This window comes from Streptomyces ficellus, assembly GCF_030406405.1.
Classification (GTDB): Bacteria; Actinomycetota; Actinomycetes; order Streptomycetales; family Streptomycetaceae; genus Streptomyces; species Streptomyces ficellus_B.
Genome location: NZ_JAUEPL010000020.1, coordinates 57,672 through 106,097, shown reverse-complemented (window position 1 = coordinate 106,097; position 48,426 = coordinate 57,672). Strand labels below are relative to the sequence as shown.

At 71.7% G+C, this 48,426-nt stretch carries 43 protein-coding genes, 1 tRNA gene, 5 pseudogenes and 1 riboswitch (1 of these 50 cut by a window edge); of the genes and pseudogenes, 35 read left to right on the top strand and 14 right to left on the bottom strand.

Annotated elements, in window-relative coordinates; translation table 11 throughout:
* A pseudogene (locus QWM81_RS15565) lies at nt 1-132 on the bottom strand (phosphotyrosine protein phosphatase); the annotation flags it as partial.
* Here QWM81_RS15565 and QWM81_RS15560 point away from each other — a divergent pair.
* The 17 genes and pseudogenes from QWM81_RS15560 to QWM81_RS15480 form a co-directional block, all read left to right on the top strand.
* Nucleotides 129-1,589, top strand: a pseudogene (locus QWM81_RS15560) (DUF5941 domain-containing protein); the annotation flags it as partial. The pseudogenes QWM81_RS15565 and QWM81_RS15560 overlap by 4 nt on opposite strands.
* Nucleotides 1,586-2,323: a phosphocholine cytidylyltransferase family protein gene (locus tag QWM81_RS15555; protein ID WP_290112569.1), complete on the top strand. Its 738-nt coding sequence runs from the start codon at nt 1,586-1,588 to the stop codon at nt 2,321-2,323. The pseudogene QWM81_RS15560 and the gene QWM81_RS15555, both read left to right, overlap by 4 nt.
* Entirely contained in the window at nt 2,311-3,372 is a 1,062-nt protein-coding gene (locus QWM81_RS15550) for an iron-containing alcohol dehydrogenase family protein (protein ID WP_290112568.1), read from the top strand. The genes QWM81_RS15555 and QWM81_RS15550 overlap by 13 nt, the downstream gene beginning before the upstream one ends.
* Nucleotides 3,350-4,129, top strand: coding sequence for a CDP-alcohol phosphatidyltransferase family protein (locus QWM81_RS15545; RefSeq protein WP_290112567.1), 780 nt, complete (start codon nt 3,350-3,352; stop codon nt 4,127-4,129). The genes QWM81_RS15550 and QWM81_RS15545 overlap by 23 nt, the downstream gene beginning before the upstream one ends.
* Nucleotides 4,130-4,134: 5 nt before the next feature.
* A complete protein-coding gene (locus tag QWM81_RS15540) occupies nt 4,135-5,007 on the top strand; it encodes a glycosyltransferase family 2 protein (protein WP_290112566.1) in 873 nt (290 codons plus the stop codon).
* A gap of 97 nt (nt 5,008-5,104) precedes the next feature.
* Nucleotides 5,105-6,034 (top strand): ABC transporter permease, encoded by a 930-nt coding sequence (locus QWM81_RS15535; RefSeq protein ID WP_290112565.1) that lies wholly within the window; start codon nt 5,105-5,107, stop codon nt 6,032-6,034.
* Nucleotides 6,027-6,836, top strand: coding sequence for an ABC transporter ATP-binding protein (locus tag QWM81_RS15530; protein ID WP_290112564.1), 810 nt, complete (start codon nt 6,027-6,029; stop codon nt 6,834-6,836). Before QWM81_RS15535 ends, QWM81_RS15530 begins: the two co-directional genes overlap by 8 nt.
* A gap of 430 nt (nt 6,837-7,266) precedes the next feature.
* Nucleotides 7,267-8,154: a squalene synthase HpnC gene (hpnC, locus tag QWM81_RS15525; RefSeq protein ID WP_290112563.1), complete on the top strand. Its 888-nt coding sequence runs from the start codon at nt 7,267-7,269 to the stop codon at nt 8,152-8,154.
* Nucleotides 8,151-9,101, top strand: coding sequence for a presqualene diphosphate synthase HpnD (hpnD, locus tag QWM81_RS15520; RefSeq protein WP_290112562.1), 951 nt, complete (start codon nt 8,151-8,153; stop codon nt 9,099-9,101). Before hpnC ends, hpnD begins: the two co-directional genes overlap by 4 nt.
* Before the next feature lie 73 nt (nt 9,102-9,174).
* Nucleotides 9,175-10,560, top strand: coding sequence for a hydroxysqualene dehydroxylase HpnE (gene hpnE / locus QWM81_RS15515; RefSeq protein ID WP_290112561.1), 1,386 nt, complete (start codon nt 9,175-9,177; stop codon nt 10,558-10,560).
* Complete coding sequence (locus QWM81_RS15510) at nt 10,557-11,657, top strand: polyprenyl synthetase family protein (protein ID WP_290112560.1); 1,101 nt, start codon at nt 10,557-10,559, stop codon at nt 11,655-11,657. The genes hpnE and QWM81_RS15510 overlap by 4 nt, the downstream gene beginning before the upstream one ends.
* A 104-nt stretch (nt 11,658-11,761) precedes the next feature.
* Nucleotides 11,762-13,762 carry a squalene--hopene cyclase gene (gene shc / locus QWM81_RS15505; RefSeq protein WP_290112559.1) on the top strand — a complete coding sequence of 667 codons (2,001 nt, stop codon included), beginning with the start codon at nt 11,762-11,764 and terminating at the stop codon, nt 13,760-13,762.
* Nucleotides 13,762-14,418 (top strand): phosphorylase family protein, encoded by a 657-nt coding sequence (locus tag QWM81_RS15500; protein WP_290112558.1) that lies wholly within the window; start codon nt 13,762-13,764, stop codon nt 14,416-14,418. The genes shc and QWM81_RS15500 overlap by 1 nt, the downstream gene beginning before the upstream one ends.
* A 5-nt stretch (nt 14,419-14,423) precedes the next feature.
* Nucleotides 14,424-15,446, top strand: a complete 1,023-nt coding sequence (hpnH, locus tag QWM81_RS15495; protein ID WP_290112557.1) for an adenosyl-hopene transferase HpnH — start codon at nt 14,424-14,426, stop codon at nt 15,444-15,446.
* 126 nt (nt 15,447-15,572) lie between these two features.
* Complete coding sequence (gene dxs / locus QWM81_RS15490) at nt 15,573-17,453, top strand: 1-deoxy-D-xylulose-5-phosphate synthase (RefSeq protein WP_290112556.1); 1,881 nt, start codon at nt 15,573-15,575, stop codon at nt 17,451-17,453.
* On the top strand, nt 17,450-18,835 hold the full coding sequence (locus tag QWM81_RS15485) for an aspartate aminotransferase family protein (protein ID WP_290112555.1): 1,386 nt from the start codon (nt 17,450-17,452) through the stop codon (nt 18,833-18,835). The genes dxs and QWM81_RS15485 overlap by 4 nt, the downstream gene beginning before the upstream one ends.
* A gap of 3 nt (nt 18,836-18,838) precedes the next feature.
* Nucleotides 18,839-19,009 (top strand): annotated as a pseudogene (locus tag QWM81_RS15480) (XRE family transcriptional regulator); the annotation flags it as partial.
* Nucleotides 19,010-19,031: 22 nt separating this feature from the next.
* On the opposite strand, the gene QWM81_RS15475 reads toward QWM81_RS15480, so the two are convergent.
* Nucleotides 19,032-19,844 carry a tyrosine-protein phosphatase gene (locus tag QWM81_RS15475; RefSeq protein ID WP_290112554.1) on the bottom strand — a complete coding sequence of 271 codons (813 nt, stop codon included), beginning with the start codon at nt 19,842-19,844 and terminating at the stop codon, nt 19,032-19,034.
* Between the two features lie 192 nt (nt 19,845-20,036).
* Between QWM81_RS15475 and QWM81_RS15470 the strand changes: the two are divergent.
* The 9 genes and pseudogenes from QWM81_RS15470 (at nt 20,037) to QWM81_RS15430 (ending at nt 30,179) form a co-directional block, all read left to right on the top strand.
* A pseudogene (locus tag QWM81_RS15470) lies at nt 20,037-22,161 on the top strand (alpha-galactosidase).
* A 291-nt stretch (nt 22,162-22,452) separates the two neighbouring features.
* Nucleotides 22,453-22,614: riboswitch (cyclic di-AMP (ydaO/yuaA leader) on the top strand.
* Nucleotides 22,615-22,618: 4 nt separating this feature from the next.
* Nucleotides 22,619-23,536, top strand: coding sequence for a M23 family metallopeptidase (locus tag QWM81_RS15465; RefSeq protein ID WP_290112553.1), 918 nt, complete (start codon nt 22,619-22,621; stop codon nt 23,534-23,536).
* A 159-nt stretch (nt 23,537-23,695) separates the two neighbouring features.
* A complete protein-coding gene (locus QWM81_RS15460; protein ID WP_290112552.1) occupies nt 23,696-24,490 on the top strand; it encodes an SGNH/GDSL hydrolase family protein in 795 nt (264 codons plus the stop codon).
* A gap of 333 nt (nt 24,491-24,823) precedes the next feature.
* Entirely contained in the window at nt 24,824-26,053 is a 1,230-nt protein-coding gene (locus QWM81_RS15455) for an MBL fold metallo-hydrolase (protein WP_290112551.1), read from the top strand.
* 291 nt (nt 26,054-26,344) lie between these two features.
* Nucleotides 26,345-28,183 carry a sensor histidine kinase gene (locus QWM81_RS15450; RefSeq protein WP_290112550.1) on the top strand — a complete coding sequence of 613 codons (1,839 nt, stop codon included), beginning with the start codon at nt 26,345-26,347 and terminating at the stop codon, nt 28,181-28,183.
* A 7-nt stretch (nt 28,184-28,190) separates the two neighbouring features.
* Nucleotides 28,191-28,628 carry a roadblock/LC7 domain-containing protein gene (locus QWM81_RS15445; protein WP_290112549.1) on the top strand — a complete coding sequence of 146 codons (438 nt, stop codon included), beginning with the start codon at nt 28,191-28,193 and terminating at the stop codon, nt 28,626-28,628.
* 3 nt (nt 28,629-28,631) lie between these two features.
* Entirely contained in the window at nt 28,632-29,003 is a 372-nt protein-coding gene (locus QWM81_RS15440; protein WP_290112548.1) for a DUF742 domain-containing protein, read from the top strand.
* Nucleotides 28,981-29,607: a GTP-binding protein gene (locus QWM81_RS15435; protein ID WP_290112547.1), complete on the top strand. Its 627-nt coding sequence runs from the start codon at nt 28,981-28,983 to the stop codon at nt 29,605-29,607. Before QWM81_RS15440 ends, QWM81_RS15435 begins: the two co-directional genes overlap by 23 nt.
* The gene (locus QWM81_RS15430) at nt 29,604-30,179 is read left to right on the top strand and encodes a GAF domain-containing protein (RefSeq protein ID WP_290112546.1); all 576 of its coding nucleotides are present in this window, start codon (nt 29,604-29,606) and stop codon (nt 30,177-30,179) included. Before QWM81_RS15435 ends, QWM81_RS15430 begins: the two co-directional genes overlap by 4 nt.
* 115 nt (nt 30,180-30,294) lie before the next feature.
* On the opposite strand, the gene QWM81_RS15425 is transcribed toward QWM81_RS15430, so the two are convergent.
* Nucleotides 30,295-31,494 carry an acyl-CoA dehydrogenase family protein gene (locus tag QWM81_RS15425; protein WP_290112545.1) on the bottom strand — a complete coding sequence of 400 codons (1,200 nt, stop codon included), beginning with the start codon at nt 31,492-31,494 and terminating at the stop codon, nt 30,295-30,297.
* An 874-nt stretch (nt 31,495-32,368) separates the two neighbouring features.
* On the opposite strand from QWM81_RS15425, the gene QWM81_RS15420 reads away from it, so the two are divergent.
* A tRNA-Pro gene (locus QWM81_RS15420) sits at nt 32,369-32,442 on the top strand.
* 308 nt (nt 32,443-32,750) lie between these two features.
* On the opposite strand, the gene QWM81_RS15415 is transcribed toward QWM81_RS15420, so the two are convergent.
* The 7 genes from QWM81_RS15415 to QWM81_RS15385 form a co-directional block, all read right to left on the bottom strand.
* Nucleotides 32,751-33,056: a hypothetical protein gene (locus QWM81_RS15415; RefSeq protein ID WP_290112544.1), complete on the bottom strand. Its 306-nt coding sequence runs from the start codon at nt 33,054-33,056 to the stop codon at nt 32,751-32,753.
* A gap of 67 nt (nt 33,057-33,123) precedes the next feature.
* The gene (locus QWM81_RS15410) at nt 33,124-34,431 is read right to left on the bottom strand and encodes an MFS transporter (protein WP_290112543.1); all 1,308 of its coding nucleotides are present in this window, start codon (nt 34,429-34,431) and stop codon (nt 33,124-33,126) included.
* On the bottom strand, nt 34,428-35,249 hold the full coding sequence (locus tag QWM81_RS15405) for a Rossmann-like domain-containing protein (RefSeq protein ID WP_290112542.1): 822 nt from the start codon (nt 35,247-35,249) through the stop codon (nt 34,428-34,430). The genes QWM81_RS15410 and QWM81_RS15405 overlap by 4 nt, the downstream gene beginning before the upstream one ends.
* A gap of 42 nt (nt 35,250-35,291) precedes the next feature.
* Complete coding sequence (locus tag QWM81_RS15400) at nt 35,292-36,071, bottom strand: phytanoyl-CoA dioxygenase family protein (protein WP_290112541.1); 780 nt, start codon at nt 36,069-36,071, stop codon at nt 35,292-35,294.
* A gap of 78 nt (nt 36,072-36,149) precedes the next feature.
* Nucleotides 36,150-37,184 (bottom strand): pyridoxal-phosphate dependent enzyme, encoded by a 1,035-nt coding sequence (locus tag QWM81_RS15395; RefSeq protein WP_290112540.1) that lies wholly within the window; start codon nt 37,182-37,184, stop codon nt 36,150-36,152.
* Nucleotides 37,185-37,199: 15 nt separating this feature from the next.
* Entirely contained in the window at nt 37,200-38,213 is a 1,014-nt protein-coding gene (locus QWM81_RS15390) for a class I SAM-dependent methyltransferase (protein ID WP_290112539.1), read from the bottom strand.
* Nucleotides 38,214-38,399: a hypothetical protein gene (locus tag QWM81_RS15385; protein WP_290112538.1), complete on the bottom strand. Its 186-nt coding sequence runs from the start codon at nt 38,397-38,399 to the stop codon at nt 38,214-38,216.
* A gap of 495 nt (nt 38,400-38,894) precedes the next feature.
* Here QWM81_RS15385 and QWM81_RS15380 point away from each other — a divergent pair, with 495 nt between their 5' ends.
* The 6 genes and pseudogenes from QWM81_RS15380 to QWM81_RS15355 all read left to right on the top strand — a co-directional run bounded on the left by QWM81_RS15380 (nt 38,895) and on the right by QWM81_RS15355 (nt 43,996).
* Nucleotides 38,895-39,788 (top strand): class I SAM-dependent methyltransferase, encoded by an 894-nt coding sequence (locus QWM81_RS15380; RefSeq protein WP_290112536.1) that lies wholly within the window; start codon nt 38,895-38,897, stop codon nt 39,786-39,788.
* Nucleotides 39,789-39,842: 54 nt separating this feature from the next.
* Nucleotides 39,843-40,062: pseudogene (locus QWM81_RS29270) on the top strand (5'-methylthioadenosine phosphorylase); the annotation flags it as partial.
* Between the two features lie 434 nt (nt 40,063-40,496).
* A complete protein-coding gene (locus QWM81_RS15370; protein WP_353938305.1) occupies nt 40,497-41,516 on the top strand; it encodes a FecCD family ABC transporter permease in 1,020 nt (339 codons plus the stop codon).
* A gap of 1 nt (nt 41,517) precedes the next feature.
* On the top strand, nt 41,518-42,291 hold the full coding sequence (locus QWM81_RS15365; RefSeq protein ID WP_290112532.1) for an ABC transporter ATP-binding protein: 774 nt from the start codon (nt 41,518-41,520) through the stop codon (nt 42,289-42,291).
* 16 nt (nt 42,292-42,307) lie between these two features.
* Nucleotides 42,308-43,318, top strand: coding sequence for an ABC transporter substrate-binding protein (locus tag QWM81_RS15360; protein WP_290112531.1), 1,011 nt, complete (start codon nt 42,308-42,310; stop codon nt 43,316-43,318).
* Between the two features lie 216 nt (nt 43,319-43,534).
* Nucleotides 43,535-43,996, top strand: coding sequence for a nuclear transport factor 2 family protein (locus QWM81_RS15355; protein ID WP_290112530.1), 462 nt, complete (start codon nt 43,535-43,537; stop codon nt 43,994-43,996).
* A 91-nt stretch (nt 43,997-44,087) separates the two neighbouring features.
* Here the strand turns inward: QWM81_RS15355 and QWM81_RS15350 are convergent, their stop codons facing one another.
* Genes QWM81_RS15350 through QWM81_RS15335 form a run of 4 tightly spaced genes read right to left on the bottom strand, consistent with a single transcriptional unit; the run spans nt 44,088 to nt 46,672 of the window.
* Nucleotides 44,088-44,234, bottom strand: coding sequence for a hypothetical protein (locus QWM81_RS15350; protein ID WP_290112529.1), 147 nt, complete (start codon nt 44,232-44,234; stop codon nt 44,088-44,090).
* A 52-nt stretch (nt 44,235-44,286) separates the two neighbouring features.
* Nucleotides 44,287-45,327: an MBL fold metallo-hydrolase gene (locus QWM81_RS15345; protein ID WP_290112528.1), complete on the bottom strand. Its 1,041-nt coding sequence runs from the start codon at nt 45,325-45,327 to the stop codon at nt 44,287-44,289.
* Nucleotides 45,324-45,860 carry a flavin reductase family protein gene (locus tag QWM81_RS15340; RefSeq protein ID WP_290112527.1) on the bottom strand — a complete coding sequence of 179 codons (537 nt, stop codon included), beginning with the start codon at nt 45,858-45,860 and terminating at the stop codon, nt 45,324-45,326. The genes QWM81_RS15345 and QWM81_RS15340 overlap by 4 nt, the downstream gene beginning before the upstream one ends.
* A gap of 26 nt (nt 45,861-45,886) precedes the next feature.
* A complete protein-coding gene (locus QWM81_RS15335; protein WP_290112526.1) occupies nt 45,887-46,672 on the bottom strand; it encodes an SDR family NAD(P)-dependent oxidoreductase in 786 nt (261 codons plus the stop codon).
* 236 nt (nt 46,673-46,908) lie between these two features.
* On the opposite strand from QWM81_RS15335, the gene QWM81_RS15330 reads away from it, so the two are divergent.
* Nucleotides 46,909-47,400, top strand: coding sequence for an SRPBCC family protein (locus tag QWM81_RS15330; protein WP_290112525.1), 492 nt, complete (start codon nt 46,909-46,911; stop codon nt 47,398-47,400).
* Nucleotides 47,397-48,426, top strand: partial view of an acyl-CoA dehydrogenase family protein gene (locus tag QWM81_RS15325; RefSeq protein WP_290112524.1) — the 5' portion only. It continues 89 nt past the right edge of the window; only the first 1,030 of its 1,119 coding nucleotides appear in the window; the start codon lies at nt 47,397-47,399; its stop codon lies beyond the right edge, outside the window. Before QWM81_RS15330 ends, QWM81_RS15325 begins: the two co-directional genes overlap by 4 nt.

Below are 48,426 nucleotides of genomic sequence, written 5' to 3'. Positions count from 1 at the left end.
CTTGATCTCGTCGCGGATGGGGCGCACTGCCTCCACGCCCTGACCGGCCGGGTCATCGAGCTTCCAGTCCAGGTAGCGCTTGCCGGGGAAGACGGGGCAGGTGTCGCCGCAGCCCATGGTGATGCAGGGACCGGCTGGCCGAGGCGCTCGGGGCCGAGGGCGTGGCCGTGCACCGGCCCGAGCTCGGGAGCCTCGTCGCCGCCGTACCGACCGATCCGCAGAGCCGCAAGGAGACGCGGGACGCCGTCGCGGCCGTGGACGAAGAAGCCGTACGCCTGCGCTCCGCCGTGAAGACCCGTGACGGCTTCTTCACCACCTTCTGCGTCAGCCCCTACTCGCGCTACATCGCCCGCTGGTGCGCCCGCAAGGGCCTCACGCCCAACCAGGTCACCACCGCCTCCCTCCTCACCGCGCTGATCGCGGCGGGCTGCGCGGCGACCGGCAGCCGGGGCGGGTACGTCGCGGCCGGGGTGCTGCTGCTCCTGTCCTTCGTGCTCGACTGCACCGACGGGCAGCTCGCCCGCTACTCGCTCCAGTACTCCACGATGGGCGCCTGGCTGGACGCGACGTTCGACCGGGCCAAGGAGTACGCCTACTACGCGGGCCTCGCCCTCGGTGCCGCGCGCGGCGGCGACGACGTGTGGGCGCTCGCCCTGGCCGCGATGGTCCTCCAGAGCTGCCGCCATGTCGTGGACTTCTCGTTCAACGAGGCCAACCACGACGCCACCGCCAACACGAGCCCCACCGCCGCCCTCTCCGACAAGCTCGACAGCCGGGGCTGGACGGTGTGGGCGCGCCGGATGATAGTCCTGCCCATCGGCGAACGCTGGGCCATGATCGCCGTGCTCACGGCCGTCACCACCCCCCGCGTCGTCTTCTGGGCCCTGCTCGTCGGCTGCGCCTTCGCCGCCTGCTACACCACCGCCGGCCGCCTCCTGCGGTCCCTCACCCGCAAGGCCCGCCGCACCGACCGGGCCGCCCAGGCCCTGGCCGACCTCGCCGACTCCGGCCCCCTCGCGCAGGGCTTCGCCGAGGCGTTCAGGAAGGTCGCCCGGACCGTGCCGGCCGTCACCGCCCTGACCGGCGCCGCCGCCGTCGTGGCCACCGCCGCCCTCGCGCCGTTCGGGGGCCCCTGGCCGGTCGTCGCCGCCCTCGGCTACGCCGTGACCTCCGGCGCCGCCGTCGCCCGCCCCCTCAAGGGCACCCTCGACTGGCTCGTCCCGCCCGTCTTCCGGGTCGCCGAGTACGTCACGATCCTCATCCTGGCCGCCCGCTCGGGCGCCCCCGGAGCCCTCCCGGCCGCATTCGGGCTGGTCGCGGCGGTCGCCTACCATCACTACGACACGGTGTACCGCATCCGCGGCGGCACCGGCGCGCCGCCCGCGTGGCTGGTGCGGACGATCGGCGGCCACGAGGGCCGCACGCTCGTGGTGGCGGTCCTCGCCGCGGCCCTGGCGACCGGGAGCCACTTCACCCTCGCGCTCACCGCCCTCGCGGTGGCCGTCGCGCTGGTCGTGCTCGTGGAGTCCATCCGCTTCTGGGTGTCCTCCGGAGCACCCGCAGTACATGACGAAGGAGAACCCGCATGATCGGCCTCGTACTCGCAGCCGGTGCCGGACGGCGTCTGCGCCCCTACACCGACACGCTCCCGAAGGCCCTCGTGCCCGTGGCCGGTGACACCACCGTCCTCGACCTCACCCTCGCCAACTTCGCCGAGGTCGGCCTCACCGAGGCCGCCATCGTCGTCGGCTACCGCAAGGAAGCCGTGTACGAGCGCAAGGCCGCCCTGGAGGCCGCGTACGGCGTGAAGCTCACCCTCATCGACAACGACAAGGCCGAGGAGTGGAACAACGCCTACTCCCTGTGGTGCGCCCGTGAGGTCCTGAGGGAGGGCGTCATCCTCGCCAACGGCGACACCGTCCACCCCGTCTCCGTCGAGCGGACCCTCCTCGACGCCCGCGGCGAGGGACAGCAGATCATCCTCGCCCTGGACACGGTGAAGACCCTCGCCGACGAGGAGATGAAGGTCATCTCCGCCGACGGCCAGGGTGTCCGGCGCATCACCAAGCTGATGGACCCCGCCACCGCCACGGGCGAGTACATCGGTGTCACCCTCATCGAGCCCGGGGCGGCCGAGCCCCTCGCGGACGCGCTGAAGGCCACCTTCGAGCGCGACCCGGACCTCTACTACGAGGACGGCTACCAGGAGCTCGTGAACCGCGGCTTCCCGATCGACGTGGCGCCCATCGGAGACGTCAGGTGGGTCGAGATCGACAACCACGACGACCTCGCGAAGGGCCGTGAGATCGCGTGCCTGTACTGACCCGGCTCATCCCCTCGCCGGTCGTCGTCGACATCAGCCGCGGTGCGATGGACGACCTGGCCGGCCTCCTCGCCGACCAGCGGATCTCCGCCTCCGGCAAGCTCGCCATGGCCATCAGCAACGGCTCCGGCCAGGCACTGCGCGAGAAGCTCGCCCCGGTGCTGCCGGACGCCGACTGGTACGCGGTGGATGACGGCAGCATCGATTCCGCCGTCCGCCTCGCCGACGCCATCAAGGGCAAGCGGTACGACGCCGTGGTCGGCCTCGGCGGCGGAAAGATCATCGACGTGGCGAAGTACGCCGCGGCACGCGTGGGCGTACCCATGGTCTCCGTCGCGACGAACCTGTCGCACGACGGCATCTGCTCGCCGATCTCCACCCTGGACAACGACAACGGACGCGGCTCCTACGGGGTGCCCTCGCCGATCGCCATGGTCATCGACCTCGATGTGATCCGCGAGGCGCCCGCCCGCTTCGTCCGCTCCGGCATCGGCGACGCCATCTCCAACATCTCCGCGATCGCCGACTGGGAGCTGTCCCACCGGCACACCGGCGAGAAGATCGACGGCCTGGCCGCCGCCATGGCCCGTACGGCGGGCGAGTCGGTCCTGCGCCACCCGGGCGGCGTCGGCGACGACGAGTTCCTCATCGTGCTCGCCGAGGCGCTCGTCCTCGGCGGCATCGCCATGTCGATCAGCGGCGACTCGCGCCCCTCCTCGGGCGCCTGCCACGAGATCTCCCACGCCTTCGACCTGCTCCACCCGGCGCGCGCCGCGCTCCACGGCGAGCAGGTCGGACTCGGCGCCGCCTTCGCGATGCACCTGCGCGGCGCCCGCGAGGAGTCCGGGCTCTTCGCCGAGGTGCTGCGCCGCCACGGCCTGCCGGTGCTGCCGGAGGAGATCGGCTTCTCGGCCGACGAGTTCGTGGCGGCCGTGGAGTACGCACCGCAGACCCGCCCCGGACGTTTCACCATCCTCGAGCACCTCGACCTGTCCACCGACCAGATCAGGGACGCGTACGCCGACTATGCCAAGACCATCCGTAGCTGAACTCCGCCCGGTCGTTCACCCGGCGGGAGTGAAGGACCGGCGAAGCGGTGAGCACTGGGGCGGCCGCCTCTACATGCGCGAGATCTCGCTGCGCGTCACCCGGTACCTGGTGACCACCCGGGTCACGCCGAACCAGCTGACCTACCTGATGACCCTCGCCGGTGTGCTGGCCGCCCCCGCGCTGCTGGTGCCGGGCATCTGGGGTGCCGTCCTCGGCGTGGTGGCGGTCCAGCTCTACCTGCTGCTCGACTGCGTCGACGGGGAGGTCGCCCGCTGGAAGCGGCAATTCTCGCTGTCCGGCGTCTACCTGGACCGGGTCGGCGCCTACCTGTGCGACGCGGCGGTCCTGGTCGGCTTCGGACTGCGCGCCGCGGATCTGTGGGGCAGCGGCCGGATCGACTGGCTGTGGGCCTTCCTCGGCACCCTCGCGGCCCTCGGCGCGATCCTGATCAAGGCCGAGACGGACCTGGTCGGCGTGGCCCGGCACCAGGGCGGCCTGCCGCCGGTCAAGGACGCGGCGGCCGAGCCGCGCTCGTCCGGGATGGCGCTCGCCCGCCGGGCCGCCGCCGCGCTGAAGTTCCACCGGCTGGTCCTCGGCATCGAGGCGTCCCTGCTCATCCTGGTGCTGGCAGTCCTGGACGCGGTCCGCGGCGACCTGTTCTTCTCCCGCCTCGGCGTCGCCGTGCTGGCCGGCATCGCGCTGCTCCAGACGCTGCTGCACCTGGTGTCGATCCTCGCCTCCAGCAGGCTGAGGTGACCGCCATGAAGCTCGGCGCCGTCATCATCACCATGGGCAACCGCCCCGACGACCTGCGGGCCCTGATCGACTCGGTCGCCAAGCAGGACGGCGACCCCGTCGAGATCGTGGTCGTCGGCAACGGCGCCCCGGTCACGGGCGTCCCCGAGGGCGTACGCACCATCGACCTCCCCGAGAACCTGGGCATCCCCGGCGGCCGCAACGCCGGCATCGAGGCGTTCGGCCCGAACGGCTCCGACGCGGACGTCCTGCTGTTCCTGGACGACGACGGGCTGCTGGCGCACACGGACACCGCCGAGCTGATCCGCCAGGCGTTCACCGCCGACCCGAAGCTGGGCATCATCAGCTTCCGGATCGCCGACCCGGACACCGGCACCACCCAGCGCCGCCACGTGCCGCGGCTGCGCGCCTCCGACCCGATGCGCTCCTCACGTGTGACGACCTTCCTCGGTGGCGCCAACGCCGTGCGTACGAAGGTCTTCGCCGAGGTCGGCCCGCTGCCCGGCGAGTTCTTCTACGCGCACGAGGAGACGGACCTCGCCTGGCGGGCACTGGACGCCGGCTGGATGATCGACTACCGCGCCGACATGGTGCTGCTCCACCCGACGACCGCGCCGTCCCGGCACGCCGTCTACCACCGGATGATCGCCCGCAACCGCGTCTGGCTGGCCCGCCGCAACCTGCCCGCGCCGCTGGTGCCGGCCTACCTGGGCGTCTGGCTGCTGCTCACCCTGGCCCGGCGCCCCTCGGTGCCCGCGCTGAAGGCCTGGTTCGGCGGTTTCACGGAGGGCTGGACCACGCCGTGCGGGCCGCGCCGGCCCATGAAGTGGCGTACGGTGTGGCGGCTGACCAGACTGGGCCGGCCGCCCGTCATCTGACAAGCTCTTCACCGACGAACACGGGGCACCGGGGACCTGGCCGCCACCTGACCCGCCCCCTATCCGCCGCGCATCTTGAACACGAAAGTTTCAACTTGTGAGTGAGACAACCCATGACGGAGCGATCGCCGTGAGCGCCCCGCCATCTCCCGACGAGGGCCTGTCCCCGGCGGAACTGGCCGCCAAGTACGGCCTGTCGGTGAGCGGTGCCCGGCCCGGCCTGGCCGAGTACGTCCGGCAGCTGTGGGGTCGCCGTCACTTCATCCTGGCCTTTTCCCAGGCGAAGCTCACGGCCCAGTACAGCCAGGCCAAGCTCGGCCAGCTGTGGCAGGTGGCGACGCCGCTGCTCAACGCCGCGGTCTACTTCCTCATCTTCGGCCTGATCCTGAACGCCGGCCGGGGCATGGACAAGGACGTCTACATCCCGTTCCTGGTGACGGGCGTCTTCGTCTTCATGTTCACGCAGACCTCCGTCATGTCCGGCGTGCGGGCGATCTCGGGCAACCTGGGGCTGGTGCGGGCGCTGCACTTCCCGCGCGCCTCGCTGCCGATCTCCTTCGCGCTCCAGCAGCTCCAGCAGCTGATGTTCTCGATGATCGTGCTGTTCGTGATCGCGGCGGCGTTCGGCAGCTATCCCTCGCTGAGCTGGCTGCTGATCCTCCCGGCGCTGGCGCTGCAGTTCCTCTTCAACGTCGGCCTGTCCCTGGTCATGGCCCGGCTCGGCAGCAAGACCCCCGACCTCGCCCAGCTGATGCCCTTCGTCATGCGGACGTGGATGTACGGATCGGGTGTGATGTTCTCGATCCCGATCATGCTCCAGGACAAGCCGGCCTGGATCGCCGAGGTACTGATGTACAACCCGGCGGCGATCTACATGGACCTCATCCGGTTCGCGCTGATCGACGGGTACGGCTCGGAGAACCTGCCCTCGCACGTCTGGCTCGCCGCCCTGCTGTGGGCGGTCCTCGTGGGCGTCGCCGGGTTCGTGTACTTCTGGAAGGCGGAGGAGCGGTACGGCCGTGGCTGACGAGACCAACGACGTGACCGCGACCGCCGCGGACGGCGCGCGGATCCCCACCGTCATCGCCGACGACGTGCACATCGTGTACCGCGTCAACGGTGGCGGCGGAGGCAAGGGCAGCGCCACCGCCGCGCTCAGCCGGATACTCCGCCGCGACAAGGCCGAGTCCCGGGGCGTACGCACGGTGCACGCGGTGCGCGGGGTGTCCTTCACCGCGTACCGGGGCGAGGCCATCGGCCTCATCGGCACCAACGGGTCGGGCAAGTCGACCCTGCTGCGTGCCATCGCCGGGCTGCTGCCCACGGAGAAGGGCAAGGTCTACACCGACGGCCAGCCCTCGCTGCTCGGTGTGAACGCGGCGCTGATGGGCGACCTGACCGGCGAGCGCAACGTCATCCTCGGCGGGCTGGCCATGGGCATGTCCCGCGAGGAGATCCGCGAGCGCTACCAGGACATCGTCGACTTCTCCGGCATCAACGAGAAGGGCGACTTCATCACGCTGCCCATGCGGACGTACTCCTCCGGCATGGGAGCCAGGCTCCGGTTCGCCATCGCGGCAGCCAAGAACCACGACGTGCTGATGATCGACGAGGCGCTGGCCACCGGCGACCGCAAGTTCCAGATCCGCTCCGAGCAGCGCATCCGGGAGCTGCGCAAGGAGGCCGGCACGGTCTTCCTGGTCAGCCACAGCAACAAGTCCATCAGGGACACCTGCGACCGTGTCCTGTGGCTGGAGAAGGGCGAGCTGCTGATGGACGGCCCCACCGCCGAGGTCCTGCGCGCGTACGAGAAGGAGACCGGCAGGTAGTCCGGCGCCGCCGTGACACCGCCGGAGGGCCCCCGCCGGAGCCCACGGCGGGGGCCCTCCGGCGGGGGGCACGCGCGGACGGCTCCGCCCGGCCGGGATGCCATGTTTGCGTCAAGTCCCGGGCCCAGTGGGGTGGTTGACGACAAGACCCTGACCGTTCGCCCGCGCGTAACACCCCGACACCGCCCCGGACGTTGTACAACGTAAGCTGTACCGGTGCTGATTCGCGGCAAGTGGGGCGATACCCCCCGGGGCCTCGCGCCGGGCCGTGGGCGGCCCGCTGGGCAGGGCCTGCGGCGTGTCCGAAATGGGATGTATTGGGTCGGCAGTGTAGAACGGGAGATGTGACGGCAATGACGGTGGATCTCCAGCTCTGCGAGGGTCTCGCCGTCCCCGCGCCGGGCAGTCCGCAGTGACAGGTACCCGGCACGTGCGCCCCGACGCCTTCACGCGCACCACACTCGACAAGGCGGCCCACGAGAACTTCCCCGTGGCGCCGTTCTTCCTGCCCCGTGGCTGGCGCGACGACCTCATGGCCATCTACGGCTACGCCCGCCTCGTCGACGACATCGGCGACGGCGACCTCGCGCCCGGCGGCGCCGACGCCCGCCACCTGGGGGCCGAGGGCGTGACGGACCGGCTCGTCCTGCTCGACGCCTTCGAGGCCGACCTCCGCCGCGTCTTCGACGGCATCCCGGCCCACCCGCTGCTGCGCACCCTCCAGCGCACCGTACGGCGCCACCGCCTGACACCCGAGCCGTTCCTCGCCCTGATCGGGGCCAACCGCCAGGACCAGCTGGTGCGGCGCTACGAGACCTACGACGACCTCGTCGCGTACTGCCGGCTCTCCGCCGACCCCGTGGGCCGGCTCGTCCTCGGCATCACCGGCACCACCAGCCCCGAGCGCGTCCGCCGCTCCGACGCCGTCTGCACCGCCCTGCAGATCGTCGAACACCTCCAGGACGTCGCCGAGGACCTCGCCCGCGACCGGATCTACCTGCCCGCCGAGGACATGAAACGGTTCGGCGTCACCGAGGCCGACCTCGCCCGCCCCACCGCCGGCGCGCCGGTACGGGCACTGATCGCGTACGAGGCCGAACGCGCACGCCGGCTCCTGCACGAGGGCATCCCCCTCGTGGGCAGCGTCCGCGGCAGGCTCCGCCTGCTCCTCGCCGGATTCGTCGGCGGCGGGCACGCCGCGCTCGACGCCATCACGGCCGCCGGACACGACGTACTCCCCGGCCGGCCCAAGCCCACCAAGACCAACCTGATGCGCCACGTGGGAACCGTGTTGCGCAGAGCACGTGGAGAGAGGTGAGCGGGACCGTGGAGACACAGACGCAGATGTCCCCGCCGGTAGCGGCCGCCTACAGCTACTGCGAGGCCGTCACCGGACAGCAGGCCCGTAACTTCGCCTACGGCATCCGGCTCCTGCCGGCCGAGAAGCGGCAGGCCATGTCGGCGCTGTACGCCTTCTCCCGCCGCGTCGACGACATCGGTGACGGTTCCCTCGCCCCCGAGGCCAAGCAGGACCGGCTGGAAGCCACCCGCGGGCTGCTGGAGCGGATCCGGCAGGACGCCGTCGCCGAGGACGACACCGACCCGGTGGCCGTCGCGCTCAGCGACGCGGCGCGGCGCTTCCCGCTGCCCCTGGGCGGTCTCGACGAGCTGATCGACGGCGTCCTGATGGACGTGCGCGGCGAGACGTACGAGACCTGGGACGACCTCAAGGTGTACTGCCGGTGCGTCGCCGGCGCCATCGGCCGGCTCTCGCTCGCCATCTTCGGCACCACATCCGGCGCACCCGGAGCGGAACGCGCCCCCGAGTACGCCGACACGCTGGGGCTCGCGCTGCAACTCACCAACATCCTCAGGGACCTTCGCGAGGACGCCGTCAACGGCCGCACCTACCTGCCCGCCGACGACCTCGCCAAGTTCGGCTGCTCCGACGGCTTCCGCCACCCCACCCCGCCGGAGGGCGCCGACTTCACCGGACTCGTGCAGTACGAAGTCCGTCGCGCGCGGGCCCTGTTCGCCGAGGGCTACCGGCTGCTGCCCATGCTGGACCGGCGCAGCGGCGCCTGCGTCGCCGCCATGGCCGGCATCTACCGCCGCCTCCTCGACCGCATCGAGCGCGACCCCGAAGCCGTCCTGCGCGGGCGCGTGACCCTGCCCGGGCACGAGAAGGCGTACGTCGCCGTGCGCGGCCTGTCCGGACTCGACGCCCGGACCATCTCCCGGCAGACCGTCAGGAGGCGCGCCTGATGCCCCTGCCCCAGAAGGCACCGTCCGCCCCCCGCCCCGGGTCCCCGACCGCGGCGGCCCGAGGGGAGGGCGCATGAGCGACGACCGCCTGAGGCCAGGGCACGCCGTCGTCGTCGGCGGCGGTCTCGCCGGCGTCACCGCGGCGCTGCGCCTCGCGGACTGCGGACTGCGCGTGACGCTCCTCGAAGGCCGGCCCCGCCTCGGCGGCCTCGCGTTCTCCTTCAAGCGCGGCGACCTCACCATCGACAACGGCCAGCACGTCTACCTGCGCTGCTGCACGGCCTACCGCTGGTTCCTGGACCGCATCGACGGCGCCCGCCTCGCCCCGCTGCAGAACCGGCTCGACGTCCCCGTCCTCGACGTCGCCCACCCGCGCGGCCCCCGCCTCGGCCGGCTGCGCCGCACCGCCCTGCCCGTACCGCTCCACCTCGCCGCGAGCCTCGCCACCTACCCGCACCTCTCGCTCGCCGAGCGCGCGGGCGTCGCACGCGCCGCGCTCGCCCTGCAGAAGCTCGACCCCGCCGACCCCGCGCTCGACGGCATCGACTTCGCCACCTGGCTCACCCGCCACGGCCAGTCGCGGCGCGCGGTCGAAGCCCTCTGGGACCTCGTTGGCGTCGCCACCCTCAACGCCACCGCCTCCCACGCCTCCATGGGCCTGGCCGCCATGGTCTTCAAGACCGGCCTGCTCTCCGAGCCGGGCGCCGCCGACATCGGCTGGGCGCACGTGCCCCTCGGCGACCTGCACGACACGCTCGCCCGCAAGGCGCTGGACTCCGCCGGCGTACGCACCGACCTGCGCGCCAAGGTCAGCGCCATCCTCCCCAGCGGACACGGCCGCTGGGCCGTGGACGTCCCCGGCGAGCGCATCGAGGCCGACACCGTCGTCCTCGCCGTACCGCAGCGCGAGGCGCACGACCTGCTGCCGTACGGTGCCCTGGACGACCCGGGCGCGCTCCTGGACATCGGCACCGCGCCGATCCTCAACGTCCACGTCCTGTACGACCGCAAGGTGCTGCGCCGGCCCTTCTTCACCGCGCTCGGCTCCCCGGTCCAGTGGGTCTTCGACCGTACGGACGCCTCCGGCTACACCGACGGCCAGTACCTGGCCCTGTCCCAGTCGGCCGCCCAGGACGAGATCGACGAGCCCGTCGCCGTACTGCGCGAGCGCTACCTGCCCGAACTGGAGCGTCTGCTGCCCGCGGCCCGCGGCGCGAAGGTACGGGACTTCTTCGTCACCCGGGAGCGGACAGCGACGTTCGCCCCCACCCCCGGCGTCGGACGGCTGCGCCCCGCGGCCCGTACCAACGCGCCCGGCCTCCACCTGGCCGGCGCGTGGACCGCCACCGGCTGGCCCGCGACCATGGAAGGCGCGGTACGCAGCGGATTCAGCGCCGCGGGCGCCGCCCTGTCGGCCCTCGGCCGCCCCCATGTACATCCGCTCGAGGAGGCGGCATGAGCCTGAGTACTGGAACAAGAGGAGAGACCGTGCCGACTGTGCCCCCGGTGAACCCGGCCGTCGACACCGCGGACGTCACCGCCCTGCTGGAGCGCGGGCGGACCATGGCCACCCCGGTCCTGCGCGCGGCCGTGGACCGGCTCGCGCCGCCCATGGACACCGTCGCCGCGTACCACTTCGGCTGGATCGACGCCCACGGCCGGCCCGCCGACGGCGACAGCGGCAAGGCTGTCCGCCCGGCGCTCGCCCTGCTGTCCGCCGAGGCGGCCGGCGCGGCGCCCGAGGTGGGCATCCCCGGCGCGGTCGCCGTGGAACTCGTACACAACTTCTCGCTGCTGCACGACGACCTGATGGACGGCGACGAGCAGCGCCGCCACCGCGACACGGTGTGGAAGGTCCACGGCCCCGCCCAGGCGATCCTCGTCGGCGACGCGCTCTTCGCGCTGGCCAACGAACTGCTGCTGGAGCTCGGGACCGTCGAGGCGGGCCGCGCCACGCGCAGGCTGACCACCGCCACCCGCAAGCTCATCGACGGCCAGGCCCAGGACATCTCCTACGAGCACCGCGAGCGGGTCACCGTCGAGGAGTGCCTGGAGATGGAGGGCAACAAGACCGGCGCGCTGCTCGCCTGCGCCTGCTCCATCGGGGCCGTCCTCGGCGGCGCCGACGACCGCACCGCCGACACGCTGGAGGCGTACGGCTACCACCTGGGCCTCGCCTTCCAGGCCGTCGACGACCTGCTCGGCATCTGGGGCGACCCGGAGGCCACCGGCAAGCAGACCTGGAGCGACCTGCGCCAGCGCAAGAAGTCCCTGCCGGTCGTCGCCGCGCTCGCCGCGGGCGGACCGGCCTCCGAGCGCCTGGGGGAGCTGCTCGCGGCCGACGCCAAGAGCACCGACTTCGACAGCTTCTCCGAGGAGGAGTTCGCCACCCGGGCGGCCCTCATCGAGGAGGCGGGGGGCCGTGAGTGGACCTCCCAGGAGGCGCGCAGGCAGCACGCCGTCGCGATCGAGGCCCTGCACGGGGTCGACATGCCGGAACGGGTCCGCGCCCAGCTCACCGCGCTCGCGGACTTCGTCGTCGTACGAAAGAGATGACCGCCATCCTCACCATATGACTCGCTAGTCGCCGGCCGGTGCCTCACGCACCGGCCGACGGCCCACCCGCAGCCGCAGCACGCCAACTGCACGAAGGGGAAGCCATGACAGCGACGACCGACGGAAGCACCGGGGCCCTGGAGCCCCGAGCCCCCTCGGCCACCGAAACCGCCACCGCCACCACGACCTTCGCGGCGAGCGAGGTGGCGGAAGCCGCCGCGCGGGCCGCCGAACGCTCCGTCCAGTACCTCCTCGGCAGGCAGGACGCCGAGGGCTGGTGGAAGGGCGACCTGGAGACCAACGTCACCATGGACGCCGAGGACCTCCTGCTGCGCCAGTTCCTCGGCATCCAGGACGAGAGCACCACCCGTGCCGCCGCGCTGTTCATCCGCGGCGAGCAGCGCGAGGACGGCACCTGGGCCACGTTCTACGGCGGGCCCGGTGACCTGTCCGCCACCATCGAGGCGTACGTCGCGCTGCGCCTGGCCGGCGACGGGCCCGGCGCGCCGCACATGGCCCGGGCCGCCGCCTGGATCAGGGAACGGGGCGGCATCGCCGCCGCCCGCGTCTTCACCCGGATCTGGCTGGCGCTGTTCGGCTGGTGGAAGTGGGACGACCTGCCCGAGCTGCCGCCCGAGATGATCTTCCTGCCGAAGTGGTTCCCGCTCAACATCTACGACTTCGGCTGCTGGGCCCGGCAGACCATCGTGCCGCTCACCGTCGTCTCCGCCAAGCGGCCCGTCCGCCCCGCGCCGTTCACGCTGGACGAGCTGCACACCGACCCGCGCGTGCCCAACCCGGTCAAGCCGTCGGCCCCGGCGTCCAGTTGGGAGGGCCTCTTCCAGCGGCTCGACAGGGCCCTGCACGCCTACCACAAGGTCGCGCCGGGCCCGCTGCGCCGGGCCGCGATGAACAGCGCCGCCCGCTGGATCATCGAGCGGCAGGAGAACGACGGCTGCTGGGGCGGCATCCAGCCACCGGCCGTCTACTCGCTGATCGCGCTCCACCTGCTCGGCTACGACCTGGAGCACCCGGTGATGCGCGCGGGCCTGGAGTCGCTCGACCGGTTCGCCGTCTGGCGCGACGACGGCGCCCGGATGATCGAGGCCTGCCAGTCACCCGTCTGGGACACCTGTCTGGCCACCATCGCGCTGGCCGACGCCGGGCTGCGCCCCGACCACCCGGCACTCGTCAAGGCCGCCGACTGGATGCTGGGCGAGGAGATCGTACGCCCGGGGGACTGGGCCGTACGCAGGCCCGGACTCCCGCCCGGCGGCTGGGCGTTCGAGTTCCACAACGACAACTACCCGGACATCGACGACACCGCCGAGGTCATCCTCGCGCTGCGCCGCGTCACGCACCCGCACCCCGAGCAGGTCGAGGCGGCCATCCGGCGCGGGGCCCGCTGGACCGCCGGCATGCAGTCGGCCGACGGGGGCTGGGGCGCCTTCGACGCCGACAACACCAGCCACCTGCCCAACCTGCTGCCGTTCTGCGACTTCGGCGAGGTCATCGACCCGCCGTCCGCCGACGTCACCGCGCACGTGGTGGAGATGCTGGCGTACGAGGGCAAGGCCCATCACACCCGTACCCGCAAGGGAGTCGAGTGGCTGCTCGCCGAACAAGAGGCCAACGGCGCCTGGTTCGGCCGCTGGGGCGTCAACTACGTGTACGGGACGGGGTCGGTGGTGCCCGCGCTGATTGCGGCCGGGCTGCCCGCCTCGCACCCCGCGATCCGGCGCGCCGTCGCCTGGCTGGAGTCCGTCCAGAACGAGGACGGGGGCTGGGGCGAGGACCTGCGCTCGTACCGCGAACAGGAGTGGATCGGGCACGGCGCCTCCACCGCCTCGCAGACCGCGTGGGCGCTGATGGCGCTGCTGGCGGCGGGGGAGCGGGAGTCGAGGGCGGTGGAGCGCGGGATCGGCTGGCTCGCCGGGACGCAGGCCGAGGACGGCTCCTGGGACGAGCCGTACTTCACCGGCACCGGCTTCCCGTGGGACTTCTCCATCAACTACCACCTGTACCGGCAGGTGTTCCCGCTGACCGCGCTGGGCCGGTACGTCAACGGCGAACCCTCCCTCGGCCGCACCGGCGGGGAGGGCTGATGGCGGCGGAACCGGAGCCGTCCGGTTCCCAGGCGCCGCTGCTCATCGCGTGCGCGCTCGGCATCGAGCAGCTCGCCCTGCGCAGCGGCCGCCGCCACGGCGGTGCGTCCGGCCCGGTGACCGTCCTGCGTACGGGCATGGGTCCGGCGAACGCCCAGCGGGCCGTGGCGCGGGCGCTCGGGGACGGGCCGCTGCGGGGCGCCGCGGTCGTCGCCTCGGGGTTCTGCGCGGGGCTCGCCCCGGGGATGCACCCCGGGGACCTGGTGGTCGCCCATGAGACACGCGGCCCGCAGGGCTCCACGGTGTGCACGGGCGCGCGGACACTGGTGGAGGCGCTGGAGCGGGCGGTGCCCGGGCGCACCGTCCACACCGGCCCGCTGACCGGCTCCGACCATGTCGTACGGGGCCAGGGGCGGACCGAGCTGAGGGCGACGGGCGCGATCGCGGTCGACATGGAGTCCGCCGCCACGCTCCACAGCGCGCTGAGCGCCGGTGTCCGCCCGGTTGCGGCCGTACGAGTGGTCGTGGACGCTCCCGAGCATGAGCTCGTCCGGATTGGCACGGTGCGCGGGGGAATATCAGCTTTCCGCGTTCTTCGTTGTGTATTGCCCGCCTTTTTTGACTGGCACCGTTCTTTGCTGCTCCCCAGGAGGTGAGCCAGATGGCCATGCCGCTTCGCCAGACCATCCGGGTAGGGACGTATCTCTTCGAACAGAAGCTCCGCAAGCGTGAGAAGTTCCCGCTCATCGTCGAGCTGGAACCGCTCTACGCGTGCAACCTGAAATGCGAGGGCTGTGGGAAGATCCAGCACCCGGCCGGGGTCCTGAAGCAGCGCATGCCGGTCGCCCAGGCGGTCGGGGCGGTCCTGGAGTCCGGTGCGCCGATGGTGTCCATCGCGGGCGGCGAACCGCTGATGCATCCGCAGATCCACGAGATCGTCCGGCAGCTGGTGGCCAAGCGGAAGTACGTCTTCCTCTGCACCAACGCCCTGCTGCTGCGCAAGAAGATCGAGGACTTCAGGCCGTCGCCGTACTTCGCCTTCGCCGTGCACATCGACGGGCTGCGCGAGCGCCACGACGAGTCGGTCGCCAAGGAGGGCGTGTTCGACGAGGCGGTGGAGGCCATCAAGGAGGCCAAGCGGCGCGGCTTCCGGGTCACCACCAACTCCACCTTCTTCAATACCGACACCCCGCAGACCGTCATCGAGGTGCTCAACTTCCTCAACGACGACCTGAAGGTCGACGAGATGATGATCTCTCCCGCGTACGCCTACGAGAAGGCGCCCGACCAGGAGCACTTCCTGGGGGTCGAGCAGACCCGCGAACTGTTCCGGAAGGCCTTCGCGGGCGGCAACCGGCGGCGCTGGCGGCTGAACCACTCGCCCCTCTTCCTGGACTTCCTGGAAGGCAAGGCGGACTTCCCGTGCACCGCCTGGGCGATCCCGAACTACTCGCTCTTCGGCTGGCAGCGGCCCTGCTACCTGATGGCCGACGGCTATGTCCCCACCTATCGCCAGCTCATCGAGGAGACCGACTGGAGCAAGTACGGCCGCGGCAAGGACCCGCGCTGCGCCAACTGCATGGCGCACTGCGGCTACGAGCCCACCGCCGTCCTCGCCACCATGGGCTCGCTGAAGGAGTCCCTGCGCGCCGCCCGCGAGACCGTCTCGGGGAGCCACGGGTGAGGTGAGGGCGCGGCAAGCCTCATCCCACAGGCGATGAAGATGGCCGCCACCATGGCGGGCGCCGCGGTCCCCCCGGGGCCGCCCGCCGTGGCCGCCGGCCGAACCGGATCAGAGAGGGGTCCGAGCGTGACGTTGCTGGAGAACATCCGGGGGCCGCGCGACCTCAAGGCACTGGACAGCGCACAGGCCGGTGAACTCGCCGAGGAGATCAGGCAGTTCCTCATCCAGGCGGTCGCCAGGACCGGCGGCCATCTCGGCCCCAACCTGGGCGTCGTGGAGCTCACCGTCGCCCTGCACCGGGTGTTCGACTCGCCCGTCGACCGCATCCTGTGGGACACCGGCCACCAGTCCTACGTACACAAACTGCTCACCGGCCGGCAGGACTTCTCCAAGCTGCGCGGCAAGGGCGGCCTGTCCGGTTACCCCTGCCGCGAGGAGTCCGAGCACGACGTCATCGAGAACTCCCACGCCTCCACCGTGCTGGGCTGGGCGGACGGCCTCGCCAAAGCACGCGACCTGCTCGGCGGGAGTGACCATGTCGTCGCCGTCATCGGCGACGGCGCGCTGACCGGCGGCATGGCGTGGGAAGCGCTCAACAACATCGCCGCCGCCAAGGACCGCCCCCTCATCATCGTCGTCAACGACAACGAGCGCTCCTACGCCCCGACGATCGGCGGCCTCGCCAACCACCTCGCCACCCTCCGTACCACCGACGGCTACGAACGCTTCCTGGCCTGGGGCAAGGAGGTGCTCCAGCACACCCCTGTCATCGGACCGCCGCTGTACGGGTCGCTGCACGGCGCGAAGAAGGGGTTCAAGGACTTCATCGCCCCGCAGGGCATGTTCGAAGACCTGGGTCTGAAGTACGTCGGGCCCATCGACGGGCACGACATCACGGCCGTCGAGTCGGCGCTGCGCCGCGCCAAGCGGTTCCACGGCCCCGTACTGGTGCACTGCCTGACCGAGAAGGGGCGCGGCTACCCGCTGGCGCTGGAGGACGAGGCCGACCGGTTCCACGCGGTGGGCGCGATGGATCCGCTGACCGCCGAGCCGCTCGCCCCCGTGGGCGGACCCTCCTGGACGTCCGTCTTCGGTGACGAGATCGCCGCGATCGGCGCGGAGCGGCCGGACGTCGTGGCGCTGACGGCGGCGATGCTCCAGCCGGTGGGGCTGGCGAAGTTCGCCGAGCGGTTCCCCGACCGGGTGTGGGACGTCGGGATCGCCGAGCAGCACGCCGCCGTCTGCGCGGCCGGGCTCGCCACCGCCGGGCTCCACCCGGTCGTCGCCGTCTACGCCACCTTCCTCAACCGCGCCTTCGACCAGCTGCTGATGGACATCGCCCTGCACAGGTGCGGCGTCACCTTCGTCCTCGACCGGGCGGGCGTGACCGGCACCGACGGCCCCTCGCACAACGGCGTGTGGGACCTGTCCGTGCTCCAGGTCGTGCCCGGCCTGCGGATCGCCGCGCCGCGCGACGCCGGGCAACTGCGTGCCCAGCTGCGCGAGGCGGTCGACGTGGCCGACGCGCCGACCGTGCTGCGCTTCCCCAAGGAGGCGGTGGGGCAGCCCGTCCCCGCTGTCGGGCGCGTCGGTGGCATGGAAGTCCTGCACCGGGCCGACGACCCCGACGTCCTGCTGGTGGCCATCGGCGTCATGGCGCCGGTCTGCCTCCGGACGGCCGAGCTGCTGGCGGAGCGCGGCGTCCGCTGCACCGTCGTCGACCCGCGCTGGGTCAAGCCCGTCGACGAGCAGCTCGCCCCACTGGCCGGCGGTCACCGGCTCGTCGCGGTCGTCGAGGACAACAGCCGCAGCGGGGGCGTCGGCTGGGCGGTGGGGCAGGCGCTGCGGGACGCCGGGACGGACGTACCGCTGAGGACGTTCGGCGTCCCGGAACAGTTCCTGCCCCACGCCAAGCGCGGTGAGGTGCTGGCGGACATCGGGCTCACCCCGGTGGAGATCGCGGGGCGGATCAGCGCGGCGCTGGCACGCAAGGAGAACGAGACATGAGCAAGAAGTTCGATCTGGCGGGGCTGCTCGCCGACCGGGGCGCGGAAGGCTACGACCTGCACGCCCGCCACCTCAACCACCAACTGCCGCGCATGCTGCACACGATCGGCTTCGACAAGGTCTACCAGCGCGCCGAGGGCGCCTACTTCTGGGACGCCGACGACAACGACTACCTCGACATGCTCGCCGGCTTCGGCGTGATGGGGCTCGGCCGGCACCACCCCGTCGTAGGCAAGGCGCTGCACGACGTCCTCGATGCCTCCCTGCCCGACCTCACCCGCTTCGACTGCCCGCCGCTGCCCGGGCTGCTCGCCGAGAAGCTGCTGTCCCACTCGCCCCATCTGGACCGCGTGTTCTTCTCCAACAGCGGTACGGAGGCGGTCGAGACCGCGCTGAAGTTCGCCCGGTACGCGACCGGCAAGCGCCGCGTCCTGTACTGCGCGCACGCCTTCCACGGGCTGACCACCGGGTCCCTGTCGGTCAACGGCGAGAGCTGCTTCCGCGACGGGTTCGAGCCCCTGCTGCCCGACACCGCCATCGAGCTGGGCGACCTGACCGCCCTGGAGCGGGAGCTGAGGCGGGGCGATGTGGCGGGCCTCATCGTGGAGCCCATCCAGGGCAAGGGCGTCCACGAGGCGCCGCCCGGCTTCCTGCCCGCCGCACAGCAGCTGCTCCGCCGGCACAAGGCGCTGCTGATCGCCGACGAGGTGCAGACCGGCCTCGGCAGGACCGGTGACTTCTACGGCTACCAGCACGAGACCGGTGTGGAACCGGACCTGGTCTGCGTCGCCAAGGCGCTGTCCGGCGGCTATGTGCCCGTCGGCGCCACCCTCGGCAAGGACTGGATCTTCCAAAAGGTGTACTCCTCGATGGACCGGGTGCTCGTCCACTCGGCCAGCTTCGGGTCGAACGCCCAGGCCATGGCGGCGGGCCTGGCGGTCCTGTCCGTGCTGGAGGACGAGGAGCTCGTGGCGAACGCCCGGCGGACCGGGGAGCTGCTGAAGTCCCGGCTCGCGGCGCTCGTCGACCGCTACGAGATGCTGTACGAGGTGCGTGGGCGCGGTCTGATGATCGGCATCGAGTTCGGCCGCCCGTCCTCGCTCGGCCTGCGCAGCCGCTGGGCGATGCTCCAGGCCGCCCGCAAGGGACTGTTCGCGCAGATGGTCGTGGTGCCGCTGCTGCAACGGCACCGCATCCTCACCCAGGTGTCCGGCGACCGGCTGGAGGTCATCAAGCTGATCCCGCCGCTGATCATCGGTGAGCGGGAGGTCGACCGGTTCGTGGAGGCGTTCACGGCCGTCATGGACGAGGCGCACAGCGGTGGCGGCCTGATCTGGGACTTCGGCCGGACGCTGGTGAAGCAGGCCGTCGCCAACCGCTGAGGCTTGTGCTTCTCGGGCGCGCAGCCGCGTGCGCGGCGGCGCCCGGGACTCACCCTGGAGGCCGCCGCCCAGCGCGCCGGGCGGCGCCGGCCCTCGCCGCCGATGCCGCTCGGGCTCGCCCGCGTCTACGGCCGGACCGTCTCCGAGCCGCTGGGCGAGGCCCCGACCGTCCGTACGCTCGGCCCGGGGTGAGGGCTCAGCCCTCGTCGAGGAGGCGCTCGCGCAGTCGCTCCCGGGTCTCGGGGCTGAGGTTCAGCCCCTCGCTCAGGTAGCGGTCGGTCGACCCCCAGGTCTCCTCGATCGTCGTGAAGGCCGTCGACAGGTAGTCCAGGCGCGCGTCGAAGAGGGGGCTGAGCAGCTCCATCACCTCGGGCGACATACCGGCGGGGGAGTTGTCGCTGCGGTGCACCTTGTAGCGGCGGCTCGGTGCGTTGGACTTCAGGTAGTCCTCCTCGATCGCCTCGCGCTCGACGCCGAGGGCCAGCAGCGTCACCGCAATGGACAGTCCCGCCCGGTCCTTGCCCGCCGCGCAGTGCATCAGCGCGGGGACGCTGTCCTCGGCGAGGGCGTGGAGCACCCGGCTGTGCTCGGCCGTGCGCTCCTTGATGATCATGCGGTACGAGTCCGACATCCGCGCCGCCGCCTGCCCGTCCGCCAGGATCTCGCGCAGCTGGTCGATGTCGCCGTCACGGACCATCCGCCAGAACTCGGCCCCGTCGGTCGGGTCGGTGAGCGGGATGTTCACATTGCGTACGCCGGGCAGGGCGATGTCCGGGCCTTCGAGCTTCTGGTCGGCGGCGTTGCGGAAGTCGAAGATCGTGTGCAGCCCGAGGGCCGCCAGGAACGCCGCGTCCTCGCCGGTGGCGTGCGCGAGGTGACCGCTGCGGTAGAGGACGCCGTGGCGCACCCGCCGGCCGTCCACCGTCGGAAGCCCGCCCACGTCACGGAAGTTGCGCACTCCCGTCAGTTCGGGCTCGGTCGACGGGACCTGCGGCAGCTGCTGCGTCACGGGGGCTCCTCCGCGTCTGGGCGTCGGCGCCGGCCGCCGACGATGTCGCCGGTCCGACGATACGACATCGGTTCGACGGGCAGTCATCCTCGTGCGGATCGCACATCCGTAGGTGGCCGTCGTTGCCTCTGCCGTGATCAGCGCTGATGATGTGCAGAAGTGTTCGTTGCTGTGCGGAATTGGGGAGTTCGGATGATCGAGACGGTGGGCGGCGGCGAGGGCCGGGCGCGGATCTGGCTGCTCTCCGGGGCGACCAGCAGCTATGCCCTGCGCCTTACGGACGCGGACGAGCTGCTGCATCTGCACTGGGGCCCGCGCATCACGGCCGCCGACGCCCAGGCGCTCGCCGACCGGCCCGCCCCGCCGTACTGGCCGTTCGAGGCACCGATCGACGGGCGGGAGGAGTATCCGGTCGAGGGCGGCCCCCGCTTCGTACGGCCGGCTCTCTCCGTACGCACGGAAGAGGCGCGCGGCACGGAATGGGCCTTCGGCGACTGGGCGGCGGAGGGGGGACGAGCTGCGGCTGCGGTTCCTCGACGGTCCCCTCACGCTGACCCTGCACTACCGGATGCGGGACGACTCCGACGTGATCGAGCGCTGGGTCACCGCGGCTCACCGGGGGCAGGGGCCCGCGCTGGAGCTGCTGCGGGCGGACGCCGCCGCGTGGACGCTGCCCGCGCGTGACGCGTGGCGGCTGTCGCAGCTGCACGGGCGGTGGGCGGCCGAGTCCCGGCTGGTGCGCTCCCCGCTGGCGTACGGCGAGACGGTCATCGGCTCGCGGCGCGGCCACACCGGGCACCAGCACCTCCCGTGGGTCGCGCTCGACGCCGAGGGGGCCACCGAGGAGTACGGGGAGGTGTACGGCTGCGCGCTCGCCTGGTCCGGGTCGTGGCGTATCGCCGTACAGCGACTACCCGACGGGCTGGTGCAGATCACCGGCGGGGCCGGACACGACGACTCGGGTCTGCTGCGCCTCGCGCCAGGGGATTCGTACACCTCGCCGGTATGCGCCGGGCTGTGGAACGCGGGCGGATTCGGTGGGGCGAGCAGGGTGTGGCACGCCTGGCAGCTCGCGCGGGTGGTCCCGGACGCGGAGCAGGTGCGGCCGGTGCTCTACAACTCCTGGGAGGCGACCGAGTTCGACGTCTCGGAGGAGCAGCAGCGGGCGCTCGCCCGGCGGGCGGCCCGCGTGGGTGTCGAGCTGTTCGTCGTGGACGACGCGTGGTTCGGCCGCCGCACCAGTGACCGGGCCGGGCTCGGCGACTGGACGCCCAACCCCGACCGGTTCCCGCACGGGCTGAAGCCGCTGGCCGACGAGGTGCACGGGCTGGGGATGCGGTTCGGGATCTGGGTGGAGCCCGAGATGGTCAACCCCGACAGCGACCTGTACCGGGCGCACCCGGACTGGGTGCAGCACCAAACGGGACGTACCAGGACAGAGTTCCGCAATCAGCTGGTGCTGAACCTCGCCAGGCCGGACGTTCAGCAGTACCTGTGGGAGCGGTTGGACGCGCTGTTGTCGTCGGCGCCCATCGACTATGTGAAGTGGGACTTCAACCGCTGCTTCACTGACGCCGGCTGGCCGGGCGAAGCGTATCCGCAGAGGCTGTGGGTCGACCACGTGCGGGCGCTCTACGCGCTGCTCGACCGGCTGCGGGCCGCGCACCCGGGCGTCGCGTTCGAGTCCTGCTCGGGCGGGGGCGGCCGGATCGACCTGGGCATCCTCTCCCGCACCGACCAGGTGTGGACGTCCGACAACACCGACCCGCTGGACCGGCTCGCCATCCAGCACGGCTTCAGCCAGCTGCACCCGGCCCGGGTCATGGCGGCCTGGGTCACCGACAGCCCCCATGGCTTCAACGGCCGAGTGAGCACGCTGCGTTTCCGCTTCGTCAGCGCCATGGCGGGCGTGCTGGGGGTGGGCGGTGACCTGGCCCGGTGGAGCGAGGAGGAGCTGGCGGAGGCGCGTCGCTGGGTGGATCTCTACAAGGAGATCAGGCCGGTGGTGCAGCTCGGCGAGCTGTACCGGCTGCGGGCTCCGGAGGGCGGGCTGAGCGCGGTTCAGTATGCGCGCGGCGACGACGTCGTCGTCCTCGCCTGGCTCCAGGCGCAGCACTACGGCGAGCCGGCGCCGGCCGTACGGCTGCGGGGGCTCGACCCCCATGGGGTGTACGAGTGCCTGGACAGTGCGGCGTCATATCGCGGTTCTGTCCTGCTTCACCATGGTTTGTCCACCAGGCTGCGCGGAGACCTCGATGCCACCGTCATCCGGCTGCGCAGGCGGCGGCACGCGGAGGGCTCATCAGCCATTGACTGATCTGACGGTTCTGTCCGTATTGAGGGATTAGGTATAACGTGCCCCGGTCGTAGGGGAGATGGGCGGCGTCACGTGAGCAGCGTCATAACCGTGACCGTCCGTGGCGGAGCGCTGTTCGTAAATTCCTTGCGCGGAACGGGAATTCATGATCCGGAATCCACGGAGGGTGACCGGAATTGCCGGGCGGCCGGGCGGTTGGTAATGCCCGGAGGAAAAGAGCGGCTTGTTCCCGCCGACCCGGCTCGTTTACGGTCACGGCAATCCGGCCGGACCGCCGAATCCTGCCGCCGGTCGGAATTCGCACCCACCCACGTGTGGCAGGAGCGGGGGACCCAGGTAGTACGCCGGCACCGGAATTCCGGGACCGGCTTGGGGTGAAGTCGCGCCAATGGCGCGGCCGGGCAACTCCAGCCCGAACCCGACAGCTCACCTCGCAGGCGCCGGAGAGGAATTCGCCATGCCCGCGAAGGGTAAGCACCGCCGTCCCAAGTCCAGCTCGATCGCCCGCGGTTTCGTCGCCGCCGGCACGGGTGGCGCCGCCATCGCCCTCCCGCTGCTCGGCGCCACCGGCGCGCACGCCGCGGAGCAGAGCGCAGCCCCGGCCGCCGCCCCGCAGCAGGCCGTCACCGCCGCCGCCAAGGCCGCCCCTTCCGCCGCGGCCGCCAAGGCCGCGCCCCGCACGTACACCGTGGTCGCGGGTGACTACCTCTCCAAGATCGCCCGCAACAAGAACGTCAAGGGCGGCTGGCAGAAGCTGTACCAGGACAACCGCCAGGTCATCGGCGAGAACCCGTCCCTGATCCTGCCGGGCATGAAGCTCACCCTCGGCGCCAAGTCCACGGCGAAGCCCGCCCCGGCGAAGGCGGCTCCCGCCAAGCCGAAGGCCGAGGAGACCCGGACCGAGTCCCGCGCCTCCCGCTCCGCCGCCAAGGCCGAGGCCCCGGCGCAGCCCGCCGCGCAGACCAGCGGCTCGGGATTCACCGCCCCGGTCGACGCCGGCGTCACCACCCCCTACCGCGCCTCCGGCTCCAGCTGGTCCTCCGGTTACCACACCGGTGTCGACTTCGCGGCCTCCTCCGGCAGCAGCGTCAAGGCAGTGGGCCCCGGCACCGTCGTCTCGGCCGGCTGGAGCGGCGCGTACGGCAACGAGGTCGTCATCCAGCACGCCGACGGCAACTACTCGCAGTACGCCCACCTTTCCTCGCTCTCCGTCTCGTCGGGCCAGAGCGTCAGCGGCGGCCAGCAGATCGGCCTGTCCGGCTCCACCGGAAACTCCACCGGCCCGCACCTGCACTTCGAGATCCGCACCAGCCCGAGCTACGGCTCGGACATCGACCCGCTGGCGTACCTCCGCCAGCACGGCGTCTCCATCTGACGCGCCTTCCACGTTCATCGTCCCCGCCCGGCGCCTTTCGGCGCCGGGCGGAGTCGTATTCCGCGCTTGGGGCAATCTTGACCGGTGGCAAACATCACTGCCCGTCAACCCCTCCTTACGGTCGCGTAAGTCACATCCCGGGGTGAAAGATGTGCTCCCGTGGCAGACGATTCGACATTCAGAGACAGTGACGTATTCGGGTCGTACGCGGCGATCGGTGACAGCTTCACCGAGGGCGTCGGAGACCCTGGGCCCGACGGAACGTTCGTCGGCTGGGCGGACCGCCTCGCGGTGCTGCTGGCGGACCGGCTACCGGAGAACCAGGAGTTCCGGTACGCCAACCTCGCCGTGCGGGGGCGGCTGCTGGACCAGATCGTGGAGGAGCAGGTCCCGCGCGCCAAGGAGCTGGCGCCCGACCTGGTGACCTTCTGCGCGGGCGGCAACGACATCATCCGGCCCGGCAGCGACCCCGACGACGTCGCCCAACGCTTCGAACGGGCCGTCGCCGACCTGAGGTCCGCGGTCGGGACGGTGCTGGTGACCACGGGGTTCGACACCCGGGGCGTGCCGGTGCTGCGCCGCCTGCGCGGCAAGATCGCCACGTACAACGGGCACGTGCGCGCCATCGCCGACCGTTACGGCTGCCCGGTGCTGGACCTGTGGTCGCTCAGGACCGTCCAGGACAGGCGCGCCTGGGACAGCGACCGGCTGCACCTGTCACCCGAGGGGCACACACGCGTCGCGCTCCGGGCCGGGCAGGTGCTGGGCGTGGAGGTGCCCGCGGACCCGGACCAGGCCTGGCCGCCGCTGCCGCCGCGCGGCACCCTCGAAGTGCGCCGCGACAACATCCAGTGGGCGCGCGAGTACCTGGTCCCGTGGATCGGCCGCCGGCTGCGCGGCCAATCGTCCGGCGACCACGTCTCGGCCAAGCGCCCGGATCTGCTGCCGTTGTAGGGCGTTCGGGGGGAGGGGGAGGGGCGCGGATCGGTGCCGGGGTACGGAGCCGGCGGGGGGTGCCCGTGGTGGCGCCGCTCGCCGGAGCGCCGCTCGCCGGGCGGGGTTCGCCGAGCGGGGTGCCGCGCGGCGCTGCCGAAGGGCCGTGGCCGCGCCGGTTGTGTCCGGCCGCTCAGATTCCGTCCCCGGCCGAGCGCGTCGTCGTGGACGACTTTTCACCCGTATGAGGGATGAACGTGCCGCCGGGAGGTGGCATCGCGCTCGTCACAGGGCGGCCGCCGCGCTGTCATACCCCCCGCCCATAATGGAGGGACCCTCACCACTGGAGGCCCTGTGACCGGCGCCGACTCCCCGCACTCCCTCCGTTCCCGACTGCGCTCGCTGCGGCCCGCCGCCTTCGGCGCGGACGCCACGGGGGAGCGACTGGAACGGATCCGCCGCTCGCCGAACTTCGCGAACGGCGCGTTCCAGAACCCGGTGGGGGCCAGGCACCGGCCGTCCGGTTCGGCCGTGCAGTTCGCGAAGACCTACTTCGCGAAGGAGTCGCGGGCCCTCCGCGCCCCGGCCGGCACCATCCCCGTCCACCCCGGCACCGCCGCCGACCTCGCGCGGCCCCCGGCCTCCGGCCTGCGGCTCACCTGGATGGGCCACTCCAGTGTGCTCGCCGAGATCGACGGCCACCGCGTCCTGTTCGACCCGGTGTGGGGCGAGCGCTGCTCGCCCTTCTCCTTCGCCGGGCCCAAGCGGCTGCACCCCGTCCCCGTGCCGCTCGCCGCGCTCGGACCGGTCGACACCGTGGTGATCTCGCACGACCACTACGACCACCTCGACCTTCCGGCCATCCGTGCCCTCGCCTCCACGGACACCCTCTTCGCGGTGCCGCTCGGCGTCGGCGCACACCTGGAGCGCTGGGGCGTGCCCGCGTCCCGGCTGCGTGAACTGGACTGGAACGAGTCGACGGAGGTGGGCGGACTGCGGCTCACCGCCACCCCCGCCCGCCACTTCTGCGGCCGCGGCCTGCGCAACCAGCAGCACACCCTGTGGGCCTCCTGGGTGGTCGCCGGCCCCGAACACCGGATCTACCACAGCGGCGACACGGGCTACTTCCAAGGCTTCCGCGACATCGGCGCCGCGTACGGACCGTTCGACGCCACCATGATCCAGATCGGCGCGTACAGCGCGTTCTGGCCGGACATCCACATGACCCCGGCCGAAGGCATGCGCGCCCACCTGGACCTCCAGGGCGGCCGGCCCTCCGGCGTGATGCTCCCCATCCACTGGGCCACCTTCAATCTGGCCCCGCACCCGTGGGCCGAACCCGGCGAAGGCACCGTCGAGGCGGCGGCCGGCGCGGGCGCGCGGATAGCCCTGCCCCGCCCCGGCGAGCCCTTCGAGCCGACCGCGGAATTCGTGCCGGACGCCCCGTGGTGGCGTGAGGTGGCACACGTCCCGGCAGGCGGCCGCCCCGCCTCGGCCCCACCCCTGGTGGGTGAGAAGACCACCGCCTCGCGCGGCGGTGACGGGGCGTCCGACGACGCCCAGGAAGCCGCCCCCACCGCCTGAGCGAGATCCCGTAGAACGCGTCGCGGCCTGCGCGGTGGGGCGCGCGCCGTGACACGGCGTGTCGCCGTGCGGTGATTTCGGGCGGCCGTGCGAGGCCTCATACCAGAGCGGGACGCTCAGCGGGCAAGTTTGTCAACTGCGCACCGCACATGACGGATTGGCGACTACCGTGTGTGGCCGGTGATCAACGGTGGGCTCATCGGACACATGGTGTGCCCGCGCGCACTGATGCCGAACATCCGTTTTGTACGCCGAATCCTGTTCCTGGGGCCCCACGTACCAAGGACGCTGATGTCTCAACTTCGCGCACCCGCCGCGCGGCCGGACCGCCGTGAAGGCGGGCGGCACGGCCGGCCAGGCGCCCGTTCCCTGCCGTACCCGGGGAGGTCGCGCTCCTCGTCGTCCCCCCCGGAGGTCCGTATACGTCCCCAACTCCTGCGCGCCGCCGTACTGCCGGCCATCGTGGTCGCGATCGCCGGGGCGGCCGCCGTGGTGTTCACGATCCGCTCCACCGGTGCCCGCCCGTCCCTCCAGCTGTGGGCCGCGCTGACCGGCTCGGCGGCGCTCACCGCGGCCGCCGTCGCCGCGGCCGTGATCGGCGCCAACCGGGTGGCCACCTCCGTGCTGGACCGGTGCGACGCCCTGCGCCGCGGCACCGCGCGGGGCCAGAACGAACTGCGCGCCCTGGTCGAGCAGTTGCGCCGCGGCGAACGGCCGCCCGCCCGCCAGGGCACGCGGCCGCCCTCCTCGGGCGGGGACGACTTCCACCTGCTGACGGAGGAGCTGAGCCGGTCCCACGAGGCGGCCGTGGCGGCCGTCGTCCAGGCGTCCCGGCTCTCCAGCAGCGTCGGCAACGAGCAGAAGGTCGAGGTCTTCGTCAACCTGGCCCGCCGCCTGCAGTCCCTCGTCCACCGCGAGATCCAGCTCCTGGACGAGCTGGAGAACGAGGTCGAGGACCCCGAGCTGCTCAAGGGCCTGTTCCACATCGACCACCTGGCCACCCGCATCCGCCGGCACGCCGAGAACCTCGCCGTACTGGGCGGCGCCATCTCGCGCCGCCAGTGGACCAACCCGGTGACCATGACAGAGGTGCTCCGCTCCGCCATCGCGGAGGTCGAGCACTACCCGAGGGTCAAACTGGTGCCGCCCATCGAGGGCACCCTGCGCGGACACGCCGTCGCCGACGTCATCCACCTCCTGGCCGAACTGGTCGAGAACGCCACGCTGTTCTCCGCACCCCACACCTCGGTGCTGCTGCGCGCCCAGTACGTCACGGCCGGGCTGGCCGTGGAGGTCGAGGACCGGGGCCTGGGCATGTCCCTCGCCGAGCAGAACAAGATGAACGCCCTGCTCTGCGACCCCGACCAGGTCAACGTCGCCCATATGCTCCAGGACGGCCGGATCGGGCTGTTCGTCGTCTCGGCGCTGGCCCGCAGGCATGGCATCGCCGTACGCCTCCAGTCCAACATCTACGGCGGCGTCCAGGCCGTGCTGGTCGTGCCACAGGGGCTGCTCGGCCCCGAGCCCCACCGGGACTCCGCCTCCGAGCAGCAGACCGAGCACCAGACCGGGCACCGGGCCGACTCCGTCACCAGCGGCTCCGCCACCCCCCTGCCGCCGCACACCCCCGGCGAGGCGACGGTCCCCGAGCCCGTGCGCCGCAAGCCGGTCCACGCGGCCACCACCCCGCCGGTCATGCCGCACCAGCCGCTCCACGGACCGGACGGGCCCGCCACCCCCGCGGCCGCCCACGACGGCACCGCGCCCCTGCCCGTACGCGGCGACCGGCCCGACCGGCCGGACCCGCGCACCGAGCCGCCCGCCGAGCGACCCGCGGACGGCCCCCAGCCCCCCACGGACGGCCCCCAGCCTCCGGCGGACCGTCCCCAACTGCCCAAGCGCCGTGCGCAGGAGCACCTCGTCCCGCAGCTACGGGACGCGCCCGTCCCACGCGCGTTCGACGACCACGCCCTGCACGACCCGGGGCTCATGGCGGCCTTCCAGCGTGGCATCGGCCTGGCCGAGTCCATGCCGGCGGCCCGCGACGCCCCGTACGCACACGACCCGGAACACCCCCCGCACACCACGCACCCCGAACCGCAGCGACACGACGAAGCTCACAAGGAGTAGATGCACCATGGCGAGCGATGTGCCGAACGGCCATTCCTCGGATCTCGACTGGCTGCTCACCGGCCTGGTCCAGCGGGTCCCGTACACCCGCAGCGCGGTTCTGCTCTCCTCGGACGGCCTGGTGAAATCCGTACACGGCCTGGACGCCGACAGCGCCGACCACATGGCGGCCCTGGCCTCCGGCCTGTACTCGCTCGGCCGCAGCGCCGGCGCGCGTTTCGGTGACGACGGCGAGGTCCGCCAGGTGGTCGTCGAACTCGACTCCACCCTGCTGTTCGTCTCCACCGCCGGGACCGGCACCTGCCTGGCCGTACTCGCCGGCCGCGAGACGGACGCTGCGGTCCTCGGGTACGAGATGACGATGCTGGTCAAGAGCGTACGGCCCTACCTGGTCACGCCTCCCCGAACCGCGGCGGCGGCACCGGGCGGCGGCACGGGGCGCTGAGCCGTGTCCCGCCGGCACGACGCGCCCTGGCTCGACGACGCGGCCGGCCGACTCATCCGCCCGTACACGGTGAGCGGCGGCCGCACCCGGCCGACGGCGGCGCTGGACCTGCTCTCCCTGGTGATGGCCACCGGTACGGTGCCGCAGACGCACCTCGGCCCCGAGCACACGCTGGCCCTCGGGCTGTGCGACGGGCCGACCTCGGTGGCCGAGATCGCGGCGCACTTACGGCTGCCCGCGGTGGTCACCAAAGTGCTGCTCTCGGACCTCGTGGACTGCGGGGCGCTGACCGCGCGGGCGCCCCGTCTGCACGACAACCCCACCGACCGTTCCTTGCTGGAGGCAGTGCTCAATGGCCTACGACGACGGCTCTGAGGACCGAGCCGAGAAGGACGACATCTTCCCCACCGCCCTGAAGATCCTTGTCGCGGGCGGCTTCGGGGTCGGCAAAACGACCTTCGTGGGAGCGGTCAGCGAGATCCCACCGCTCAGTACGGAGGAGTTGCTCACCACGGTCAGCGCGGCCACCGACAGCCTGGAGGGCGTGGAGCAGAAGACCACGACCACGGTCGCCATGGACTTCGGCCGGATCAGCCTCGACGACCGGCATGTGCTCTACCTCTTCGGCACGCCCGGCCAGGAACGCTTCTGGTTCATGTGGGACGAGCTGTCCGAGGGCGCCCTCGGAGCGGTCGTCCTCGCCGACACCCGGCGCCTCCAGGCGTCGTTCTCGGCGGTGGACTTCTTCGAGCGGCGCGGCATCCGGTTCCTGGTGGCCGTGAACGAGTTCGACGGCTCGTACCACTACGAACCGGAAGAAGTCAGGGTCGCGCTCGACCTCAAGCCGGAGGTCCCGGTCGTCCTGTGCGACGCCCGGATCGCCAGCTCCGGGATCCAGACCCTGGTCACCCTCGTCCAGTACCTGCTGGACACCAACCCGGCCCCGGCACCGGCGCCGAGCTACGGAGTACCGACATGACGTACGACCCGACCGGCCATCTGCTGCTCACCCCCGTCGACCGGGAGGCCCCGCTGCGTGTGCGGCGGCTGCGCCAACTCGGCCTCGGGGAGCGACCCGACCCCGCCTTCGACGCGTTCGCCGCGAAGCTGGCGAAGGTGACGGGCGCACCGTACTCGATGGTCAACTTCATCGACGAGAACCGGCAGTTCTTCGCCGGCCTGCACACCCCCACCGGCACCCACGCCGTCGCCGATCTGGAAGTCACGATTCCCGGGGGGAGCGGTGGGGTCGGCCGCTTCATGGCCCGCGACCACGGCTACTGCCCCCATGTGGTCGTACGCCGCAAGGCGCTGGTCCTGGAGGACGTCTGCGACTATCCGAGGTTCGCCGGGAATCCGGTCGTGGACGAGATCGGCATCCGCTCCTACCTCGGAGCACCGCTCATCGACCGTACGGGGACGGCCCTGGGCACCATCTGTGTGGTCGACACCGAGCCGCGGCCATGGGGGCGGCCGGGTCTGGAGACGATCAAGTCGCTCGCCGCCGAGCTGGTGGAGCAGATCCACCGCCGCGAGGACGGCCGCCTGTGACCCGTGGTCCGTCGACCCGTGGTCTGTCGACCCGTGGTCCGTCACGGGCCTGGTGACGGTCCCCGAGGGGGCCTCCCGCGCTCCCTCGGGGACCGCCACCCGGCGCCGGGCCCGGCTAGAGGGCGGCCGGCTCCCTCCGTACGACGTCGGCGAGCCGCTGTGACCACTGGCCCTTCGCCGAGCCGAGCGCGACGTCGGCGAGCCGCAGCAGCTGGACGTCGGAGGTGCCGGCCGGGGCGAAGATGTGGTGCGCGTCGCGCAGGTAGCGCTCGATGGGGCGGTCGGTGAAGAGCCCGGCCGCGGCGTGGATCTCCATGGCGCCGCGCGCGGAGTCCAGTGCCGACTCGACGTTGACCAGCTTTGCGTTCATCAGCTCCGCGTCGCAGGGCAGCCCCTCGTCGAGCAGGTGCACCGCGTGGTACGCGGTGAGTCTGGCGGTCATCAGCCGCGACTGGATCTGGCCGAGCTTGATCTTCACATTCGGCAGTTCGTGCAGGGGCTTGCCGTACCGGTGCCGTTCCTCGCAGAACCGGACCGTCTCCTCCAGGATCGCCTGGTGCAGGCCGAGTGAGACGGCGGTGAGGTTGGCCCGCCCGTACAGGACGCTGGAGGAGTACGCGACGGCGAGTCCGTCGCCCTCGTCGCCGAGCCGGTTCGCCGCCGGAACGCGGCAGTTGTCGAAGAACAGCTCGCCGAAGCTGAAGCCGTGCAGACCCATGGCCGGTTTCTGGTCACCGACCCGGAAACCTGGCCGGTCGGACTCCACGAGGAAGGCCGTCAGCCCCTTGGAGCCGGGGCCGGTCCGTACGACGACCCCGTGCAGGTCGCCGACATGGCTGTTGCCGACGTACACCTTTCGGCCGTTCAGCAGATAGTCGTCCCCGTCGCGGACCGCGGTGGCCGCCATGCCCAGCACATGGCCGCCCGACTCCGGTTCGGTGACCGCGATGGTCGGCAGGCACTCGCCCGCCGCGATGGCCGGCAGCCATGTCTTCTTCTGCTCGTCGCTGCCGAAGTGGACGATCTTGGCGGTACCCAGTTGCGAGGCCTGCACCATGGCCCCCATGGCGCCGCTCACCCGGGACAGTTCCTCGATGATGATCGTCTTTCCGAGATGGCCCACGCCCATCCCGCCGTAGTCCCTGCTGATGGTGGCGCCCAGCCAGCCCTGCCGGGCGATGAGCCGGGACAGCTCGTGGTGGACCGACCGGGCCGTCTCCATGGCCGGTATCAGTGGCCGCACCTCCGTCTCCGCGAAGTGCCGCACCTGCTCCCTCAGTCGATGATGGAGTCGGCTGGCGAAGTACCCGTCCATGCGAGGCCTCCTCTGCGAAACGCCTGCTCGCGCGGTTGTTCGAGCAGTTGGTGCATCGGCAGTGGTCCCGTCCCGAACGGGCCGACCACCTCATGGTGTTGATCACTCCGGAACGATTCAATGCCGAGTTCAACTTTGTCCGAAACACGGGGCGTTGACGTGTGGTGAGAGCTGTGTTTCGCGTGGCAGTGCCCTGTCCTGTTCTATCCGAAGGGCATTCCCCCAGCGCTTCTTTCTGCCACATGCCAAGGGCAAAGCTTTCCCGGGCGTATCGCGCCGACGGCCGCATCACACCTCAGGAATGCACCGGCGTCCCACGGGTACGCATGCGCCGGATCAATTCGGCGTGAATGTCGACCGAAACATTTCCGTACGTGAGCGGGGGCTTCGCGCTTCTGCCCGCCCCACAGGTCTCGGGGACCCCACAGACGGCCGGGCACACGGTGCCGGCCCCGGCGCGTCGGTGCGCGGTCCGGAGCGGGCCGCGCGCCGCGTCGTCCACGGCGCGCACCGGGGCGTGCGACACCGCCCGCCGCGCAGGGGCGCCGCGCCCCACGGCATGCGGCTGCGGCCCGCCACGCTGCCGGGCCCACCGCACGGTGGTCGGAACCGCCCGTCGTCCTCCCCGAGACCATGCCCGCCGGCCGCGAGGCGGTGACGTCGCCTTCCGTGGCGCGGCCGCCCGGACGAGCGCCGGCCCGGGCGGCGACGGCCCGCGGACGCCCCGGCAGGAGCTCCTCGGCGAGGACCCCATGGCGGCGGGGACGGCGTAGTACGCCATCGGCGCGTGCAAAGCGGTTAGTGATCACCGGCCGGAGTGCGGTATTGTTCTGGTGCACGCCGGGCCGGGGGAAACCCCAGGTCAGACGGGCAACGGGACGTGGCGCAGCTTGGTAGCGCACTTGACTGGGGGTCAAGGGGTCGCAGGTTCAAATCCTGTCGTCCCGACTCGTGAGAGTCGCAGGTCAGGGCCGGTTTCGGAGGCATCCGAAACCGGCCTTTGATCATTTTCGGGGACCCGTTTGGGGACCGGCGCACGTGACCGGCGCCAGAGGGTGACCACGATCGGGCTCGGCGGGGATCGTGTGGCGCGGAGCACGCTGAGGTCTTCGGAGAGCGCTGCGCGGGCAGCCGTGATCTTGTGTGCGTCCGGTGTGGGTAGCGCTGGGTGGTACGTCACCCGTCGCATCCACGGGGCGTTCCGGCTGGCCGCGTACCCCAGGTCACCGGAGACCGTGTGGGGCTCGGCGCGGGCGTCAGAAGGGCGGCGGTGCGCCGGGTCCACCGTCGTCCGCGCCGCTTCGGCAACCGGCGCAGATTCCGGTGAGCTCCAGGGTGTGCTCGACGTCCGCGAACCCCGTCGACCGGACGACATCGGCGGTGCCGGCCCGCTCCACGTCCTGCAGCGCGCGGTACACGGTGGTGAGCCCGACGCGGACGCCCGCCTCGCCCATCAGCGCGTGGAGTCCCCTGTGACCGTCACCACTGACTCCCTGATGAACGCTCTTCCTGCGGTACGACGCCAGGGGCCTGCGCAGCACGCAGCATGCAGCACGCTGCACGGCTCGCAGGCCCCTGGCCGGTGACGATCGCATGCCGTGTGCCGTGTGCCGGGCATGCGGTGGAGCCTCAGTCCGTCGTGGGCGGAGGAGTGGACCGGGCCGCCACCCGGGCGAGGACGAGTGCCACGAGCGTCAGCCCGCCCAGCACCGCCGCCGTACCGGGGTATCCGCCGAGCGCGAGCCCCACACCGCCCAGCCCGGCCCCGAGGAAGACGCCGAAGCTCATACCGGCGGCGTTGATGCTGAGCGCCGTGCCCCGCAGGGAGCCGCAGCGGCGTACGAGCAGTGTGGTGACGCAGGCCGCCACCGTCGCGTGTCCGACGCCGACCAGCGCCGTCAGCGGAAGGGCGAGGAACAGCGACCGCGTGAAGAAGACACCGACCAGGGCGGACAGCGCCACCAGCAGCGCCAGTGCCATCAGGCGCTCGCTGGGGATCCTCGGCCGTTCGGCGCTCAGCAGTCGCCCGGCGAACAGGTTGCCGAGGAAGAACGACGTGCCGCTGAGCGTCCACACGATCGTGAACGTCTCGGGTCCGAGACCGAAGCGTTCGTCGTAGAAGGCGGCGAGGTAGGCGAGGTAGCCCATGAAGGCCGCCGTCCGCAGCATGGCGACCAGCAGCAGCGGGACCACTCCGGGCAGGGCTCCCAGCAACCGGAACGACTCCAGGTACCCCGGCTTCTCCGCCTTCTCCGCCGCGCCGCCCACGCCCACATCGTGGCGACGGCGGCCCCGGAGGAGGAAGTACAGGGCCAGCACGGACGAGACCGCGGCGATGGCCCACAGGTCCCCCTGCCAGCCCCACAGCAGGGCCGGCAGTGCGACCAGCGGCGCCGCGAGGAGGGCGGTCAGCGACTGCGTGGCGGTGATCAGCGTCGCCGCGCGGCCCGCGGCGGCGTCGTTGTCGAAGCGGTCGGCCGCGGCCGCCGTGAGGGCCGGGTTCAGTACCGCCGTACCGGCCCCGACGAGCAGGCAGAAGGCCGCCAGCATCAGGAGATCACCGCTCGCGCCGAGCGCGGCGGAGACGGCCAGGACGGCGAGTCCGCCCGCGGCCGCCCATTCCTTGCGTACGCGGTCGATCAGCGGTGCCAGCGCGGTGCCCACGGCCAGGGCCGCGAGGCCACCGAGGCCGCGCAGTTGGCCGAGTGCGGCGATGCCGCCGTCCGCCGCGTGGGCGATGGGCACGAGGAAGGTGCTGTAGATCGTGAAGGGCACCAGCCCGACGGCCGAGGCGAGCATGAACGGCCACAGGAGGCGGGTCATCTTCCAATCGCCCGGTACCTCTCCGCCGCCCGTCGCAGCCTGCCCCACGGCCGTGTCGGCAGCCTTGGCGGGAGCCTCGGGGGAGGCCGCGGCGCCCTGGGTCTCGCTGCTCATGCCTGCTCCGCCCGGTACCGGTACAGCGCGGTGGCGTCGGCGCTGAACTGGGAGAAGGGGAAGGGCTCGGCGGACAGCGCGGTCACGCCGGCACCCAGGAAGGCGCGCGCGACGGCGCTGCCGGTCTGGGCGTACACCACCAGAGGCAGTTCCTGCTTGCGGCAGTGTTCGAGGATCTGGTCGAAGCTGCCGTTGCTGAGCGTCATGCCGGTGGCGACCACGGCGTCCGCCTCGGCGAGGACCTGCGCCATGTCGTCGGTGACGGGGTCGCCCCAGTTGGTGGTGCGCAGGTTGAAGTCGCAGGGCAGCGGGACGCCGCCCTGCTCGCGTATCGCGGCGACGAGCGGGTTGACGACGCCGATGAGGGCGACCTTCGCGCCGGGCGCGATGTCGAGGAGCCCGGCCACGGCCGCGTCCCTGGCCTGCGCCCGCTCCTCCGGCGTTCCGGTGGGAAGGGTGACGGTCTCGGCGTTCGCGGCGCTGCGGTGCGGTTGTACGCGCCCGAGGTAGGCGTCGAGCGCGGCGATGCGCACCGGCGCCGAGTCGTGCCGGATGAGGGTGTCGAGGGTCTGCCCGGAGGCGTCGGCGCAGAAGTCGGGGGCGACCTCGCCGGCTTCGAAGGAGCAGGCGCCGAAGGCGTCACCGGACCTCATCAGCAGGTAGCTGTTGCGGTACGTGACCTGGCTGCCGGCGAGCCGGGTGGTGTGGTGGAGCCAGAAGGCGCTGGTGACGGCCAGTTCCTGCGGACGGGGGCCGAAAGCGCCGTCGAGGACGGCCTGCTGGAGCTCGGGTACGGAGTACGGCTGTGAGGAAGGCATATCGGTTCTTTCTCGGGGGTGTTGACAAAAAAGGAGGGAAAGTCAGGGAAGGTCGGCGAGCCGCTCCGCCCGGTAGGGGAGCGCCGGGAGCTCGGGACGCCCGGCGGGCTGGAAGCACAGCAGGAGCGAACGCCGGTCCCGGGCCGTCCGGTTGGGGCCGGAGCGGTGCACGATGAGCCCGGGGAACATCAGGACGGAGCCGGCCGGCGCCTCGACGGTCACCGCGCCGCTCACATCGGTGCGCGCGGTGTCCACCAGCAGGCCGGTGGGCTCGGACCGGTCCCGCGGCGCGGGACCGGCCAGGTGGCTGCCCGGCACGATCTCCAGAGCGCCGTTGTCGGTCGTGACGTCGTCGAGGAAGATCATCGCGGTGGCGACGTCCCGGGCGTCGGGCCCGGCGCAGCAGTACCAGTACGGGTAGTCCTGGTGCCAGCGGAACTCCGAACCGACGCCCGCGCGCTTGAAGTTGAGCTTGGAGGTGAACGGACCGAGCCGCTCGCTGTTCACGATCCGCCGTATGGGGCCGGTGATCCGGTCGTCCGTCCACAGGGCGTCCAGCGCCGGGTGCAGGTGCGTGACCGGTGCGAGGCTGCGGACCGCGGGCGGACGGGCGTCGGGCTCCCAGTGGACGGTGGTGCCGTCCACCTGCTCCAGCCGGTGCCCGTCCGGCCACACGGTGACGTCGGCCACCCCTTCCGATGCCTTCTTGGTCACGCGCGCGAGCACGGCTTCCGCCGCCTCGCCCACAGCCGCCGTCCCGGCGGCGTCGAGGAGGCGCGGCAGGAGAACGAAGCCGCGTGAGAGCTGCTCGTCGAGGGGCATGACGGGAGACCTTCCGGTCGGAGAAGGGCAGTACGCAGGGGCGGTACGCAGGGGCGTTGGGCACGCCCGGCGGCGACGCTAGGCCCTTTCGGGCACCAGAACAGGACCGCCACGCAGCAGCGCGCTGTCGGTCGGCGGCCAGTCCATCGCCGACCACGGGTGCCGCAGCTCGTCCTGCGCGGTGACCTCATGGGGCCGCAAGGACCCGAGGCCCACGGCGTCGGGGTGGTGGGCGTAGGCGGTGTCCACGTACCGGTGCCCGGTGTCGGCGGCGAGGAAGACGTACGTCCTGGCGGTGTCGCGCTCGCGCTCCCACAGGGTGGCGAGGTACGCGGCCCCCGCCGACAGGCCGGCGAAGATGCCGCTGGCCCGCAGGAGTTCGACGGCGCCCGACATGGCGTAGTCGAAGTTGACCCAGTGGATGCGGTCGTACAGATCCTGCCGGACGTTCTGGAAGGGGATGGAGCTGCCGATACCGGCGATGATCATGTCCGGGTCCAAGACGTGCTCGGCGCCGAAGGTGACGCTGCCGAACGGCTGCACTCCGACGAGCGTCACGTCCCGGCCCGCCTCGCGCAGGTAGGTGGCGATGGCGCCGGTGGACGCTCCGGTGCCCACGCCCCCGACGAGCGAGAGCGGGCCCTCCGGGACCTCCTTGCGGATCAGGTCGGCGACGTCGCGGTAACCCAGGTAGTGGATGGCGTCGTGGTACTGCCGCATCCAGTGGTAGTGCGGGTTCTCGCGCAGCAGTTCCCCGATCCGCTCGACGCGCAGGTTCTGGTCCAGGCGCAGGTTCTTGGAGGGCCGCACTTGTTCCAGGGTGGCGCCGAGGATCTCCAGCTGGACCCGGAGGGTGCGGTCGACCGTTGTCGAGCCGACGATGTGACAGTGCAGGCCATAGCGGTGGCAGGCGAGGGCGAGCGCGTGGGCGTAGATGCCGCTGGAGCTGTCGACCAGGGTGTCACCGGGTTTGACCTGTCCGGTATCCAGCAGATGGCGTACGGCGCCGAGGGCCGAGTACAGCTTCATCGTCTCGAAGCGCAGACAGATCGCGCCCGGGGGGACGCTCACGACGTCCGGTTCCTTGACGGCCTCGGCTATGTGCTCGTGCATGTCTTGTCCTCCCGGTCAGGCGGCGTCGTGGCGGATGAGCTTGAACAGGTACGCCTGGCAGTCGTCGCCCTCCCATGTCTGGCGGTGCAGGATCTCGGGCCGGAACCCGGCGTCCATCCCGTAGCCGACGATCCGCTTGAGTTCCGCGGTGTTGGAGACGATCAGGTAGATCTCGCCCCCGGGTGCGAGCAGGTCGCGCGTGACGATCTGGTCGAAGAAGCGCGTGACGATCTCGGCGCCCACACAGACGTTGCGGACCACGGTCGGATCGTCGCTGGTCCGTGTGGAGACCGCGGGCGGGTTGAAGGTGATGACGTCCAGCCGGGGCGAGTCAGGGAACTCCTCGAAGAGGTTGGACACCAGGGGCCGGAAGACCGTGTCCGGCCGGTCCCCGACGATGCGCCGGTAGTGCTCGGCGGCCGTCGCCACGCTGTCCGGGTGGACGTCGGCCGCGTAGATCTCCCGCGCCCCGAGCGTGCCGGCGATGACGGCCTCGACACCGAGTCCGACGCCCATGGCCGCGTACGACCTGCCCTTGACGGGGATCGTGCCGTCCAGCAGCCGGTCGTGCACGATGCGGCTGGTGTCGCCCGGCTTGAAGACGCCCGGCGGCAGCGTGAACGCCCAGCCGTTGTACTCGTACGTCCGGGTGGTGTGGATGTCGGACGCGGAGCTGTTGATCGCGAGGATCTCGTCCCGGGGCAGCGTGCCGGGCAGCGAGTCCAGCACGGCACGGGCGTCGTCCTGGGACGCTGCGGCGCCGCCGGCTGCGGTCCGGTCGGTCATGGGTCCTCCGTGGTCGGGGTGTGGTGGAAGCTCGTGCAGTGGGGAACCGGGTGCGGCCGGCCGGGGCAGGCCGGTGGCCGCCAGGGCCGTGCCGAGATCCCTGGCGCGTACGAGGCGCCGGGTGAGGGTGGCCAATGGCGCTCGCAGTGCCTGGTCGGGTGCTCCGGTTCCGACGGTGTGGCCGCCGTCGATGACGACGATGTGGTGCGCGACGACGGTGAGAAGTCCGAGGTCGTGGCTCACTCAAAGGAGCGCGGTGCCGTGCTCCTCGCGGAGCCGGGCGAGTTCGGCGAGAACCGCTGCGGTGGCGCCCGGGGCACTCCACGCCGGGCCGCCGCTGCCGGAGCCGGCACCGCACCCGGTGAGCGCCAGGGCGTCGGCGGTGCCAGTGAGGGCGAGGAATTCTCGGCGGCTGTGAAAGACCGACATGCTGCTCCCAGAAGATCACATGGAGTGGTCCCCGCACCGCGGCCGCTGGACGGAGCGGAGGGTGCGGGGCCCGAGCAGCATCCATCAGATGAAAATGATTGTCAATGTCGTCTGATGATCCCTCAGGGAATGACCGGGCCTGTGGTGGCTTGCGCGGCCGGTCGCAGTCCGTACGCGTGGCCGCGCCTTGTCCGCCCGCCGCATGCGAGCGGCGCTGACAGAGGCGTGGGACGCGTTGATGGGCACGGCGATGCCGGGGTCGTCCTGTTGACCGGGTGCGGCGCCTCCGCCGGGTCTCGACAACTGCGGCCGGCGCATCGCCGGGCGGTCACCTGCTCCTTGAGTGCCTCCTCCCTTCCGCCGGCTGCTACCGCTTGCCGAGGCTCCGTGGTGACCTCGGCGGTTCGGCGTGACGGCGGCGAGCGTCGGAGGGGTAGTAGTGATAATCATTTTCATATACGCTGTTCTGGCTGTCGCCTTCGGACGGGAGTTTGTATGGAACCGCGCGACGTGGCCGCCGGATTGGCAGAAGGGACAGAGAGCTCGGACCGACTGTTCAGCGCGTTGTGGTCGCCGATCGGTGCGGCCACCATCAAGGCCGCGCGCCTGCGCCCAGGTGCGCATGTGCTCGACGCATGCTGCGGCTCGGGGGCGTCCGCGATCCCGGCCGCCGATCAGGTCAGCCCGCACGGCGTGATCGACGCAGTCGACCTCGCGGAGGCCTCGCTTGAGCGGGGCCGCGCGAAGGCCGCGATCCGGGGTCTGTCCAACGTGCGCTTCGTGCGGGGCGACGTCCTCGACTGGCCCGCACCTCCCGGTGGTTACGACGCCGTGGTGTGTTCGCTCGGTGTCTCCTCGTTTCCCGACGTGGCGGCAGGAACAGAGCGACTGCTGAGGCTGGTGCGGCCTGGTGGCCGGCTGACCGTGGCCATCTGGTCCCAGGGCGTGTTCGAGCCGCTGGCGGAGTTGATCCATCGGGCCGTCGTGCCGGAACGGCCGCGGCTTGCCGACGTCCCACGGCCGGCCACCCCGCTCCAACCCCTCGGCACAACACGGTCGTTCAGGGACTGGCTCGCTGCCCGCTCGCTGTCATGCATCGATGTGCAGTACGTCCCGCTCGCCGTGCCCGGCGATCCCGGCCTGTTGTGGTCCCTGGTGTCCGGCACCAGGTTCAGGGGCCTGCTCGACGGCTTGCCCGTCACCGCGGTGGAACGCGTCCGCCGGCGGTTCACGGCGGGCCTGCTCGCCGAGGGCCACGACACGATCGACTTCTCCGCGCTTGTGGGCACGGGGACTCTCCGCCGCGTCGCCCCGCCTCGCCGTCCCCGAAGTGCCCGCAGCTTGCTGACCGCCGGCCAGCCCATCGGGCCCGCGCGACAGATCGGTTGACCTACAGGAGACTCATGCCCCGTCGTCTGTGCACCTCGGAGTCAGCCGGTACGGATCGGCACGCCCTACGGTCCACCGTCCGATGCCCTGATGCTGGGCACGGCCGAGGGGCGGCGAGTGGCGTTCCTGCCCCGGCGCGGCCGTGGGCACCGCATCCCGCCGTACAAGATCAACTACCGGGCGAACCCACTGGGCGATCCGGTCTGTCGGTGTGCGCCGGATCCTGGCCCCCTGCGCGGTCGGCCCCCTCCGGCGCGAGCTGGGCCCGGGCACCCCGAGGCGGTCCCGGCTCGGGAACCCGCCCTCGGCTACGCCGCCGTGGCGCTCTTGACCGATCTGGACGCGGGCATCGACGCGACGGAGAGCGTTGCCCAGGAGGAGGTCTTCACGGTCTTCGCCTTCGGCGCCCTGGTCGCTGTGGCGCTAGGGCTGCCGTTCGACTGCATCGCCTGGGTCAGGCGGACGAGGAAGAGGCAGGCGGCGCGCCCGCTTCCGCGTAGCCGATGCAGTCATGGCGTCCGCCCAGGCGACGGGTGAACGCCACGCGCCTGATCAGTACGTTCCGTTCAACCTGGAAGGCCGAGTTCTATGTCACCGCCAGCGATCACCGCGCCATCGGCGAGCAGCGGCGCCGATACGTCAGCCGGCGCGGCACCCCCCGCACCCGCAACGGGGGTGAAGGGCCGGCTCGCCTCCCGTAAGGGTCTGGTGCTTGCCTGCGCCGTTCTGTTCGTCGTTCTCCTCACCTCGATTGTGGTGGCCATCGGTCTGGGCGCCGCCGTGATCACGCCGGGGGAGACCGCCCGGTATCTGTGGGCCGCTGTCAGCGGCGGCCGCATCGCCGCGGAGGAGCTGACCACGTACCAGATCATCTGGCAGATCCGTACGCCACGGGTGCTGCTCGCGGCGCTCGTGGGGGCCGGGCTGAGCGCGATCGGCGTGGCCATCCAGGCCATGGTGCGCAACGCGCTCGCCGACCCCTTCGTGCTGGGCGTCTCCTCGGGCGCGTCCGTGGGAGCCGTCGGTGTCACGGTCACCGGAGGACTGGCGGCGCTGGGCATCTACGCGGTGTCGGCCGGTGCGTTCATCGGGGCCCTGGTCGCGTCGCTCCTGGTGTATGCCGCCTCCTCCAGCCGGGGCGCGCTCTCCCCGCTGCGGCTCGTCCTCACGGGCGTGGCCATGTCGCTGGGCTTCCAAGCGGTGATGAGCCTGATGATCTACTTCGCGCCGGACAGCGAGGCGACCAGCATGGTCCTGTACTGGACCATGGGCAGCTTCGGCGCCGCGAGCTGGGGCGCGCTCCCGGTGGTGTCCGTGGTCGTCATCCTCGGCCTGGTCGTGTTGTACCGGTACGGCCGGGCGCTGGACGTGCTGGCCCTCGGGGACGAGACCGCCGCGAGCCTGGGCATCAGCCCCGACCGGCACCGCAAGGCCCTGCTCGTCCTGGCCTCGCTCGTGACGGGAGTGATGGTCGCCGTCAGCGGCGCCATCGCCTTCGTCGGACTGGTCATGCCCCACGTGGTGCGCATGGTCGTCGGCGCCACCCACGCACGCGTGCTGGCCGTGGCGCCACTGGCCGGAGCGATCTTCATGGTCTGGGTCGACCTGGTGTCCCGGACGTTGGTGGCACCGCGCGAGCTGCCCTTGGGGGTCATCACCGCTCTCGTCGGGGTGCCGGTGTTCGTCGCCCTGATGCGCCGCAAGGGCTACATGTTCGGAGGTCGCTGAGATGGAACTCAGGCTCAACGGGCTCTCTGTGGTGACCGACGGCAGGAGCCTGGTACGCGACCTGTCCCTGGACGTGGAAACCGGCCAGGTCGTGGGCCTGGTCGGCCCGAACGGAAGCGGCAAGTCCACCGCCCTCAGGTGCGTGTACCGTGCGCTCCGCCCCAGCTCCGGCACCGTCTGGGTGGGCGAGGAGGATCTCTCCCGCCTGACAGTGCGCCGCTCCGCACAGGTCATCGCGGCCATGACCCAGGACGGCGTCGTGGATCTCGACTTCACGGTCGAAGAGGTCATCGCACTCGGACGCACGCCGCACCTGCACGGCAACCAGGCGCTCAGCCGCCGGGAGTGGGAGCTGTGCGAACGCGCGATGGACCAGCTCGACATCCGCCACCTCGCCCGGCGCGGAGTCCTGACGCTCTCGGGCGGCGAACGCCAGCGTGTCCTGCTGGCCCGGGCGCTCGTCCAGGAGCCGAAGATCCTGGTGCTGGACGAGCCGACCAACCACCTCGACGTACGCCACCAGGTCGAACTGCTCTCGCTCCTGCGCGGCTCGGGACTCACCGTCCTGGTCGTGCTGCACGACCTCAACCTCGCCGCGGCCGCCTGCGACCGCCTCGGGGTCCTCTGCGAAGGCCGCCTTGTCACCACCGGCACGCCCGAGGACGTACTCACCACGGAACTCGTCCACGAGGTGTTCGGCGTCAAGGCCAGCATCGTGTCCCACCCGCTCACGGGTGACCCGCAGTTGTTGTATTCGCTCAATCCCTCCCTGTGAAAGGCACCACCAGGTCATGACCAACACTCGATCTCCCCGCTCGGTGCGGCAGCACACCATCCTCGGCTCCGCGCTCGCGGCCACACTGCTGCTCAGCGGCTGCGGCGCCGAAGTGCAAACGGATGCCAAGGCGCCCGAGAAGGTCACCGTCAAGAGGTGCGGTGAGCCGGTCGAATACACGGTTCCCCAGCGCGCCGTGGCGTACGAAGGCGGAAGCGCCGACAAGCTGTTCAGCCTCGGGCTGGCCGACCATGTGCACGGCTACGTGATGCCGCCGGCGAACCCGCCGGTGGATGAGTCACCGTGGGCGAGCGACTACGCCAAGGTGAAGATGCTCAGCGACGATCTTCTCAACAAGGAACTCGTGGTCGAGGCCAAGTCCGATTTCGTCCTGGCCGGCTGGAATTCGGGCTTCAAGGATGAGCGGGGCATCACCCCGGAGATCCTGGACAAGCTCGGCATACAGAGCTTCATGCACACCGAGAGCTGCTTCAACTACCCCAAGTACCCGGAGAAGCTCACCCCGTTCGAAGCCCTTTACACCGACCTCGACCGGCTGGGCAGGATCTTCCAGGTCGAGGACAGGGCGGATGAGGTCGTCGGTGGGCTGAAGAAGCGCGTGGAGGCCGTCAAGGCGAAGGCACCCAAGGGCGATCCGGTCCGGGTCTTCCTCTACGACTCGGGCACCGACCAGCCCTTCACCGCGGGCAACCAGGTCCCGCCCAACGACATCATCAAGACCGCCGGCGGCAAGAACATCTTCGACGGCCTCGACCAGCGGTGGACGCAGGTGAACTGGGAGGCCGTCGCCAAAGCGGAGCCGGAAGTCATCATGATCCTCGACTACGGGGACCTGCCCGCCCAGAAGAAGATCGACTTCCTGAAGAAGTCCCCCCACACGAAGGGGCTGCCCGCCGTCAAGAAGAACCACTTCTTCATCCTCGACTACAACGAGGGCATCAGCGGGCCGCGCAACATCGACGGCCTGGAGAAGTTCGCGAAGTACCTGGGCGAGCTGAAGAGCTGACCGAGTCGCAGCGCGCCAGGGCCGTGCCCCTTCCGCACAGCCCTGGCGCTCGCGGGACCGGGTGCAGCCGCCGCTCGGGCCGCGGCGCCGGCGAGGCCGAGATCCCGGTAGACCGCACTCCGGGTTCCGAGCGGCTCTCCAGTGGCGCTGAAGGCGCGTTCGGCAGGGTGGGCGCAGTCGCGCGGCCATGAGGGCGGCGTCGCGAGAGGAGTTGCCATGCCTCAGCCGGTCGGGATACTCCGGCACCAGGTCACCGGAGACGTCTACGCCGAGGTCCAGACGTTCTACGCCCAGCAGATGCGGCGGGTCGACGCCCTCGACATCGAGGGGTTCGCCGACACCTTCACCGAGGACGGTGAGGTCGTGCACGCGGGCGGCCAGCGGCAGAGCGGGCGGGCGGAGATGGTCGCCGGGATGCGGGCCGCCCTGCCGCGCTACCGGGACATCGCCGTACGCCACTGGTTCGGCCACCTGCTGATCGAGACGGACCCGGCGGACGCCGACACCCTGCGGGTGTCGTACTACACCCTCGTCACCCAGACCGACCGCGAGGGCAACGTCTCCTTCCAGCCGACGTTCACCGTCGACGACGTACTCGTCCGGGTCGACGGCCGGCTGCTCACCCGGTCGCGGGTCATCCACCGCGACACGCCGGCCGAGCCGCCCGCCGCCTCCTGAGCCACAGCACCCCGCGTACGGACCGGGCGCCCCTCCTCCCAGGGCCCTGGTCCGTACGCGGGGTGCTGTCGCTGCCACCGGGTACGGCCGTTCAGTCGATGCCACGGCAGATGTGCGGCTCGCTCCCATCGTCGTCCATGTCGCCCGCGAGCAGCAGGGGCACCCATGGCGGCGGCGCGGTTTCGGGCGCCTCATGTGCCGCTTGCTCCACCGGCCGGTCCAGCAGGATCGTCGCCATTGACGGCTCCTCTCGATGTGTCGGTCGTTCCGGTCGACCGAACGTTCCCTGATCAGGCGTGGCAGGCGGGCAACCCGCCGTGGTAGGCGACCATCTCCTTGAAGGACGCCAGCACGTCGATGCGCGCCCCCGGGGCCAGCCCCTCCAGCTCGGCGTACGCGCGGTGCAGGTTCCCGACCAGCCGCTCGGAGTCGACGAGCCGCGCGAACGCGCCCAGGTCCGCCTCCTCGGCCGCCCGCAGAGGGCTGAGCCTCCTTCGTACGCCGTTCTCCGCCAGCTCCCGCACCCAGCGCAGATACGCCTCGGTGGCGTCCAGCAACTCCGCGCCCCCCACCGGGCCGTGGCCCGGCACCACCGTCTCGGCGCCGAGCGCCCGCAGCCGGTCCAGCGCCCGCAGCGACCCGGAGATGGACCCCATCAGGACATACGGTGTGACCCCCGACCACACCACATCGCCCGTGAAGAGCACCGAACGCTCGGGCACCCACACCACCACATCGTTCGCGGTGTGTGCGGGTCCCACATGGAGCAGCTCGATCCGCAGGTTCCCCGCGTGCACCGTGAGCGTGTCGCGGAAGGTGAGCGAGGGCAGCGTGAGCGGCGTCTCGCCCCACTCCACATCCGGCCACAGGTGGCGAAGGCCGAGCCCGGCCTCCGCCGTGTCGGCGCGGCAGCCCTCGTGCGCCACGATCACCGAGCGGGGCGCGAACTGGCCGTTGCCGAAGGTGTGGTCGCCGTGGAAGTGGGTGTTGACCACGTAGTCCGGGCCGTCCGGTACGAGCCGCTCGACCTCGGCGCGCAGCCGCCGGGTGCGTGCCTGAGTCGCGGCGGTGTCGACCAGCACGCTGCGTTCCTCGCCGACGACCAGGCCGGCGTTGTTGAGGCACCAGCCGCCGTCCGGCTGGACGAACGCGTACACCCCGTCCGCGACCGGCCGCAGGGAAGCAGGCGCGACGGGCGGCGCATCGGTGACCGGCGCCCCGCTGACCCGCGTCCCCGTGCCCCGCGCCCCGCTGACTGGTGCCCCCGTGCCCCCCACCCCGCTGACCCGCGTTCCCGTGCCCCGCGCCCCGGTGACCGGCGTCGCCGTCATGCCGCCTCCGCGGTGGCGAGGGGCAGCCGGGTGAAGCGGCCCTGGTGGAAGACGAGCGGATCGGGGTTGCCGTCCGCGGCGGCGAGGGCCACGACCCGGCCGACGAGCAGCGTGTGGTCCCCGGCCGGGTGCGCCGCGTCCAGGACGCACTCGAAGTACGCCTCGGCGGACGGCACGACCGCGTTGCCGGTCACCCCCTCGGCCGCGCCCAGACGCCGCATCGCGGCCAGGCCGGCCGGGCGGTCGGGGCGGCAGAACTCCTGGCCCAGCTCCTGGTGGCGCCGGCTGAGCACATTGACGGCGAAGCTGCCCGCCCGGACGACCCGGGGGCGTATCCGGCCGTCCGCCTTGACGGACACCAGGATCAGCAGGGGATCGAGGGACACGGACGTCAGGCTGTTCAGGGTGATCACGCTCGTGCCGTCACCGCTGCCCTGGGTGAGCAGGGTCACCCCGGTGGGGAAGCGGCCCATGGCGGCGCGGAACGCGGCCGTCTCGGGCGGGGAGAGCAGGGCGGTCGCTGTCTCGGTCATGGTGGGGACTTCCGTCTCTGCTCGCATCAGTAATTGCCCAGTCCGCCACAGACGTTGAGCGCCTGCGCGGTGATCGACGCCGCCAGGTCGGAGACGAGGTAGCCGACCAGCCCCGCCACCTCCTCGGGGGTGGAGTAGCGGCCGAGCGGGATCTTCGCGTTGAACTTCTCCTGGATCGCCTGCTCGCTCACGCCGTAGTGGCCGGCGTAGCCCTGGCGCACCCGCTGCGCCATCGGCGTCTCGACATAGCCGGGGCAGACGGCGTTCACCGTGATGCCGGTCTTCGCCAGCTCCTTGCCGACGGCTTTGGTGAAGCCGACGACCCCGTGCTTGGACGCCGAGTACGGCGCCGCCAGCTCCACGCCCTGCTTGCCTCCGGTGGAGGCGATGTTGACGATGCGGCCCCAGTCGCCGTCGCGCATCCGGCCGGTGCTCAGCACCTCACGGGTGACGCGGAACGTGCCGTTGAGGTTGGTCTCGATCACGTCGTCCCATACGGAGTCCGCCAGCTCGGCCGTGACGCCACCACCGCCCCGGCCCGCGTTGTTGACGAGGACGTCGATACGGCCGTACGTGTCCACGGCGGCCTGGACCGCGGCGCGGATCTGGTCGAGCGAGGTGACGTCGCAGATGGTGCCGGCCACCTCCAGCCCCTCCTCCCGCAGCTGCTTGACCACGGTGCGTATGCTCTCCTCGCCGCGGGCCACCCCGAATACGGCCATGCCCTGCCGGGCCAGCAACTCGGTCACCGCCAGGCCGATCCCGCTGGTCGCGCCGGTGACGAAGGCCACCCGTCGTCCCGCCTGTGTCATGGTGCTCTCCCGTTCCCGTACGTCGTGTGGTGCGTTCTGGGTGGGGACGACCGTGACGGCGCCACCTCGGGCGCTTCTCGACGGCGGGTGGAACGGGGCCGGAGCGCGGCCCTCCAGCGGCACTCGACACGGGGCCTAGCGCCCGGCGCGAGCGTGGGGGCGTTCCGTGCGGTGCACAGCGCGCCCGGAGACACAGCGACACAGCGACACCCGGCGAGATCGAGCGAGGAGGCCCCGTGCCCGAACAGACGCAGACCCTTCCCGATGTACGGAAGTCGGTGACCGTGGCGGCCACGCCAGAACACTGCTTCGCCGTCTTCACCGAACGGCCCAAGGACTGGTGGCCCCCGTCGCACATCCTGGTGAAGAAGGAGCGGGCCGGTCTCGCCTTCGAACCGGGCGTGGGAGGCCGCTACTACGAATGGGACGTCGACGGGACCGAGATCGCCTGGGGCCGGGTGCTGGAATGGGAGCCGGGCCGCCGGCTCGCCATGACCTGGCGTATCGACCCCAACTGGCAGTCCATCCCCGACGACGAGCGCGCCAGCGAGATCGAGGTCGACTTCGAGGCCGTGGACGAGGGGCACACCCGCGTGACGCTGGCGCACGTGAAGCTGCACCAGCACGGCGAGGGCGCCGAGCGGATCTTCAAAGCGCTGGACGGGCCGAGCCCGGGGGAGACGCTGGAACTCTTCGCCAGGGCCGTCGAGAACGGACCCCGGCCATGAGCGGCATACCCGCCGCCGACACGGGCCTCGGCCCGGCGGCCGAGAAGGTACGCATCCTGGCGGCCCAGCACGCGGCCGCGGCCGACCACGACCGCGCGCTGCACCGCGACGTCGTCGACGCGCTGCGCGAAGCGGGCTTCGCGCGGCACTTCGTCGCCTCCCGGTGGGGCGGCAGCGAGGGGTCGTTCGCCGAGCTCACCGCGGCGGTGATCACGGTCGGCGAGGGCTGCGCGGCCACCGCCTGGTGCGCCTCGCTGTCCGCGTACTCCGCCCGGTTCGCCGCCCACCTGCCCGAGGAGGGCCACCGCGCGCTCTGGGGCGGCAACCCGGACGCGGTCGTCGCCACCGCCCTGATGCCGGTCGGCCGTGCCCGGCAGACGGCTGACGGCTGGCGCCTCAGCGGCCAGTGGGCGTACGTCAGCGGGATCGACTTCGCCGACTGGGCGCTGGTGTGCGCGGTCGTGCCCGGCGCCGGGGAAGGACCGCCCAAGATGCGGTTCTTCGCGCTGCCCCGGGGCGCGTACACGGTGCGTGAGACCTGGGACAGCGTCGGCATGCGGGCCACCGGCAGCCACACGGTCGTCGTGGACGACGCCCTCGTGCCCGCCCACCTGTCGTTCGACCGGGCCGACATGCTGTCCGGCCGCAACGTGGCCTCGGGCCTGCCCGCCCACAACATCCCCTTCCAGGCGGTCGGCGGCCTGACGTTCATCGCCCCCGTCGTCGGGGCCGCCGCCGGTGCGCTGTCCGCCGCCACCGCCACGCTCACCGGCAGGAAGCGCAGCCAGACCGGCGAGCTGAAGCTGGTCCGCGCCTCCGGACGGGTCGACGCGGCCCGCCACCTCGTCGAGCAGAACGCGGCGGTGTTGGACGAACGGCTGTTCACCCCCGCGTACATGGCACGCAACGAGCGCAACGCGACCTTCGCCGCCGAGCTCCTCCAGGAGGCCGTCGGCCTGCTCGTCGGCGCCGCCGGGACCGGTGGGCTGGGGGAGGCCCAGCCCCTCCAGCGCTTCTGGCGGGACA

Coding starts and splice junctions, on each gene's coding strand:
- QWM81_RS15555 (WP_290112569.1), top strand. CDS start 1,586: ATGATCGGCCTCGTACTCGCAGCCGGTGCCGGACGGCGTCTGCGCCCC.
- QWM81_RS15545 (WP_290112567.1), top strand. CDS start 3,350: ATGCCAAGACCATCCGTAGCTGAACTCCGCCCGGTCGTTCACCCGGCG.
- QWM81_RS15540 (WP_290112566.1), top strand. CDS start 4,135: ATGAAGCTCGGCGCCGTCATCATCACCATGGGCAACCGCCCCGACGAC.
- hpnE (WP_290112561.1), top strand. CDS start 9,175: ATGAGCGACGACCGCCTGAGGCCAGGGCACGCCGTCGTCGTCGGCGGC.
- QWM81_RS15510 (WP_290112560.1), top strand. CDS start 10,557: ATGAGCCTGAGTACTGGAACAAGAGGAGAGACCGTGCCGACTGTGCCC.
- shc (WP_290112559.1), top strand. CDS start 11,762: ATGACAGCGACGACCGACGGAAGCACCGGGGCCCTGGAGCCCCGAGCC.
- QWM81_RS15500 (WP_290112558.1), top strand. CDS start 13,762: ATGGCGGCGGAACCGGAGCCGTCCGGTTCCCAGGCGCCGCTGCTCATC.
- hpnH (WP_290112557.1), top strand. CDS start 14,424: ATGGCCATGCCGCTTCGCCAGACCATCCGGGTAGGGACGTATCTCTTC.
- QWM81_RS15485 (WP_290112555.1), top strand. CDS start 17,450: ATGAGCAAGAAGTTCGATCTGGCGGGGCTGCTCGCCGACCGGGGCGCG.
- QWM81_RS15465 (WP_290112553.1), top strand. CDS start 22,619: ATGCCCGCGAAGGGTAAGCACCGCCGTCCCAAGTCCAGCTCGATCGCC.
- QWM81_RS15450 (WP_290112550.1), top strand. CDS start 26,345: ATGTCTCAACTTCGCGCACCCGCCGCGCGGCCGGACCGCCGTGAAGGC.
- QWM81_RS15445 (WP_290112549.1), top strand. CDS start 28,191: ATGGCGAGCGATGTGCCGAACGGCCATTCCTCGGATCTCGACTGGCTG.
- QWM81_RS15435 (WP_290112547.1), top strand. CDS start 28,981: ATGGCCTACGACGACGGCTCTGAGGACCGAGCCGAGAAGGACGACATC.
- QWM81_RS15430 (WP_290112546.1), top strand. CDS start 29,604: ATGACGTACGACCCGACCGGCCATCTGCTGCTCACCCCCGTCGACCGG.
- QWM81_RS15425 (WP_290112545.1), bottom strand. CDS start 31,494: ATGGACGGGTACTTCGCCAGCCGACTCCATCATCGACTGAGGGAGCAG.
- QWM81_RS15410 (WP_290112543.1), bottom strand. CDS start 34,431: ATGAGCAGCGAGACCCAGGGCGCCGCGGCCTCCCCCGAGGCTCCCGCC.
- QWM81_RS15405 (WP_290112542.1), bottom strand. CDS start 35,249: ATGCCTTCCTCACAGCCGTACTCCGTACCCGAGCTCCAGCAGGCCGTC.
- QWM81_RS15400 (WP_290112541.1), bottom strand. CDS start 36,071: ATGCCCCTCGACGAGCAGCTCTCACGCGGCTTCGTTCTCCTGCCGCGC.
- QWM81_RS15395 (WP_290112540.1), bottom strand. CDS start 37,184: ATGCACGAGCACATAGCCGAGGCCGTCAAGGAACCGGACGTCGTGAGC.
- QWM81_RS15385 (WP_290112538.1), bottom strand. CDS start 38,399: ATGTCGGTCTTTCACAGCCGCCGAGAATTCCTCGCCCTCACTGGCACC.
- QWM81_RS15380 (WP_290112536.1), top strand. CDS start 38,895: ATGGAACCGCGCGACGTGGCCGCCGGATTGGCAGAAGGGACAGAGAGC.
- QWM81_RS15365 (WP_290112532.1), top strand. CDS start 41,518: ATGGAACTCAGGCTCAACGGGCTCTCTGTGGTGACCGACGGCAGGAGC.
- QWM81_RS15360 (WP_290112531.1), top strand. CDS start 42,308: ATGACCAACACTCGATCTCCCCGCTCGGTGCGGCAGCACACCATCCTC.
- QWM81_RS15355 (WP_290112530.1), top strand. CDS start 43,535: ATGCCTCAGCCGGTCGGGATACTCCGGCACCAGGTCACCGGAGACGTC.
- QWM81_RS15350 (WP_290112529.1), bottom strand. CDS start 44,234: ATGGCGACGATCCTGCTGGACCGGCCGGTGGAGCAAGCGGCACATGAG.
- QWM81_RS15345 (WP_290112528.1), bottom strand. CDS start 45,327: ATGACGGCGACGCCGGTCACCGGGGCGCGGGGCACGGGAACGCGGGTC.
- QWM81_RS15340 (WP_290112527.1), bottom strand. CDS start 45,860: ATGACCGAGACAGCGACCGCCCTGCTCTCCCCGCCCGAGACGGCCGCG.
- QWM81_RS15335 (WP_290112526.1), bottom strand. CDS start 46,672: ATGACACAGGCGGGACGACGGGTGGCCTTCGTCACCGGCGCGACCAGC.